The 50389-nt window shown below is 32.0% G+C and carries 49 protein-coding genes (1 of these 49 running past the window's edge); 24 read left to right on the forward strand and 25 right to left on the reverse strand.

Annotated elements, in window-relative coordinates; all coding sequences use genetic code 11:
- Together KA873_RS13025 and KA873_RS13030 are read left to right on the forward strand one after the other, a co-directional pair.
- Window positions 1-784: the 3' portion of a manganese-dependent inorganic pyrophosphatase gene (locus KA873_RS13025; protein WP_064264578.1), read on the forward strand. It extends 143 nt beyond the left edge of the window; the window shows 784 of its 927 coding nt (coding positions 144-927); its start codon lies beyond the left edge, outside the window; the stop codon is at window positions 782-784.
- Between the two features lie 151 nt (window positions 785-935).
- Window positions 936-2315 (forward strand): aldehyde dehydrogenase, encoded by a 1380-nt coding sequence (locus tag KA873_RS13030; protein ID WP_107385056.1) that lies wholly within the window; start codon window positions 936-938, stop codon window positions 2313-2315.
- Between the two features lie 166 nt (window positions 2316-2481).
- Here KA873_RS13030 and pglS read toward each other — a convergent pair whose 3' ends face one another.
- A complete protein-coding gene (gene pglS / locus KA873_RS13035) occupies window positions 2482-3519 on the reverse strand; it encodes a 6-phosphogluconolactonase (protein ID WP_107385055.1) in 1038 nt (345 codons plus the stop codon).
- Between the two features lie 314 nt (window positions 3520-3833).
- On the opposite strand from pglS, the gene KA873_RS13040 reads away from it, so the two are divergent.
- Window positions 3834-4259, forward strand: a complete 426-nt coding sequence (locus KA873_RS13040) for a YolD-like family protein (protein ID WP_064264581.1) — start codon at window positions 3834-3836, stop codon at window positions 4257-4259.
- A 123-nt stretch (window positions 4260-4382) separates the two neighbouring features.
- On the opposite strand, the gene KA873_RS13045 is transcribed toward KA873_RS13040, so the two are convergent.
- Window positions 4383-4553 carry a hypothetical protein gene (locus KA873_RS13045; RefSeq protein ID WP_019469577.1) on the reverse strand — a complete coding sequence of 57 codons (171 nt, stop codon included), beginning with the start codon at window positions 4551-4553 and terminating at the stop codon, window positions 4383-4385.
- Between the two features lie 430 nt (window positions 4554-4983).
- Here KA873_RS13045 and KA873_RS13050 point away from each other — a divergent pair, with 430 nt between their 5' ends.
- Window positions 4984-6024 (forward strand): C45 family autoproteolytic acyltransferase/hydrolase, encoded by a 1041-nt coding sequence (locus KA873_RS13050; protein WP_107385053.1) that lies wholly within the window; start codon window positions 4984-4986, stop codon window positions 6022-6024.
- 172 nt (window positions 6025-6196) lie between these two features.
- Here KA873_RS13050 and KA873_RS13055 read toward each other — a convergent pair whose 3' ends face one another.
- Window positions 6197-7048, reverse strand: a complete 852-nt coding sequence (locus KA873_RS13055; protein WP_210140564.1) for a DUF4097 family beta strand repeat-containing protein — start codon at window positions 7046-7048, stop codon at window positions 6197-6199.
- Window positions 7045-7605 carry an HAAS signaling domain-containing protein gene (locus tag KA873_RS13060; protein WP_064264605.1) on the reverse strand — a complete coding sequence of 187 codons (561 nt, stop codon included), beginning with the start codon at window positions 7603-7605 and terminating at the stop codon, window positions 7045-7047. Before KA873_RS13060 ends, KA873_RS13055 begins: the two co-directional genes overlap by 4 nt.
- A gap of 419 nt (window positions 7606-8024) precedes the next feature.
- Between KA873_RS13060 and KA873_RS13065 the strand changes: the two genes are divergently transcribed.
- Window positions 8025-8585, forward strand: coding sequence for a thioredoxin family protein (locus KA873_RS13065; protein ID WP_107386641.1), 561 nt, complete (start codon window positions 8025-8027; stop codon window positions 8583-8585).
- Window positions 8586-8657: 72 nt separating this feature from the next.
- Here KA873_RS13065 and pmtD read toward each other — a convergent pair whose 3' ends face one another.
- From pmtD to KA873_RS13660, 7 genes are all read right to left on the reverse strand, one after another.
- Complete coding sequence (gene pmtD / locus KA873_RS13070) at window positions 8658-9386, reverse strand: phenol-soluble modulin export ABC transporter permease subunit PmtD (RefSeq protein WP_107505371.1); 729 nt, start codon at window positions 9384-9386, stop codon at window positions 8658-8660.
- Window positions 9386-10258, reverse strand: coding sequence for a phenol-soluble modulin export ABC transporter ATP-binding protein PmtC (pmtC, locus tag KA873_RS13075; RefSeq protein ID WP_107386640.1), 873 nt, complete (start codon window positions 10256-10258; stop codon window positions 9386-9388). Before pmtC ends, pmtD begins: the two co-directional genes overlap by 1 nt.
- 18 nt (window positions 10259-10276) lie before the next feature.
- A complete protein-coding gene (gene pmtB, locus KA873_RS13080; RefSeq protein WP_064264602.1) occupies window positions 10277-10939 on the reverse strand; it encodes a phenol-soluble modulin export ABC transporter permease subunit PmtB in 663 nt (220 codons plus the stop codon).
- 18 nt (window positions 10940-10957) lie between these two features.
- The gene (gene pmtA, locus KA873_RS13085; protein ID WP_107385281.1) at window positions 10958-11842 is read right to left on the reverse strand and encodes a phenol-soluble modulin export ABC transporter ATP-binding protein PmtA; all 885 of its coding nucleotides are present in this window, start codon (window positions 11840-11842) and stop codon (window positions 10958-10960) included.
- The gene (gene pmtR, locus KA873_RS13090; RefSeq protein ID WP_107505369.1) at window positions 11839-12219 is read right to left on the reverse strand and encodes a PSM export ABC transporter transcriptional regulator PmtR; all 381 of its coding nucleotides are present in this window, start codon (window positions 12217-12219) and stop codon (window positions 11839-11841) included. The genes pmtA and pmtR overlap by 4 nt, the downstream gene beginning before the upstream one ends.
- Before the next feature lie 218 nt (window positions 12220-12437).
- Window positions 12438-12632 carry an SE1626 family protein gene (locus tag KA873_RS13095; protein ID WP_064264599.1) on the reverse strand — a complete coding sequence of 65 codons (195 nt, stop codon included), beginning with the start codon at window positions 12630-12632 and terminating at the stop codon, window positions 12438-12440.
- A 230-nt stretch (window positions 12633-12862) separates the two neighbouring features.
- Window positions 12863-12958 carry a Trp-rich small protein gene (locus tag KA873_RS13660; RefSeq protein WP_224396387.1) on the reverse strand — a complete coding sequence of 32 codons (96 nt, stop codon included), beginning with the start codon at window positions 12956-12958 and terminating at the stop codon, window positions 12863-12865.
- A 201-nt stretch (window positions 12959-13159) separates the two neighbouring features.
- Between KA873_RS13660 and KA873_RS13100 the strand changes: the two genes are divergently transcribed.
- Window positions 13160-14452, forward strand: a complete 1293-nt coding sequence (locus KA873_RS13100; RefSeq protein WP_107505409.1) for an aminotransferase class I/II-fold pyridoxal phosphate-dependent enzyme — start codon at window positions 13160-13162, stop codon at window positions 14450-14452.
- Window positions 14453-14497: 45 nt separating this feature from the next.
- Here KA873_RS13100 and KA873_RS13105 read toward each other — a convergent pair whose 3' ends face one another.
- The 3 genes from KA873_RS13105 to groES all read right to left on the reverse strand — a co-directional run bounded on the left by KA873_RS13105 (window position 14498) and on the right by groES (window position 17325).
- Window positions 14498-14965, reverse strand: a complete 468-nt coding sequence (locus KA873_RS13105) for a DinB family protein (protein ID WP_064264597.1) — start codon at window positions 14963-14965, stop codon at window positions 14498-14500.
- 404 nt (window positions 14966-15369) lie between these two features.
- Window positions 15370-16992 carry a chaperonin GroEL gene (groL, locus tag KA873_RS13110; RefSeq protein ID WP_210140566.1) on the reverse strand — a complete coding sequence of 541 codons (1623 nt, stop codon included), beginning with the start codon at window positions 16990-16992 and terminating at the stop codon, window positions 15370-15372.
- Between the two features lie 48 nt (window positions 16993-17040).
- Window positions 17041-17325 (reverse strand): co-chaperone GroES, encoded by a 285-nt coding sequence (gene groES, locus KA873_RS13115; RefSeq protein WP_019469562.1) that lies wholly within the window; start codon window positions 17323-17325, stop codon window positions 17041-17043.
- A gap of 176 nt (window positions 17326-17501) precedes the next feature.
- Here groES and mroQ point away from each other — a divergent pair, with 176 nt between their 5' ends.
- Window positions 17502-18245 (forward strand): intramembrane glutamic endopeptidase MroQ, encoded by a 744-nt coding sequence (gene mroQ, locus KA873_RS13120; RefSeq protein ID WP_064264595.1) that lies wholly within the window; start codon window positions 17502-17504, stop codon window positions 18243-18245.
- Window positions 18246-18325: 80 nt separating this feature from the next.
- Here mroQ and KA873_RS13125 read toward each other — a convergent pair whose 3' ends face one another.
- A complete protein-coding gene (locus tag KA873_RS13125) occupies window positions 18326-20296 on the reverse strand; it encodes an SdrH family protein (protein ID WP_107505337.1) in 1971 nt (656 codons plus the stop codon).
- A gap of 193 nt (window positions 20297-20489) precedes the next feature.
- Here KA873_RS13125 and KA873_RS13130 point away from each other — a divergent pair, with 193 nt between their 5' ends.
- The 6 genes from KA873_RS13130 (at window position 20490) to agrA (ending at window position 25632) form a co-directional block, all read left to right on the forward strand.
- Entirely contained in the window at window positions 20490-21119 is a 630-nt protein-coding gene (locus KA873_RS13130) for a nitroreductase family protein (RefSeq protein ID WP_107505336.1), read from the forward strand.
- Between the two features lie 228 nt (window positions 21120-21347).
- Window positions 21348-22133 (forward strand): carbon-nitrogen family hydrolase, encoded by a 786-nt coding sequence (locus KA873_RS13135; RefSeq protein WP_107505335.1) that lies wholly within the window; start codon window positions 21348-21350, stop codon window positions 22131-22133.
- 737 nt (window positions 22134-22870) lie between these two features.
- Window positions 22871-23440 (forward strand): accessory gene regulator AgrB, encoded by a 570-nt coding sequence (locus tag KA873_RS13140; protein WP_107505416.1) that lies wholly within the window; start codon window positions 22871-22873, stop codon window positions 23438-23440.
- Window positions 23441-23442: 2 nt separating this feature from the next.
- Window positions 23443-23580: a cyclic lactone autoinducer peptide AgrD gene (agrD, locus tag KA873_RS13145; RefSeq protein ID WP_107505417.1), complete on the forward strand. Its 138-nt coding sequence runs from the start codon at window positions 23443-23445 to the stop codon at window positions 23578-23580.
- Window positions 23581-23607: 27 nt separating this feature from the next.
- Window positions 23608-24903: a quorum-sensing sensor histidine kinase AgrC gene (gene agrC, locus KA873_RS13150; protein WP_107521353.1), complete on the forward strand. Its 1296-nt coding sequence runs from the start codon at window positions 23608-23610 to the stop codon at window positions 24901-24903.
- A 12-nt stretch (window positions 24904-24915) separates the two neighbouring features.
- Window positions 24916-25632, forward strand: a complete 717-nt coding sequence (agrA, locus tag KA873_RS13155; protein WP_019469554.1) for a quorum-sensing response regulator AgrA — start codon at window positions 24916-24918, stop codon at window positions 25630-25632.
- Window positions 25633-25822: 190 nt separating this feature from the next.
- Here agrA and KA873_RS13160 read toward each other — a convergent pair whose 3' ends face one another.
- The 5 genes from KA873_RS13160 to KA873_RS13180 all read right to left on the reverse strand — a co-directional run bounded on the left by KA873_RS13160 (window position 25823) and on the right by KA873_RS13180 (window position 31232).
- Complete coding sequence (locus tag KA873_RS13160) at window positions 25823-26788, reverse strand: carbohydrate kinase family protein (protein WP_107386132.1); 966 nt, start codon at window positions 26786-26788, stop codon at window positions 25823-25825.
- On the reverse strand, window positions 26789-28270 hold the full coding sequence (locus KA873_RS13165) for a sucrose-6-phosphate hydrolase (protein ID WP_107505162.1): 1482 nt from the start codon (window positions 28268-28270) through the stop codon (window positions 26789-26791).
- A 786-nt stretch (window positions 28271-29056) separates the two neighbouring features.
- A complete protein-coding gene (locus KA873_RS13170) occupies window positions 29057-29281 on the reverse strand; it encodes a sulfurtransferase TusA family protein (RefSeq protein ID WP_019469551.1) in 225 nt (74 codons plus the stop codon).
- A 25-nt stretch (window positions 29282-29306) separates the two neighbouring features.
- Window positions 29307-30392, reverse strand: a complete 1086-nt coding sequence (locus KA873_RS13175; RefSeq protein WP_107505161.1) for a YeeE/YedE family protein — start codon at window positions 30390-30392, stop codon at window positions 29307-29309.
- 198 nt (window positions 30393-30590) lie between these two features.
- Window positions 30591-31232, reverse strand: coding sequence for a redox-sensing transcriptional repressor Rex (locus KA873_RS13180; protein ID WP_107505160.1), 642 nt, complete (start codon window positions 31230-31232; stop codon window positions 30591-30593).
- 147 nt (window positions 31233-31379) lie between these two features.
- Between KA873_RS13180 and KA873_RS13185 the strand changes: the two genes are divergently transcribed.
- Window positions 31380-33308, forward strand: a complete 1929-nt coding sequence (locus tag KA873_RS13185; RefSeq protein ID WP_210140568.1) for an ABC-F family ATP-binding cassette domain-containing protein — start codon at window positions 31380-31382, stop codon at window positions 33306-33308.
- Between the two features lie 345 nt (window positions 33309-33653).
- On the forward strand, window positions 33654-35246 hold the full coding sequence (locus KA873_RS13190) for a MutS-related protein (RefSeq protein WP_107383583.1): 1593 nt from the start codon (window positions 33654-33656) through the stop codon (window positions 35244-35246).
- Between the two features lie 114 nt (window positions 35247-35360).
- Here KA873_RS13190 and KA873_RS13195 read toward each other — a convergent pair whose 3' ends face one another.
- From KA873_RS13195 to tsaE, 5 genes are all read right to left on the reverse strand, one after another.
- A complete protein-coding gene (locus KA873_RS13195; RefSeq protein WP_107505158.1) occupies window positions 35361-35783 on the reverse strand; it encodes a VOC family protein in 423 nt (140 codons plus the stop codon).
- A gap of 336 nt (window positions 35784-36119) precedes the next feature.
- Entirely contained in the window at window positions 36120-37148 is a 1029-nt protein-coding gene (gene tsaD, locus KA873_RS13200) for a tRNA (adenosine(37)-N6)-threonylcarbamoyltransferase complex transferase subunit TsaD (protein ID WP_107383581.1), read from the reverse strand.
- A complete protein-coding gene (rimI, locus tag KA873_RS13205) occupies window positions 37141-37566 on the reverse strand; it encodes a ribosomal protein S18-alanine N-acetyltransferase (RefSeq protein WP_394859185.1) in 426 nt (141 codons plus the stop codon). The genes tsaD and rimI overlap by 8 nt, the downstream gene beginning before the upstream one ends.
- An 11-nt stretch (window positions 37567-37577) precedes the next feature.
- Window positions 37578-38240 carry a tRNA (adenosine(37)-N6)-threonylcarbamoyltransferase complex dimerization subunit type 1 TsaB gene (gene tsaB, locus KA873_RS13210; protein WP_107386127.1) on the reverse strand — a complete coding sequence of 221 codons (663 nt, stop codon included), beginning with the start codon at window positions 38238-38240 and terminating at the stop codon, window positions 37578-37580.
- Window positions 38221-38682, reverse strand: coding sequence for a tRNA (adenosine(37)-N6)-threonylcarbamoyltransferase complex ATPase subunit type 1 TsaE (tsaE, locus tag KA873_RS13215; RefSeq protein WP_107505082.1), 462 nt, complete (start codon window positions 38680-38682; stop codon window positions 38221-38223). The genes tsaB and tsaE overlap by 20 nt, the downstream gene beginning before the upstream one ends.
- Window positions 38683-39269: 587 nt before the next feature.
- Between tsaE and ilvD the strand changes: the two genes are divergently transcribed.
- From ilvD to ilvA, 9 genes are all read left to right on the forward strand, one after another.
- A complete protein-coding gene (gene ilvD / locus KA873_RS13220) occupies window positions 39270-40958 on the forward strand; it encodes a dihydroxy-acid dehydratase (RefSeq protein ID WP_107383577.1) in 1689 nt (562 codons plus the stop codon).
- 12 nt (window positions 40959-40970) lie between these two features.
- On the forward strand, window positions 40971-42761 hold the full coding sequence (gene ilvB, locus KA873_RS13225; protein WP_107383576.1) for a biosynthetic-type acetolactate synthase large subunit: 1791 nt from the start codon (window positions 40971-40973) through the stop codon (window positions 42759-42761).
- Window positions 42758-43231: an acetolactate synthase small subunit gene (ilvN, locus tag KA873_RS13230; protein WP_107383575.1), complete on the forward strand. Its 474-nt coding sequence runs from the start codon at window positions 42758-42760 to the stop codon at window positions 43229-43231. Before ilvB ends, ilvN begins: the two co-directional genes overlap by 4 nt.
- Before the next feature lie 46 nt (window positions 43232-43277).
- Window positions 43278-44282: a ketol-acid reductoisomerase gene (gene ilvC / locus KA873_RS13235; RefSeq protein WP_019469538.1), complete on the forward strand. Its 1005-nt coding sequence runs from the start codon at window positions 43278-43280 to the stop codon at window positions 44280-44282.
- A gap of 121 nt (window positions 44283-44403) precedes the next feature.
- A complete protein-coding gene (locus tag KA873_RS13240; protein WP_107383574.1) occupies window positions 44404-45939 on the forward strand; it encodes a 2-isopropylmalate synthase in 1536 nt (511 codons plus the stop codon).
- Window positions 45936-46976, forward strand: a complete 1041-nt coding sequence (leuB, locus tag KA873_RS13245; RefSeq protein WP_107505081.1) for a 3-isopropylmalate dehydrogenase — start codon at window positions 45936-45938, stop codon at window positions 46974-46976. Before KA873_RS13240 ends, leuB begins: the two co-directional genes overlap by 4 nt.
- Window positions 46977-46993: 17 nt before the next feature.
- Window positions 46994-48364 carry a 3-isopropylmalate dehydratase large subunit gene (leuC, locus tag KA873_RS13250; protein WP_107383572.1) on the forward strand — a complete coding sequence of 457 codons (1371 nt, stop codon included), beginning with the start codon at window positions 46994-46996 and terminating at the stop codon, window positions 48362-48364.
- A 1-nt stretch (window position 48365) separates the two neighbouring features.
- Window positions 48366-48941: a 3-isopropylmalate dehydratase small subunit gene (gene leuD, locus KA873_RS13255; RefSeq protein ID WP_019469534.1), complete on the forward strand. Its 576-nt coding sequence runs from the start codon at window positions 48366-48368 to the stop codon at window positions 48939-48941.
- 27 nt (window positions 48942-48968) lie between these two features.
- Complete coding sequence (gene ilvA, locus KA873_RS13260; RefSeq protein ID WP_210140570.1) at window positions 48969-50237, forward strand: threonine ammonia-lyase IlvA; 1269 nt, start codon at window positions 48969-48971, stop codon at window positions 50235-50237.
- Window positions 50238-50389: the final 152 nt, after the last annotated feature.

Genomic DNA, 50389 nt, shown 5'->3' on the forward strand with positions numbered 1-50389 from the left:
ATATGCATTAGATCATTTTAATGTGGAAACACCAGAATTACTTAGCGATGATTTAAATAATCAAAATGTTATTTTAGTTGACCATAATGAATTCCAACAAAGTGCTGATACGATTGACAAGTCATCAATTCAACATGTCGTTGATCATCATAGAATTTCAAACTTTGAAACTGCAGCACCATTGTATTATCGTGCAGAGCCAGTAGGTTGTACTGCAACAATCTTATACAAAATGTACAAAGAACGCGGATTTGAAATCAAACCTGAAATTGCTGGTTTAATGATTTCTGCTATCATTTCAGATAGCCTACTATTTAAATCACCAACTTGTACACAACAAGATATTGACGCTGCTGAAGCTTTAAAATCAATTGCAGACATTGACTTAGAATCCTATGGTCTAGAAATGTTAAAAGCAGGTGCGTCTACAACTGATAAAACTGCATCTGAACTGTTAAATATGGATGCGAAATCATTTAATATGGGTGACTATATTACACGTATTGGCCAAGTTAATACTGTAGATATTGATGAAGTATTCCAACGTCAAGAAGAGTTAGAAAAAGAAATGTTAGAAGTAAGTACAAATGAAAAATATGATTTATTTGTATTGCTTGTAACTGATATCATCAACAGTGACTCTAAGATTTTAGTCGTTGGTGCCGAAAAAGATAAAGTAGGCAATGCATTCAATGTTCGACTAGACAACAACACTGCATTTTTACCAGGTGTTGTATCTCGTAAAAAACAAGTGGTACCACAAATTACAGAAGCTTTAAGTTAATTTCATACTTTATCAATATATAACGTTGTAATAGTAAAAACTTAAATAGTTTACTATATAGAAAAACTGGAACATAATAATAATTATGTTCCAGTTTTTTATCCATCATTTTAAACTATCTAAATCATCAATATACTAGGAGGAATAATATTTGAATTCAATAGAACAATCTTTCCACAATAGTAAACAATATTTTAATACTCATGAAACCAAATCACTTAAATTCAGAAAAAAGCAACTCAAGCAATTAAGTAAGAGTATTAAAAACTATGAAAGTGAATTACTTGAAGCTTTTCAAGAAGATTTAGGTAAAAATAAAGTAGAAGCCTATGCAACTGAGATTGGCTTTACATTAAAAAATATTAAATCAGCTCGTAAAGAACTTAAAAATTGGGCGAAAACCAAACAAGTAAACACACCATTATTTATGTTCCCTACTAAAAGCTACATTATGAAAGAACCTTATGGCACAGTACTCATTATTGGACCTTTTAACTATCCGTTCCAATTACTAATAGAACCATTGATTGGTGCAATTGCTGCGGGGAACACTGTGATACTAAAGCCTTCTGAGTTCACACCAAATGTATCTGGTGTCATACAACAAATTATTGCCGATGCATTTGATCCTGAATATATTAATATCATTCAAGGAAATGCTGATACAACTCAAACTTTACTTCAATTTCCTTTTGATTATATTTTCTTTACAGGTAGTGAACAGGTTGGACGCGTTGTTTATGGCGCAGCAAGTAAAAACTTAACACCAGTAACTTTAGAGCTTGGTGGAAAGTCACCTGCAATCATTGATGAGAGTGCAAATATTAAAGTTGCAAGTGAACGTATTTGTTTTGGTAAGTTTACAAATGCTGGGCAAACTTGTGTTGCACCGGATTACTTACTTGTAAACCGTAAAGTTAAAGATGAACTTATCAGTGCATTAAAAAAGACAATCACTGAATTTTATGGCACAAATATTCAAGATAGTCCAGACTATGGGCGAATTGTAAACCAAAAACATTATCATCGTTTAAACGAATTATTAAATATCCATTACCCTGAAATTACTTTCGGTGGTCAAACTGACATTAATGAAAATTTTATTGCACCTACGATTTTAGAAGGTACTACTTTCGATTCAAAAATTATGGAAAATGAAATTTTTGGCCCAATTTTACCTATTATAGCTTATGATGATTTTGACGAAGCAATTGATTTAATACGTACTAAACCTAAACCACTAAGTCTTTATTTATTTAGTGAAGATGAAAACAGTTCAGAGAGAATATTAAATGAATTATCATTTGGTGGCGGTGCAATCAATGATACCCTTATGCATTTAGCAAATCCTAACTTACCTTTTGGCGGTGTTGGTGCTTCCGGTATAGGAAAATATCATGGAAAATACTCATTTGATACTTTTAGCCATGATAAATCTTATATTTTCAAATCTACAAGGCTTGAATCAAGCCTATTGTTCCCTCCTTATAAAGGAAAATTTAAATATATTAAAGCATTTTTCAACAAATAGTATTTTGATATATTAAAGCATTTTTCAACAAATAGTATTTTGATATATTAAAGTATTTTTCAACAAATAGTATTTTGATATATTAAAGCATTTTTCAACAAATAGTATTTTGATATATTAAAGCCCGAAAACTTAATATAGTTTTCGGGCTTCTTATCGTTTGTTTTTATTTTAAGAACTGAACACAAACACCTTCTGGCGCATTTTGTGATTCATCTGATTTCTCTAATTTCCCAGTAACTTTATCTCGCTTAAATACAACTACTTCATAATTACCTTCTTGGTGAGCGCAAACTAAGAAATCATCTGATTCAGGAATATTAAAATCACGTGGAAATGCTCCGCCGCTCGCTACTATATCTACAAGTGAAATTGTTGATCCATTGTCTCCAACTTTAAATATAGCTATACTATCATGTCCTCTATTGCTGATATATAGGAATTTTTGATCATGAGATAATCTTACTGCAGCTAATTTTGTTGCACCTTCAAAATTTTCGGGTATTGTTGCATGGCGTTCAATTTCTGAGAACTCACCATTTTCATATGCCATAACACTTACAATATTTGATAATTCATGTACAACATAAGCAATTTTGCCATTTTCATGGAATGAAATATGTCGTGGCCCATCTCCGGGCTCAAAATCATATACAGCATATTCACTGTAGCCATTATCTCCAAATTCATATGTCACAATCTTGTCAGTCCCTAAATCCATGGCTACCACATATTTTTCATCTGGCGTTATACCAAGGTAATGGACATGAGGTTGCTCTTGTCTTTCTAATGGGCCTGTTGGATAGTCATGTGTTAACTCTTGGATTAAACGAATAACTTCACCAGTAGTCGGATTCGCTTCATAAATACGAGCCAGTCCTGCACCATAAACTGCCTCAAAGATATATTTTCCATCTGGTGAAACTGAAACATAACATCCGCTACCTTTTGTTGAAGCTAAACATTTATTAATAAGGCTAAGTTTGCTATCTTTTTCTATTTTAAAACTTGCGATACCGCAGTCTTCACCTTCACGTGTGACAGCATATAAAAATGAATGATGCTGATTCACGTATGTTGATGCTTCTAATTCATAACCCGTTTCTACCTCGACAACCGTTCCTGTTTGTTCATCTAATTCAAAACGGTAAATGCCCTTTCCCTCTTTTTTCGTATATGAACCGATATATCCTACTGTAGTCATGTAAACCCCTCCATATTATGATACTTTCATTTTAATAAATATTAATACTAAATGACAATATAATGGTTTTAGCGTTAATACGCCGTTTATAAATAATCCTATTGAAACTTGCATGACATAAATATATTTTACTTTTATTGAACTGACTTATCTTAATTAAACTTATCATTTTCTAACTTTCATTTTAATTATTATCTACTTTCTTTTATAAGATAACTGAGTTTTCAGACATTGGAATCAATGTTTTATTAAATATTGAAAAATAACTTGCAATAATACGAACAAGTGTTCTATTATTAAGTTGAGGTGATTGGATGCTTTCAAGTAAATATAATAATAAAGAAACAGATTACAGAAAAATACCTAGAGAAAAATTAAATCCTAATATTCCACAAGGGCGTGGTATGGTTAAATGGGCGCCTTTTGCAACGTTACCCGAACAATTTGAGGCAGTACAACAACATATCATTGATCAAAATAAAATTGACCGTCCTATTTTATCAGACGATCAATTAAATGAACTCAATATTCAACTACATCAAGCACTACATGCGAATACACCAGTGAATATCGAATACTATAAGAATGGTTGGTTAGAATATATCACATTGGAAATTAAGAATATTGATATGCTTCATATGTATTTGGAAGGATATCCACTTGCTACTTCAAACACAATAAAATTATCGCTTTTTGATATCACAAACATAAATCTAAAGCACCAACCAAAGTCGAATTAAAAGTCAATTATTGGATACACTTAATTCTCAGTCTTTCGACTGCATAAGCCTCCGTACCATCTTCATTCTGCAGATGTACGGAGGCTAAAAAAAATAGAACACTTAAAAGTGTTCTATCAGTAATTAATTATTAGATTCGATGTCTGAAACGATTTCTTTTGTTTTATTTTCGATATCTTCAAAGTCTTTTTTGAAAATATAAGCAAATACAACAGCACCTATTCCTGCTGCTAACGATACAGTAAGAATTGTACCGAATACAAATTTAAATAAACCTTTAATAAAATTCCACATTCTGTTTCACCTCAATAATTTATTAACATGTCTAACATTTATGATAGCATACTTAAAGACATCAATAAATATATACCCTTTTTCAAATAAATTATTCTTAGCATTCATAATATAAAATTACATTATAAATATACTAAATAACTATTATATACTAAATAGTTTGAAAAGAATTGGAATATTAATAACCATTTGAAGTAAACATGATACTACTATAAAATAATTATTAGATATTAATTACCCCACCAAGTTGACAGAGCATCTCTTAATTGTCCATAGTAATTTAACATAATCATCACCTCATTCAACTAAATTAAGCTTTAGTTTTAAAAGTTAATTTTATGATAACTTCCACAGCACGGTAATACAATTAACATGACGTTACAATGAGATAACATTATTGTAAGGTTACACTTAACATAGGAGTTTTTTTATGCAAAAAGTACAATCAGATATTTTAACGCATCGAGGATCACATTTTGATTTAGGCATCAAAACTGCTCAATGGATGCAGCAAACGCCAATGCTAAAAAACAGAGAAAAAGAATGGAAAAAGCGTATGCCTAGATTTGATATAAACATTAAAGAAACATATGATGTTTTCCAAATGTACGCACCACAAATTTGGGAAGAAATAAAAGGTATGCAAGAAGTTTTAAACCTTCCTACCAAACAAATGATACTAAACTTCGGACATTATCGTTTTACACCATTAAAAAATAGCGGCTGTACTGTATTTTTAGGTAATGATTACATGGTACGCAACTACGATTATCATCCTGCCACTTATGATGGTCGATATTTATTATTTCAACCAAATGATGGTGGTTTAGCACAGATTGGCCCAACTTCACGCGTAACTGGAAGAATGGACGGAATGAACGAAGCCGGCCTTTCTATGGGCTACAATTTCATGCATCGTAAACATCCTGGTGATGGTTTTGTATGTTACATGATTGGCAGAATTATTTTGCAGTACTGTAAAACTGTGCCAGAAGCAATTCAATTGTTAAAAGAAATCCCACATAGAAGTTCGTTTAGTTACATTGTTATGGATAAAAACCTAGAACATGCAATCATTGAAGTTACACCTCGTTCGATTAATGTGCGTTATGACCAAACTTGTACGAATCACTTTAAATTATTAACACATGAAAATAGAAATTATACAGCAGAATCAGAAGCGCGTTTAGAACGGCTTATTAAGCATAAACCAAAGCACTTAAATAAAGCAGAGGCCTTCAAGCTGTTTAATAATCCACAATATAAAATTTACAGTAAATTATTTAAAAGTTGGTCAGGCACGATACATACAAGCATGTATGAACCACAAAGTTTAACTGCACATATTGCAATCGGAGAAAATAATCATCCGACCAAAATAAACTTTGCAGATTGGATTAATGGACAAGCTTTATCCACAGATACACTTTTTGGTCATTTAGATACCGAATTAACTTTTGCAACATATTGAACTATATTAAAAAAGTGGGACGACGAAACCTAATTTTATTAAAAAGATTTCGTCGCCCCATACCAATAAAGATGACTAGGATTGAAAAAAGTATAAAATGATTACTTGAGCTGAAGCTCAGTCAACTATTAACAACAAGCACGAGTCAGGGGCGAATCAATGATGTCCCTAATTAATCAACCACTATATCCCCATCAGTAGTATATAGCTCTAAAATATTATCTCCATTTCCAACTTTTTCATTCATAAAATGCTTATTATTAACTTTTTTATCACCATGAAACGGATATAACTTAAGAAGTGTGTTTTTCGGAGCGTTTTTATAACTAATGTTAATATCTCCTTTTTTAGCAGATGCTTTAAAATTTGAATTGATGTCAGTATCAGATAATGTTATAGTTCCATTGTTTACTAATAACACTGAATCCTGAATAAGCGTATTTTCACCCGCTATTCTGGCATTTTCAGTTTTAATATTGGCATTATTTATTTCACTTTCTTTAAACGTTATAGCTGAATTTAATCCTTTATATTTTAACTTTCCAAACTTAGATTCATTTAAAATCACTTTGCCGCCATTTTTATGATTTTTTGATAAATTTGCATCATTTACATTTAATTGTTTAACAATTATAGTATTATATTTACTTGATGCATGTAGCTTATTTAATTTTTCTTCAGGCAAAGTGATAATTAAGTTATCCTCAAAATTTCTAAAAGGATTGTAATTTAAACCATAATGGTTTTCTAGTTTTTCAGTCTCTTTAACTTTCAACGTTTTATCATTATTGTTGATATCAAGATTTCTTTTACCTTTATATCTCACTGACGTTTTATCTCCAGGTTTAATTAAAACTTTACAATTTTCAGTTAAAACATCTAAATTATTAATATCTTTAGAATCTAATACTTTATTAACACTATTTAATTTTTCATTTTGTTTTTCAAAACCGAACCATGTAACACTTCCTAAAAGAAAGCATGTTATAAATAAAGTTAGCCCACCTAAAAATAACCGCTTCATAAATCTACACTTCCTTTAATTGTTCGGATATTCCATCTTAAGTATTTTAAAATTAAACGATAGACAAGTTGTGCTAATTTAGCAATAATTACAAATAAAACAATACCTAATCCTGTAAAAGAAAAAGCAAAAAAGTAATTACTTATCGCGAGGCTGATCATATGATTCAATAATCCATGAACAATTAACAATATTGGGCTAATAGTTAAGAAAAATGCAACGAGCAATAATGCACACATAAACACAGCTAGTATAACCATGGGTATCAAAATAATAATTAATGACAAAATCCCCATACCTAAAGAAGCCATAATTGCTCTGACAATATTTTTAGTATTTGGCCTATATTCGGCAGATACAATAGCATTTTTTGCCATTATCTGTTTACCAATCTGCTTTGGTGATTCTAAAGCTCCAATGATTTGGTATTCATTTTTTCCATTATTTTCTTGTTCAAAAAAATATTGTTCATATTCATACATCACTTTGTCTCGTTCATTTCGAGGTAGGTTTTCTAATTCTTGTTCTAGCGCATTTAAAAATGTGATTTTATCCAAGTTATCTACCGCCATTCAAATTGTAGGATTTAATCAATTTCTATTTCAATTCAAAAATGGCAAACCACTGCGGAGTGTCATTACCAAATTTAGTTACTATAAATTTCAATGCTCTATCTTTCACCATTTCTATGTACAAAAAATTTTAATATATTTTATTATCCAAATGTAACTTACAAAAGTTCAATGATTATATAATTAATTAATGTTTAAATATTATTAGTTAAAAAATAGATATCAAAAAGTTATGTAACTCAATGTTGTTTTACACTATTCATACTAAATCAATATAGCATAAACATTTAGTATTTTCATTTAAAACAAATATTAAAACTTATTACTTTTCTAAGTATTAAAAATTTTCTTTCATTTAAAATTGTTGATATAATAATAGCTAATAAATTAAAGGGGGAAAAATAATGACAAGTTTAGAAACTTATTTCAAAAACAGTCAACCACTTGATCAGTACATTGAGGATATGACTGAAAACCAAGAAAATTTACTAACAATTTATAAATCATTCTCACTTCCTCAAGATGATGAACGTCTTGAAAAAATCAAATCTTTACCTTACAGTAAAGTGCTTGTAATAACGGAAGATTGGTGTGGAGATGCTATGATGAACCTTCCTATTCTAAAGCATATAAGCGAAGAACTACACTTGGAAGTCAGAGTATTCCATCGCGATGAAAATACAGATTTAATAGATCAATACTTAACAAATGGCACAGCTAGATCCATTCCAATATTTGTTTTTCTAAATGATGACTTTGAACAACAAACTGTTTGGGGTCCTCGTGCTAGACAAGTCCAAAACTTTGTAGATGAAACGCGTTCAAAATTACCTGAAAAAGACGATCCTACATTTAAAGATAAATCTGCAGAAACACATACAATTATTGCAAATCGTTATAAAACAGACTCACAAATGTGGAAGCATGTTTACGATTCAATCTTAGATAAATTAATCACTAAATAATTAAACACGTATGAATTGGATTAGCTTTACTACAATTCATACGTGTTTTTTATTGAAGTTTAATTTCTACTATTAAATATCTTTTTTAGATGCATAGAATAGATTAATAATAAATAAAATAACAATTGAAGCTGAGGTAATAAACCATTGCCAATTACTAAATGTATAATCTCCAGAAGTCGTTTTCGATGTTAAATAACTAAATGGAATATATTTTAATGAGTCTTGTATATTATCTCCAATTTTTGGAATCATTGGTAAGAAAGGCTCTGCAAAAGGAACAATCAATACTAAGAAAATCCCTAATGTGAATATAAGCGCTGTTTTAGGCACTACTAATGCAAATAAATATAATAGTAATCCAAAGAATAAATGGAACATTAGGAAAAACCATAATAATTCAAAAATTTTATCAGTTTTAATATTTTCACCATCTACAATACCCTGAACAATTAAAACAAATGCAACAAGAATTGTTGTTATTAATATGGCAATTAATATAATAGAAACAACTTTTGCAACAACATAACCTACACGACTCGATGTTTTATTCATATATAATTGAATCGTACCTTGTGAAATATCACGTGTGATTGTTTTTATTACAAAAAGTAGTCCCATAATAGAAAAGAACCAACTACCTATTGAAAGTAATGTATTACCGTTCATTTCATCAGATTGTTGAACAAATAAAATTGTAAATCCAATCATTGGTAAAATAGTCAATAATAATGCTAAGTAAGTTAAAGGACTTTTAAAAATACTAATCAAGTCATATTTTACAAGTTGAATACTGTTCATTATTGGCCACCTTTCTGATTGATATTGAAGTACGTATCACGTAAAGAACTTTTGCGTGTTTCAATAAACTCAGGGAAAATTTCTTTACTTGCTAGTCCTTTTAATATGTCTTTATAGTTTTTTTGAGCCTTTAATATAACTTCTCCTGTCTCTCTTTGAGACTGTATAACATCAAAGTGTTCATTTAAATAAGCTAATCCTGCTTCAAAGTCACCCGCTTCAAGGTTCAATACTGTAGAATCAGTTGGGGCGCCTTCTTTCATATCAACATCTTGCACAAATGTACCATCTCTTAAAAAGACTGCTCTATCACAAATTAATTCTATATCCTCAAGTTTATGACTTGAAATCAAAATTTTCATATCTAGTTCCTGAACAAGCGATTGTATCGTTTTTAAAACGTCAATTGAGCCATCAGGATCCATTCCATTTGTTGGTTCATCTAATATTAAATATTTAGGCTTATTCATTAAAGAAACTGCAATGGCTAACTTTTGTTTCATACCCATTGAATATTTTTTAATTTTCTTTTTAATATAACTACGCATTCCAAATGCATCAATAATTTGATCAGCATACTTTTTATCAAATCCTTTTCCTAACACATTTGCAAAAAGTTTCAAGTTATATAAGCCAGATTTATTATCATATAGTTTAGGGTGTTCTATTAAATAACCTACGTTTTCTTTATTACTTAATTGAACTTCACCTTTATAATTTACAATGTTGCCATTCATCACTTTCATTAAAGTGGTTTTACCCACCCCATTTTTACCTATTAAACCAACAATTTGACTATGGCCAAAATCAAAATCAATATGGTCTAATACATTATTATTACCATATGTTTTAGTAATTTGTTTTAACTGCATAATGCGCCTCCTTTAAAGTTAATTTAGCTTTTTATATTGAATGATATAATTTACTCCTAAAAATATAACACTTAACAATAAGAAGCCATAGTTAAAGAAATCTTTAAAATATCTTAAATGTTCAAAGTCATAATCAAATAGTACAGAACAACCAATAATGATAATTGCAATGACAAAAGGTAAGAAAATTAACATTCCTAACACATAAGGAATAAATGAAATATATTCTGCCTTTTGTTCTATAAACCGCTTAAAACCTAATGGTATCGCGAAAAGATTAATGGCAATATAAGAAAATGGCAATGTGAAGTTAATATTAATTGTATTACTTGAATAGTTATCATTGGATATGCCATATAAAGATAAGATACCTGCACCAACCAAAGTAAATACCAAAACAGTTATATAGTTCGCATTTAGTAAAGATAATTTAGAAACCGGTAAACTGGCAAAAAAATCATATGCCTGTTTATGTCCTAACTTTTTATTAAATCTAAAAACATGTCCTGAATCTAACACTGAAATAACTACTAGTACCATAACAAGTGCAGAATAAAGCACTTTATTTATCAATGTGTCATGATTCAAAATTAATTGTAGAGGTGAAACAATCAGTAAAACTGCATATAAAACAATCGTCCATTTGCGTAACTTAAGGTTTCGAATAAGTAAATTTTTCATCTTATACCTCCCACATTGTTAATTATTAGAAAGTCCCAAATTATGCTTTGGGGTTCCTTTTTCGAGGTAAACCATTAAGTCTTCAATTGTTGGACTCGTGATTGCAACAGCATTACCAAATATTTCATAGAACACATTAGCCTGTGTTGTTAACGCAGTATAACCCGTTTTATTAATTTCAAAATATTGAGTTAAATGCATTAACTCTTCATCAATTTGGTTGGAATCACCTTTGACAATTTTAAATTGAGTTAAAAGATGATCTAAAAAGTCATTTAAAACAACTTCGCCATCCTTAATATAAACTAAATAATCAGCAATTTTCTCCAAATCAGAAATAATGTGTGTCGATAAAAAAACAGTCTTTCTTTCATCAATAAGTTCTTTTTGAATGATATCTAAAACTTCATTTCTAATTATAGGATCTAAACCTGAAGTAGGTTCATCTAAAATAAATAGTTCAGCTTGATGACTAAATGCGATTGCAATAGATAACTTCATCTTCATTCCCGTTGAGAATGTTTTAATCTTTTTATTAAAAGGCAAATCAAATAATCCAACATAATGTTCAAAAACATCATGGTTCCAATAACTATAAAATGGCGCAATATAATTTTCGATTTTTTTAATTGTCCATTTGTCATTAAGATATAATTCCGAATAAATAAAACCAATTTTATCTTTTATTGCTACAGCGTTATTTTTCATTTTTTGATTAAAAATTAATATTTCACCATCATTGGGCTCAATTAAGTCCATGATTAACCTGATAATTGTAGTTTTACCAACACCATTTGCACCGATGAAACCAGTTACAAAACCTTGAGGAACTTCAAATGAAATATCATTTAATTGAAATTCTTTAAATTGATAGTTAATATTTTTCAATTCTATAGCATTCATTCGTCGCCCTCCTCATAAATCAACGATAAAATTTCTTGTAACTCAGATAAAGTCATCCCAATGGTCTTGGCTTCTTTACTCATTGATTTGGCTAAGGACTCAATAACTATAAATTGTTTTTCTTTTAAAATTGAACTATCCTGTTCCTTCACAAATGTACCTTTTCCTCTTATGGTAAAAACAAAACCATCTTTTTCTAAATCTTCGTAAGCACGTTTCGTAGTGATCACACTAACACTTAAATCCTGCGCCAGTTCTCTCATTGATGGCAAATGTTCTCCAGGAGTAACGTGTCCTTTTAAAATGTTCTCTTTTACTTGTTGTTTGATTTGTTCATAAATCGGTCTTTCACTACTGTTTTTTAAAAGTATTTTCATTAACGTCCTCCCCTATAACTGTATATACACAATATATACAATATATACACGCTTGTAAAGCCAAATTTTCATTTTTACTAAAAACTTTAAAGTGATTAAAAATTTTGAGCTAAAATAAGTGCAAATAACTATACCATTTAAAATAAAAAAAAGACTAACCCACATAAAATGGTCAGCCTTATCCAATATGAAAGAGAGAGATGTCTCACTCTTATTACTTATTTCTTTTTATTATTTTGATTATTTTTTTTGCGTCTATCATTACTTCTATTTATAAATGCACAAATCATAAACATAATTGCTGCAATTAATAATTTTATGCCTGAATTTTCATGTCCAGTAGCCTGTAAATAGTAACCAACGACAAATAATACAATAGCAATAATCACAAATATTTTTGTTAAATGCTTCACTATACTCACCTCAAATAATTACATTGTATCAAAATTTACTCACAATTTCTAAAACTCATTCATACTATTCTAATTTTAAAATTATCTTATTATTAATTTGCATTACATGCAATAGAATATATTGTTTGCAGTTTATACTTGGCGGTGCTAAAATATAATTGTATCCACGAATTATACTACACAACCCCAAGTCTGATAGCGCAGACTTGGGGTTTTTTGTGTAAGGCCACCTATTTGTCTTTCCACTTATTTTCTAACCAAACACGGAATACAACAAGTAAGCCACCTGTTATTAAAGTTACTAAAATTTCTTGCCACCACGTAATCATACTACACCCCCCACAAAAAAAGTACCATGTAGGATTTTGATGGCCTATCTATATTCTAACATAAAACAGAACACCTGTTCGCATAAAATGACCTTAAATTTATATTTTTCTTATAAAATGTTTGCAACGCTTTAATTTTGACTGATTTCAAGATAATATAGTTATATCATTTAAAAAGTAAAGAGAGGTTAACAAACTATGAATCCTTTAGCTTTAGATTTAAACGAGCAATTATCTAAATCCAATCCAGAAATTGCAGATATGCTTTCTGATTTAGGCAAATTAATGTATTATCCAAAAGGCATTTTATCACAATCCGCAGAAGCGAAAGCTACTAAATATAATGCCACAATCGGTATGGCAACATATAAAGATAGTAAAATGTATGCTGAAACGTTAAATGATATGTTCAATCATTTAGAACCAAATGACATCTTTCCGTACGCACCTCCTCAAGGTTTAGAAGCACTTCGTGATTTATGGCAACAAAAAATGTTGAAAGACAATCCTGATTTAACTGCGAACCACATGACAAGACCTATTGTTACAAATGCATTGACACACGGTCTATCTATTGTAGGAGATATGTTCGTTGATAGCGGTGACACAATTTTACTACCATCACATAATTGGGGTAACTATAAACTAGTATATAGTACAAGACATAGTGCTGAAATTGAAACATATGATATCTTCGATGAGCACGGACATTTTACCACTGAACAGCTTGTTCATACTTTAGAACAATATGACAAAGATAAAGTTATTTTAATCCTAAATTATCCTAATAACCCAACTGGCTACACGCCTACTAAAGATGAAGTAGCCGTTATTGTCGATGCCATCAAATCACTTGCAGAGCGTGGTACTAATGTTATTGCATTAATAGATGACGCTTACTATGGTTTATTCTATGAAGATGTTTACACGCAATCTCTATTTACTGCATTAACAAATTTACATTTACCTAATTTATTACCTATCCGTTTAGATGGAGCTACTAAAGAATTCTTTGCATGGGGATTACGCGTAGGCTTTATCAGTTTTGGTGTTAACGCTCCTATTACAAAGCAAGTCTTAGAAGCCAAAGTAAAAGGATTAATTAGAAGTAATATTTCTAGTGGACCTATGCCCTCTCAAAGTGCAGTTAAATATGTACTTGAAAACCATGATCAATTTGATAAAGAAATTCAAAAGAATATTGATACATTAAATGCGAGATACCAAACTACAAAATCTGTTGTTTATGACGAAAAATATTCAACATATTGGCAACCCTATGATTTTAACTCTGGATACTTTATGGCGCTTAAAGTTAAAAATGTTAATCCAGAACAATTGCGTAAGCATTTAATCGAAAATTATTCTATTGGTATAATTGCATTAAATGATTCTGACATTAGAATTGCTTTTAGTTGTGTAGAAAAAGATGATATCCCTCATGTCTTTGATTCAATAGCTAAAGCCATTTCTGATTTACAAAATGTATAAAAAAAAGATGAAATTGCTATGAATAGCAATTTCATCTTTTTTAATTTATTGTTGTTGTTTTAAAACACGTGACATTTCTTCAATTTTACCAGCATGTAAAGGAATATGAATGGCATTTAATACCAACAATTCATCCAATGTATTACAACCTGCGATTGTTTCAGTTAATTCTGTTTGTAGTTCTTCATCTGAAAGTTTTTGAGCGCGCTCTGGTAATGTCTGTAAATCGTTCAATATTTCATCAATTTTTGGTATTGTTTCATCTCCCCAATTTTCTGGTGATGAACCATAACCAAATAAGCGTGTGTATTGTTCTATATCAACTGTATTTTTATCATATAGAGATAAAGCAGATTCAAATATAGTTAAAACATGACCATATTGCCAATGTATTGTATTTGGAAATAAATCAATTTTATCGTCCAATACTTGGTCATTATTCCAATTATCATAACCTGAAATTAAATAATTAACACCCATATCAATAACATCATATACTGATTTCTTAGTCATAATTTAATTCCCTCCACTCTTCAAATATCGTGCAGCTAAAATATGTTGCAACTATTAAAACTTACACCCACTCTCTACCCTTTTATTTAATACTTATTCACATTACTAAAATTATTAACAATGAATATTATGATTATTAAGCCCTTCACATTAATTCAAAATTCTGATATAAACTATAAGTAAAAAGCTTGTACTAACATTTTATTATCATTAATTTTCAAGATTTATAACATTTTTATTTTTGCTTTAATCTAAACTGTGATATAAAATAAGACGCTTCTCAAAAAGGTTTATGCTTAATGAGAAACGTCAATGATTAACTTCAATGAAGTTTGATTTTAAATTTCTATATTATTTTGTCATGTCAACCAACTAACATTGATGTAATAACCTCAATAGCTATATTACATCATTCCTGGCATACCGCCCATACCTGGTTGTGGGTCATTGTTATTTTCTTCAGGAATATTGGCTACGACTGCTTCAGTTGTTAAGAACATTGCTGCAACACTTGCTGCGTGTTGAAGCGAAGAGCGTGTTACTTTAGTTGGGTCTACGATACCAGCTTCAAGCATATTTACCCATTCATTAGTAGCCGCATTAAAGCCAACGCCAACTTCTGAATTTTTAAGTCTTTCAACTATAATTGAGCCTTCTAAACCAGCATTCTCTGCTATTTGACGTACAGGAGCTTCTAAAGCTTTTAAGACAATATTAACCCCAGTAGCTACATCGTCTTCAGCTTCAATTTTCGATACTTTATCAAAAATGTTAATAAATGCTGTGCCACCGCCTGCTACGATGCCTTCTTCAACAGCAGCTCTTGTAGAATTTAAAGCATCTTCAATACGTAATTTACGTTCTTTTAATTCTGTTTCACTTGCAGCACCAACTTTAATTACTGCAACACCGCCTGCTAATTTTGCTAAACGTTCTTGTAATTTTTCTCTATCAAAATCAGAATCAGTTTCTTCAATTTGTGATTTAATTTGACTTACTCTTGCATCGATATTGTTTTGATCACCATCACCATCGACAACTGTAGTATTGTCTTTAGTAATTTCAGCTTTGTTAGCAGTACCAAGCATATCAATTGATGCATCTTTAAGTTCTAGGCCTAAATCGTCAGTAATCACTTGTGCACCTGTTAAAATTGCTAAATCTTCTAACATAGCTTTACGACGATCACCAAATCCAGGCGCTTTTACTGCTACTGCTGTGAATGTACCACGCATACGGTTTAAGACTATATTTGTTAATGCGTCGCCTTCAACGTCATCAGCTACAATTAAAATTGGACGATTAGCTTGAACCACTTGTTCTAATAACGGTAAAATATCTTGGAAAGATGAAATCTTTTTATCTGTAATTAAAATATACGGTCTTTCTAACTCTGCAACCATCTTATCTGAATCTGTGACCATATATGGAGATTGATAACCTCTGTCGAATTGCATACCCTCTACAACTTCTAATTCAGTATTAAAGCCACTTGACTCTTCAATTGTAATAACACCGTCATTTCCAACTTTTTCCATTGCTTCAGAAATATATTTACCAATTTCTTCATCAGCTGCTGAAATAGAACCAACTTGAGCGATTTCATTTTTATTATCTACATTTTGTGAAATTTCATGTAAAGCTTCAATCGCTACTTCTACAGCTTTGTCGATACCTTGACGTAATCCAACTGGATTAGCACCACTTGTAACATTTTTTAAACCTTCTTGAATCATTGCTTGTGCTAATACAGTAGCTGTTGTTGTACCATCACCAGCGATTTCATTTGTTTTATTTGCTACTTCTTGTACTAATTTAGCACCCATATTTTCATAAGGATCTTCTAATTCAATTTCTTTTGCAATCGTTACACCATCATTAGTAATTAATGGTGAAGTGTACTCTTTATCTAATACAACATTACGCCCTTTAGGACCAATTGTAACTTTAACAGCATTTGCTAATTTATCTACACCTCTTAGCATAGATTGACGTGCATCTTCAGAGAATTTTAAATCTTTAGCCATATTTCTTAACCTCCATGTTGTTAGTATGATTTATCGTTTTATAATTTATTATTCAATAATTGCTAAAATATCATCTTCGTTAAGGATTAAATATGTTTCGTCTCCACGTTTAACTTCTGTGCCAGCATATTGTTGAAAAACAACGTTATCGCCTTCGTTCACTTCAGGAGCAACTCGAGAACCATCTTTTAAAATACGTCCTGCACCTACTGCAATTATCGTACCTTCATTTGACTTCTCTTTAGCGCTATCTGTTAATACAATACCACTTTTTGTTGTTTGCTCTTGTTCTATTTTTTGAATAATTACTCGGTTACCTAATGGTTTTAACATTGATTGTTCCTCCTTAGAATTGGAAATCTTTAGCACTTCATTACCTTGAGTGCTAATCTAATTTCTATAATAATCAAAGTTGGTCAACATTTCAAGTTAAAACCATCGTTGTATATTTTGTGTGTGACGATAATTTACGCTAAAATAAGATATAAACTATTTTTTGGAGGTTCATTATGTCTCGTTTGTGGGTATCCATATTGACATTAATTATTTATGGTCTAGCGCAATATGGTGTTATATTTTTACATATGGCAGGTTTTTTCAACAATTTAAGTGGTAAATCGTTAATGTTTACCAATATTTATACACAAGTTATTTTATTTATAATCGCATCAATCATTATCATTATAATCAATAATTTCATTGCTAATCCAACACAATTAGAACAACGAACAAAAGAAAAGAAACGCTACGCAATATTATGGGCGCTCGTTGGATATGTTTGTGTTATGGTCTATCAAATTATTGCTAATTTAATTAATATGTTCGTATTAGGTGGTCCACAATCAAGTCCAAATACTGAAAGGTTAATGAAAGTAGCTCAGGATATTCCCGTCTTCATTATTTTAATTTCAGTCGTAGGTCCAATCCTCGAGGAATATGTATTTAGAAAAGTTATTTTTGGTGAGTTATATCAACTTATGAAAGGTAATAAAACCCTAAAATTCATAGTAGCTTCAGTAGTAAGTTCTATTATATTTAGTGCTGCACATGGTGATCCAGCCTTCTTCATCATTTACTTTGGTATGGGAATGATTTTTTCAGGGTTATACGCTTTTACAAAACGCATATGGGTACCTATTGCTGTACATATGATGCAAAATGGTTTTGTGGTAATAATTCAAGTTTTAATTGGCCCAGAAAAAATAAAAGAATTACAAGAAACTACTTCTTTTATTTTCAGTCTTATTATTTAACAAATTTGGAAATAACTTCTATGCTCAAAATAAAGGACTAATCCATACTATTGAATGGATTAGTCCTTTTTATATTTCAATTATTCATTATTTTTATTTTTACGATGAACAAAGTAACCAACTACGACACCAATAAATATCATAAAAATAGCTGTTATTAAAGCGAATAAAGTACGTTCAAATTTTATATCGATAGTATTTTTTGAATTTTTGTCTGCAGTTTCAGTCATTTCTTCATCGCTGCTAGAGTGATACTCATATTTACCTGAAGCACTTTCCGTTTTTGGATTTTTTAAATCTGGCATTGATCCAATTTCACCAGTAATCAAAGCTAATACTTGATTATCCAAATTTTGATAATAATCTTGTGATTTCAAAGGATTAAAATACTGAAATTTAAAATAATTCGTTCCTTTCTGTAACTCATTTAAAAAAGCATTATCATCAAATCGTTGTGGTCTAAGAATGGATAAAATATCTCTGTTAGAGATTTTTTGTTCACCATTATTTAATTGTTTTACTTGGTTTACGACAAAAGGATTATATTTAAACGAACCGGTAGACATTTGATTAAATCTATTTAAAATTTGACGATCACTATTTGTACTGCTCGACGTTTGACTTGTATCTTGTTTAACTGACAAGTCTCCATAATTTATTTCATTTTGATTTTTGTTTGGTTGCGTATTTTCACTTGGTCTTTTTAAGTTTGGTCGTGTAGGGTTTGAAGGTTTGACTGGTTGTGTTGGCTGATACGCATCGCCATTACCACTTCTATGGTTTCCATTACTTGGTTTATTTGGGTAATGTGTTTGTGGAGGTGTCAAATTCGGTCGGTCTGGATTTGTCGGTACGCCTGTTCCTCCATTGGAACCAGATGTACTTCCTTCACTTGGATTATCTGGTTTTGATGACGTGCCTCCCCCATCATTAGGTCGATCAGGAGTCGTCGGTACACCTGTTCCTCCATTTGAACCAGACGTATCTCCATTACTTGGTTTGTCTGGTTTTGGCGACGTGCCTCCACCTCCATTTGGTCGGCCTGGGTTCGTTGGTTCGTCTGTCCCTTCATTTGTACCAGAGTTATCTCCATCGTTTGAATCAGACGTGCCTTCATCACTTGATCCATCTGGTTCTGATGGTGTACTCTCATCATCTTCGTTTGGTTTGTCTGGTTTTGATGGCTCTCCTGTATTATCGTCTTCACTTGAATCAGACGTGTCTCCATCGCTTGGTTCGTCTGTCCCTTCATTTGTACCAGTGTTATCTCCATCATTTGAATCAGACGTATCTTCATCACTTGGTTCATCTGGTTCTGATGGTGTACTCTCATCTTCATTTGGTTGATCTGGTGTTGATGGCTCCTCTGTATTATCGTCTTCACTTGAACCTGATGTGTCTCCATCACTTGGATTGTCTGGTTCTGATGGCGTACTTTCATCTTCGTTTGGTTGATCTGGTGTTGATGGCTCTCCTGTATTATCGTCTTCACTTGAATCAGACGTGTCACCATCGCTCGGTTCATCTGTCCCTTCATTTGTACCAGAATTATCTCCATCACTTGAATCAGACGTGTCTTCATCACTTGGATTGTCTGGTTCTGATGGTGTGCTTTCATCTTCGTTTGGTTCATCTGGTGTTGTTGGCTCTCCTGTATTATCGTCTTCACTTAAATCAGACGTGTCTCCATCGTTTGGTTCATCTGGTTGAACTGGTGTATCAGTACCTTCATTATTAAATACGTCATCGTCTACTGATTTTTCTTTTTCACCTGAATTTAATTTATCAGCTGACAACTCATTTTTTATTGTATTATTGTTTTCAACGTTAGTGTCAAAATTTTCTTTACCATCTGTGCTATAAAGGTCGGAAATTGAAGGTACAAAATTTGAACGTCCCATGTCATCATTTCCAGCTAAAACATCTTTTGTATCAGTTGATATATTATTATTTTGATCTTCAGCTGCCTGAATCGGTTTTGATAATAAAGAAGCACTTATAGCAAAAGCGAAGCTAGAAACTAATATTTTATTCATTTTATACCCTTTCATTTTCTCACCTCCATAGTAATAAACCTTATATTCATTATAATTATATTAGAAAGCTCACTTTTTTTCATTAAATAGATGGTTATTGAAAGGAAAAAGTAATAAATCTGAAATTTTTTGTAAAAAGCCTATTTACAAAATCTGATATAATTATTATACTAGATATATATTTTGAATTAATAAAGGAGCTACTATAATGGGATTATTCACTAAAAAATCAAAAGATTTAGATGCATTTCAAAAAGCAATAGAAACGAGACGTACAATTTATAGTTTAAATAAAGAAATTTCAATTTCTGATAAAGAAGTTGAAAATATAATTGAACATGCAATTAAACATGTACCCTCTTCATTTAACTCACAATCTACACGTATTGTTTTATTATTAAATGATAATCATGATAAATTCTGGGAAATCACAAAAGAAGAACTAAAAAATACAATGGGACCTGATCGCGATTTCCAACCTACCGCTGATAAAATTGATAATTTTAAACATTCATACGGTACAGTTTTATACTTTGAAGATGAAGAAGTCATCGAAAGTTTACAAAATCAAATGCCTAACTATGCAGAAAACTTTGCAATCTGGTCAAGCCAAACAAACGCTATGCATCAATTCGCTATTTGGACAGCACTAAGTACTGAAGGTATCGGTGCTTCATTACAACATTATAACCCACTTGTAGACGTAGCAGTATCTGAAGCTTTTGATATTCCTAAAACTTGGAAACTTATGGCACAAATGCCTTTCGGTAATATTCGTGAAGAAGCTAGCGAAAAAGAATTTAATGATATAGATAAACGCTTCCTTATAAAAAAGTAAAAAATTAAATATCTACAGAATGACAAGATATTTTACATCCACCATCAAAAAACATAGACAAAAATAAATTTATTTATATACGTTTATATAACTATCATTATATGAGGCAAAGACTTTCATGTCTTCGCCTCTTTTTTATACTTGCTTTATAATACTATTAACCAAATTTTGAATTTTCTAAATATATTTAGTATATTTAGTCTAACACTAATACAAGGGGTGAAATTGATGAATATAGAAATCTTTCAACTTAAAATTGAACCAGCAAATGTTTCATTTAATGAAACAACCATTAAAAATTGGTTCTCTAATTATGTAACAACTGAAACAGATGTTGTTGTATTGCCAGAAATGTGGAATAACGGATATGCCTTACCCCAATTAAACAAACTAGCTGATCAACAGTTATCACGAAGTTTTGAATTTATTTCAAAATTAGCTATACAATATCAAGTAGATATTGTAGCAGGTTCTGTGTCTAATATTATGAAAGAAAATGTATATAACACTGCCTTTGCAGTATCGAAACAAGGCTATTTAATCAATAGTTACGATAAGGTACACCTCGTCCCGATGCTAGATGAGCCACTCTTTATGAGTCCAGGTAACGCTGTGCCTGAGCCTTTTTCACTTTCTAACGGAGTGAAAATTGCACAAAATATTTGTTATGACTTACGTTTTCCTGAAATATTACGTTATCCAGCACGTAAAGGTGCAGAAATCGCATTTTATGTAGCGCAGTGGCCAAGTGTTAGATTAGACCATTGGATTGCTTTACTAAAAGCACGTGCGATAGAAAATGATATGTTTGTCGTCGGTTGTAACACCTGTGGTGATGATGGTAAAACTGAGTATGCTGGTAACTCAATGATTATTAATCCAAATGGTGAAATTATAGATCAACTCAATGACAAAGAAGGAAGATTAAGTTGTTCACTAAATTTAGATGAGGTTGTCAAACAACGTGAAGCAATACCAGTCTTTAAAAATTTGAGACCACACCTTTATAAATAAACATAAAAAAACCGTGAGCTTGGGAGGGACTCACGGTTTTTTGTAACTTATTATTAAGGGAATGTTTTATACAGTTATTTCTCTATCTATTTTTTGGGGATGTTATTAATTATGAAAAAAATTAGTGAATTTACCGATTAAAATGATAAATTGAATGATGTTTACGATAGCTTACATGTTTAAATTTTAAATTGTCTCTGTTATAGACAAAGTTAAAATAGATTTGATTTGAGACTGGGAAAGGTCTACAAATACAAATTTAAGGGATTTGCTTAACGTATTAAGCGAGTTGTGTACTAATCTAGTACTATTTTACGAAACCACTAGCTATTACTGAAAAGGTTCTTGTCACAACATCAGCCTCCTCTTGTCCGTATTCAAAGAAATGAAACCGACAACTAAACTTGTAACTCCAATAACTATACGAAGATACAGTTACAATTTAGTAAAGTCAATTAGACTCCTGCTCAAAAGCCTAATTAACATCTTCATTTAAACGGTTAAGTCTAAATAATTTTATCACTTCTTTGTGATACAAGTATATTAAACCATGGATTTCTAGAATTGCGTTTAATAATTCCTAACTCGTTATATTTCATACTTATTTGTTAAGAATTATATGTTAAAATTAAAAAGATAAGAAATTCAAACAGTTAGGAATACAAAACTTACAGTTAAGCAATGAGACGCCTAAAATATAATTAAAATTGTATAATACGGGTGAGGAGAGAATAGCCATGTCAAGGGGAATTGATAACAAAATTGAAAACTTAGCACGATATCTTCAACAAAGAAATAATCTTGATCATCTTGAGTTCCTAAAACTCCGTTTAGGCATGCAAGTTTTTGTTAGCAATCTTGCGAAAACTATTGTAGTTTATGGCATTTCAATCCTTTGCCATATATTTTTATACACTCTAACTGTACACTTATCTTATTATTTGATTAGACAGTATGCACACGGTGCACATGCGAAGTCATCGCTTTCGTGTCATATTCAAAACATTGTTTTATTTGTTTTACTGCCATGGTTTATTGGGTATATAAAAGTGGATATTATACTAATGTATATACTTGCTTTATTAGGTTTTATTATTTTAGTTATTTATGCACCTTCAGCAACTAAAAAACAACCGATTCCAATAAAACTTAGAAAAGGTAAAAAAATTAAAACAATCGTTGTAACTTTATTATTATTGTGTGTTTCATTAATCTTTAAGGAGCCGTATTCACAATTTGTGCTTTTAGGCATTACACTTATTGCGTTTGCACAACTCCCGATATTTTTTCCTAAGGAGGATGTTTAGATATGCATATTTTTGAATCTATTGTAAACTTATTCGTTAAATTTTTTAGTGTTTTAGGAGCAGTTTCAGGTGGAAAAGTTTGTAGTGCTTTTTTTGATGAACCAGAAGTTCCGAAAGAAATAACAGATTTATACAAATAATCTATTCATTAGAAAGAGTGTATAAGTATGGTAGTTTTTAATTCCGTAGTATTAGCATCGATTCAAGCAGTACTATTATTTTTTAATATTAAGACTTTAACAAATATAAAATATGTTTTTAGGGATTATATCGCAATGATTTGCATTATAATCCCTTCAACTGTTCTTTATTACTTTTTCAATGAAAAAGCAACCATTTTTTTATTGATAGCTATCGTTATATTTATGTATAGAAGAAAGCAAACCATAGGTGTCGTTGCAGCATTGATCAGTTTTTTCATCTTATATATGGCTAACTTCATTTCTATTTGGCTAGCTACTCAATTAATAGAAGTTATCACATTAAATTATATTTTTAGTTCATTCTATGCAGTAAGTTTTATCTTAATTGCAATAAGTTTAGGATACATAATAAAGTATTTTTTTATAAAAATGTCAACTTCATTTTTATCTTTAAATAAAATATATCTTTCAATTGTATGCTTGTTTTTACTCACAGTTTTACTGTTAATTTATTTTTATTTACCAAATTCCATTTTATCATTTTCAGATATTAAATTTGTTGTAATCATGTATGCAGTGGTCATTATTACTACTGCTATTTTAATCATTACTATTTCCTTCAGCATTATACGACAAATTCAATATAAACGTAATATCAAAGAAATAGAAAATTATTATAAATATACGTTGCAAATTGAAAAAATTAATAATGAGATGCGTAAATTTCGACATGACTATGTTAATATACTTTCAACATTATCTGATTATATCCGAGAAGACGATATGGAAGGTTTACGTAAGTATTTTAATGAAGAAATCATACCAATGCAAGATAATATGCAAATGAAAACACTTAAAATTAATGGCATTGAAAATTTAAAAGTTCGTGAAATTAAAGGTTTATTAACAACTAAAATATTACAAGCTCAAGAAAAAAATATAAGATTGAGCATTGAAGTTCCAGAACCAATTGAAAAAATTGATATGCCTATTATCAATTTAAGTAGAGTTATTGGTATTTTATTAGACAATGCCATAGAAGCATCAGAAAAAATTGAAGATGACCCTTTAATTCGCATTGCTTTTATCAAAAATGAAGATGATTCAGTGATGTTTATCATCATGAATAAATGTAAACCTGATATGCCTAGAGTGCATACTTTATTCCAAGAAAACTACTCAACAAAAGGAAAAAATCGTGGTTTAGGATTATCTAACTTAAAGGAAATAACCGATGCAACTTCCAATGTTTTATTAGATACAACTATTGATAATAATTACTTTATCCAAAAAGTAGAAATATTAAATTCTAATTCATAAGGATGTGTAAATATGAAAATATTCATTTGTGAAGATGATGTAAGACAACGTGAAAATATAGTTTCAATTATCAATAATTACATCATGATAGAAGAAAAGCCAATGGAAATTGAAGTAGCTACGTCAGATCCTTATGAGGTATTAGAACGTGCAAAAGAACTTAAGGATATTGGTTGTTATTTTCTTGATATACAATTAGAAGCTGATATTAATGGCATTAAATTAGCAAGTGAGATTAGAAAATACGATCCAGTGAGCAATATTATATTTGTCACAAGTCACAGTGAGCTCACTTATTTAACTTTTGTATATAAAGTTGCTGCTATGGATTTTATTTTCAAAGATGATCCTGATGAATTAAAATCAAGAGTAATTGATTGTCTCGAAACATCAGAAACTCGATTGAAGCTACTTTCAAAAGAAAACACAGTTGAAACAATCGAGCTCAAACGTGGCAGTAATTCTATTTATGTACAATATGATGATGTAATGTTTTTTGAATCTTCTTCGAATTCACATCGTTTGATTGCTCATCTAGACAATAGGCAAATTGAATTTTATGGTAATTTAAAAGAAATCGATAATTTAGATGAACGATTTTTTAGATGTCATAATAGTTTTGTTGTTAATAGACACAATATAGAATCCATTGATTCTAAGTCTCGTATTGTTTACTTCAAAAATAATGAACACTGCTACGCGTCCGTACGTAATGTCAAAAAAATTTAATACATAAATTAATAGGCAGAGACAATTCATTGTCTCTGCCTATTATCATTAAAGCACACTTCTCAATTTATTGAGTTAGTGGGACTTATACATGCGCTAATGCTCAAATAATCCTTAATCCCTATTATCCCCACACTCATCTTAACGAAATTGGATTCATTGAATAAGATTGCTTTCCACGTTCACTCTTTTAATATTCAAGTACCTCATTAACTTCATCTAAACTAGGTATACTCTCAATCGCGCCATATTTAGTAGTAACTTTTGCAGCAACTATGTTACTAAATTGAAGTATATCTTCACCTTGGAGTTTTAATGCTTCTATTGGATTCACAATATCAGATACTGCCAATCTATTAATTAATGCTCCTATAAAAGCATCGCCAGCGCCAGTAGTATCTATCACTTTCACTTTATAACCAGGGTGATCAATCACTGTGCCATCTTTAAAATGAATTTCTGCACCTTCTTTGCCTTTAGTATAAATAACTGCCTCCACGCTACCTTGGAATAGCCACGCGATGGCCTCTTTTTCAACTTTTTTTCCAGTCACAAATGTCAGCTCTTCGTCTGAAATTTTAAGCACATGCGCTAATGGTAAAAATTCACGAATTGCATTTTTACATTCCGCTTCACTAGTCCATAACGGTAAGCGTACGTTAGGATCAAAGATAATCGTACCATTTGCCGATTTCACCTTATTTATTAACGCTTTATGCGCCTGTTTCATTGGACTATCTACTAAATCAACAGAACAAAAATGTAACATATCATTTTCTGTTACAGTAATTGCATCTATATTGCTAGGCTGGTATAACATATCTGCTGATGGTTTACGATAGAATGAAAAATCACGTTCCCCTTCTTTGGTTAAACTTACAAATGCTAAAGCAGTATTCGCTTCATCTGTACGTCGAATATAGTTTGTATGCACACCAATATTACTTATGGTTTCAACAATCAAATCACCAAATGCATCATTACCTAACTGGGTAATCATTTCTGCTTGCCCACCTAATTTTGTCGTAGTACAGGCAACGTTACAAGGCGCACCACCGACTTGTCTTGTGAACCCTTCAACGTCTTTTAATTTTGAATCTTTTTGATTAGGGATAAAATCGATAAGTGCTTCCCCTATTGCAAGTAAACGTTTCATTTATTGATCATCCTTTATGTCATATTTTGTAAAATTAAGAAAGACTTGGCCAGATTCGGTAGAAGCTTTAATTCCTATGGCATCATCATCTGTGAAAATTCTTGAAGTCATCACACGTTCACCATCATTACAAAATAGTTCAATACTCGATGTATCTACGAACATTTGTAGTTGAGATAATGGCGTATCTAAATACGTGCTACGTGTATTACCATCGACTGGTTCTGGTAATAAGCCACTTTCACTACGATCCAATGTAATTTTTCTTGTTTTTGTATTATAAGCAATAAGTAAAGACTGTGATTTTGAAGCTCTGATTTCAAAATAAATTTCAGTAGCGTCATTTTCCAAAATATCAATAATCAATTCAAATTGTTTACCTTCATATGGATTTAAAAATCGCGTAAACTTATTAGCATAACCTAATGCTGTTTCTTTATTCGTTCTTAATTGTTGAAGTGCTTTAATAGGACGCTGTTTTAAATTACCTTGTTCAATTGTCAAAATACGAGGAATTGTTAAACAGTGCGCCCAACCATCTGAATCTGTAGGATAGTTCACTTCTGGTAAACCCATCCAACCAATGAGTATTCTTTTGCCATATTCATCTGTAAAAGTTTGAGGCGCATAAAAATCAAAACCATGATCTAATTCATGAAAATCACCATGATCCATAACGAGGTGATCTATGTCGTATTGCCCCATAATATAACCAGATTGATAAATATTCCTAAATTTTTCACCTTCTGGTTCAATACCTTGAGGACAAAATAGCAGTAAATCGAAACCATCTAAATTAAAATAATCTGGGCATTCCCACATAAAACCAAACGCCTCAAGTTTTGTTTTTATTTCACCTTGAAATGTCCAATTCACAATGTCTGTTGATTGATATTGAAGTATTCTTCCATATCCTTCTTCATTTTGTGCAGCAATTACTGCATAGTAAATTTCATCTTTCACAAATACTTTAGGATCTCTAAAATGTTGCGTATAGCCTGACGGTGGTGCTGCTATTACTGCTTTAGGAAATTTTTGAACCTCACCATTGTCATGTACCTTAGCTATATGTTGTGTAGACTTTCTATTCCAATTTTCATCTCTATGATTTCCTGTATACATATAATACAAGTTGTTGTTATATGTAAATGCGCTGCCACTATATACACCATGACTGTCATCTTTCGTATCTGGTTTTAGTGAAATTCCTTGATCATCAAAATTTATTAAATCTTTACTTTTATATGTATACCAATATTTCAAACCATGGACGGCTCCTAAAGGAAACCATTGATGTGAGATATAGTAATATCCTTTATAATAAATTAGACCATTAGGATCATTTAACAATCCTGTTTTCGGCTGGATATGAAACAATTGTCTATATTTAGATTGATTCACACGCTCAGTTAATTCGTCCATTGTTTCTTGATTAATATCTTCATAATGTTGATAACGTTCATCTCTTGTCCATTCACTCACTTTATTTCCTCCTATTACAAACTACTACTTTCTGATATTTGTTCTGTCGCAATTCAGTGCATCATAATATCTATGTATTTCATTATCATTATATTAGATTTATCCGATTCATTGATACAAAGCTATGGCTTCCACTACTACAAAACAATTGCACACGCGGTATGATGTATTAATCGAAATGTGATTCCTGTAACAAGGGCGCCATCAACCAATGATACTTAAAATGGCATCGACTTTATTCATATAAAAAGTTCCTCACACATCAATTTTAAATTACTATTTAAATTTGTATAGATTTGTTAACGTCCATAATTTAACTTATCGCATATTATTTTGACGCCATAATTGCACATATTGCCAGTAACTGAATTTATCATCAATTATCTAAAAAATATTATACTTTGATATGCCAATCATATTTTATTTTCACTCTCATTACTTGGCATTGTAAACATCATCTATTTTATCATATTGTATTCCCTTTAAATACTGTTAAAAGTCAAACTCAAACTACTTTGTAAACACAAAAATAATACTGACTTCAAGAAGCAACTATACACATTATTAGTATAAAAAAATATATATCATTCAAAAACGACTAATCTCATTTACAATTACAACATGTGTCACTCAATATAAGACATTTTTATAAATCAAAATAAAGCCCGAAACATCATAGAATATGTCTCGGACTTTCTCTCAGTGAGCAGCATATAACAAAATAATATTTTTTAATATAATATTAACTTTCATCTTACCCCGTTATTTAAATTTAATTTTATATCATTAAGCTTTCTGAACAGTGATTGTCCATGAAGCATCATCAAGTTGTTCATAATTAGTAACTGGATAACCTTCTTCAGCTGCCCAATTTGGAATTGCTTCAGTTGCTTGAGTACAATCGAAATCAATTTTTAATTCGTCACCATTCTCTAAAGTAGTCATTTTCTTTTGTGCTTCAATTAAAGGAAAAGGACAAACCATACCTACTGTACCTAATTCATATACCATAATGAAATCCTCCTAAAAATAAAATTTATGTCGTTTGTGTTTGTGGGGAAACTGTTTGAGTTGTAGATTTTTGTGCTTTTTTCATTGGCTTAATAAATATGAAATAACTCATAAACCAAGCACCTAGTATCATTGATGCAAGCGCAATCCAGCCTTTCCAAGACATTGTAGCTGTTTCAACTAAACCATTTCCGATAGAACAACCACCTGCTACTGATGCACCAAATCCCATGCATACGCCACCAATAACACTATTGCGGATTGTCTTTTTATCAGGTAGTCTCCACTTAAATTCTCTAGCTCCTTTTGCTGCAATATAAGAACCAGCAAAGATACCTAAAACAAGGAATACACCCCAATCTAATAGTTGAAGATCACCAGTTACAAAAAATTGAACGATATTTGCAGAAGGCGTTGTAATTCCTAAACCGTACATTCTGCCAGTAGATTCACTCACTGGCCAAGCCAATAATGCAATTAGCCCAACTGCAATAGCTGCAACAAAAGGATGGTATTTTTTTTCAAATAAATAATAACGAATCCCTGTAAACTTTTGTTTTAATTTGGGTACCGCAAATTTGGGCTTTGGTTTACGTAGTGTTTTAACAGCAAATATAACCGTTATAATTGTTAATAATGCGACCCATACCCATGTTGGAATACCAGTTGTTTGAGCCATACTTGTATTTACATTAGTAGGTTTATTGATACCGTTCATTAAAGGTAATAATAAACCAAATTTAGTAGCAGCTGATGTAAATGCATATGCAATAAGTGCTATCCAGCTACCTATCAATCCTTCTCCAGCTCTATACCATGTACCAGTTGCACAACCACCAGCTAATATAATTCCAATACCAAAAATAAATGAGCCAATAACCGTACCTATGATTGGATATGTTGACTCTGGTATTTCTACTAACCCTGTCGAAGTTAGAATTAGCAGTCCAATACTTTGCACTGATATTGCTATTAACAAGGCATAAAACATTTTATTACTTTTTTGAATATACATATCCCGAAATCCACCAGCAAGACAAAATCGTGTACGTTGCATGACAAATCCCAAAAGTCCACCTACGATTAAGCCACTGATTATTAACCACGTCATAACATTACCTCTTTCCGATAAAATCAATAAGAATTATCATATTAGATTTGTACTGAAATTTCAACCTTTATGTTTTCAGGGTTATTCATAGGTATATGTATAAGATGAAGCGGAGCTAGCGAGCAATAAAAAAACTTTGTAAAGACAACTAAACATCAATAATGTTTGTGTCTCTGCAAAGTTAATATTTAAAAATCATTATTTATTACTATAATTTTTCATAAAGAAAAGTAAAGACTGTAATTCAATCCCTAAATCAATGTGATGAACTTGTACATCTGACGGTGTATAAACACGGGTTGGTGTGAAATTTAGAATCCCTTTAATTCCTGCTTCAACTAATGTATCTGCAACTTGTTGTGCTGCGTTTTCAGGCGTTGTTAATATCACGACATCAATTTGCTCTTGCTTTAATACATCAGTGATTTTTAAAAACGGGCTTACAACCACATTGCCTATTTGTGTTCCTATTACATCATCACGTATATCGAACGCTTCTGTGATGGTCATTTCATCATGAATAGAAAAATTATATGTTAGTAATGCTTTACCTAGGTTCCCTACACCTACGATGGCTATTTTAATTTCATCATTTTCACTTATCTCATTTTTAAAAAAATGTAACAAGCTATCAATATTATAGCCATACCCTTTTTTGCCTAATTCACCAAAATAAGAAAAATCACGACGAATTGTTGCAGAATCAATGTTCAAACCTTCACTAATTGTTTTAGAATTAACTCTGTCTATCCCTTTAGATTTCAAAGTATTGACGAATCTATAATATAACGGTAACCGTTTTAACGTGGCACGAGGAATCTTTTCGCTTTGGTTAGCCAAGATCTTGTCCTCCTATACTATAATCTCTTATTAATCTTATAATTACTTCAACATTATACATTAATACATTATAAAAATAAACACTGGTAGTTTTAACAACACGCAGAATACGGTAGAATGATAATGAATAGAGAGGTGCAAAATCGGATGATATTATTACAATTAAACGACATTACAAAATCATTCGACGGAGAAGATATTTTTAACAATGTAAATTTTGAAGTTAAAACTGGCGAACGTATCGGTATCGTTGGACGTAACGGAGCTGGTAAATCTACATTAATGAAAATTATCGCTGGCGTCGAAGGTTATGATAGTGGTCATATTTCAAAAAGTAAAAATTTAAAACTTGGTTATTTAACACAACAAATGACTCTCAACACAAACCAAACTGTGATTGAAGAAATGTCCAAACCTTTTGAAAATATGAAAAAACTTGAATCTGAAATGAAAAAAGAAACAGATTGGTTAGCACAGCATGCAAATGAATATGATACAGATGAATATAAAAATCATATTGATCGTTATGAATACTTATCCAATGAATTCGAACAACAAGATGGATATCAATATGAAAGTAAGATAAAAACCGTACTCCACGGTCTAAATTTCACTGAATCAGATTTCAGTCGCCCTATTAATGACTTTAGTGGCGGTCAAAAAACAAGGCTTTCATTAGCCCAAATGTTACTAAGTGAACCTGATTTATTATTGCTAGATGAACCAACTAACCATTTGGATATGGAAACAACGCAATGGTTAGAAAGTTATTTAAACTATTTTAAAGGGGCTATTGTTATCATTAGCCACGACAGATATTTTTTAGATAAAATAGTAAATCAAATCTATGATGTAGCACTTGGAGATGTACAACATTATATAGGTAATTATAAACAATTTATTGAAAAAAGAGATAAGTATTATGAAAAACGCATGCAAGAATATGAACGTCAACAAGATGAAATTAAACGCTTAGAAACATTTGTTGATAAAAATATAGCGCGGGCTTCAACTACTGGCATGGCTAAAAGCCGTAGGAAAATGCTTGAAAAAATGGAAAGAATCAATAAACCAATGGTTGATGCCAAAAGTGCTAATATCCAATTTGATTTTGATCGAAATACAGGTAATGATGTTTTTCATATCAAAGATTTAGATATTGGTTATGAACAGGCAGTTACCAAAGGTATCAACATTGAAGTAACTAAAGGAGACCATATCGCTATTATCGGGCCTAACGGTATCGGTAAATCTACTTTAATCAAGACAGTTGCAGGTATTCAACCAAAATTAAACGGCGAAATTACTACTGGTGCGAATTTAAAAATCGGTTACTATGATCAAAAACAAGCTGAATTTAAATCTAGTAAAACAATACTAGACTACCTTTGGGACCAATACCCATCAATGAATGAAAAAGATATACGTGCAGTATTAGGTAGATTTTTATTTGTACAAGAAGATGTTAAAAAAATCATTAATGACCTTTCTGGTGGCGAAAAAGCTAGATTACAATTAGCTTTGTTAATGCTTGAACGTAACAATGTACTTATTTTAGATGAACCTACAAATCATCTTGATATAGATTCAAAAGAAATGTTAGAACAAGCATTGGATAACTTCGAAGGAACGATTTTATTTGTTTCTCACGACCGTTATTTTATTAATCAACTTGCAAACAAAGTTTATGATCTAGACACTCATGGTGGCACAATGTATTTAGGTAATTATCAATATTTTATAGAGAAGAAAGAAGAAAACGAAGCGATTCAATCTAAAAAAGAATATGAAGCTTCACATCAGACAAAACCGATAGTGACCCAAAACGATAATTATATTGATCAAAAACTTCAAAAACGCGAACAACGTCAAATTGAACGCCAAATTGATGAATGTGAAACCGAGATAGATAACTTTGAAACTAAAATTAGTGAAATCAATGAATTGCTTACTTTACCAGATATATATAGTGATCCAGAGGAAGCAAATCGTTTAGCCAAAGAGAAAGAAAATAGCGAACAAGCATTAGAACAAGTCATGTCAAAATGGGCAGAATTACAAGAAAAGTTAATTTAAAACTAATTTTAACTATAAGTACGAAAAATGATTTTTTCATTTTTCGTACTTTTTATTATTATTTTACACATTAACTATTCACAGCTTTAACCCTATCATCAAAGCTATCCACAGAGTTATCCTATTTATCCACAAGTAAAATGTAACTTTTCAACCGTTGAATATTCAGAAAACAATGCATATCCACACATTTGCCCACGACTTATCAACAAGTTATACACTAATTGTTGATAAGTACGCACGTTCTCTATTGACATATATCACCACTTAACATATCCAGCTATTTGTGAATCCATTTATTTCATGACATAATAAAACATATTAATTTAGTATGAGGTGAAACTTATGTATCCTATTTTTTGGTTCCTAATCGCATTAATAATTGGAACAACACTGTTATTTATTATCACGACAATCATTGCCAATAAAAAATTAAAACATGATATCAAACCTTTATGGTCACTAAGAAAACCTTTAGAATCTTTTGTTCGACCTAATCATAGGTATAGTTATCAATTTGATACATATAAACACCAATTTGATGAAACAAATCTTATAGATGATAAAACTTACGCTGATTTGAATTTAAATGCCCTTTTCGACAACATGAATTTTAATTTTTCTGCAATTGGCGAAATGCGCTTGTATGCAACCTTAAGAAAGATGTTTACGATTCATAATCAAGCTTTAATTCAAAAATTTAAAAATGATGATATTTTTCGTCTTAAAATATCAACCCACCTTGCTAAAATAGGTAAAGCGATTTATCCAACGTTCCCTGATCAATTGACTACAGTGAAACGTAATCATTTTTTTATGTTGACTACGTATTTTCCGTTAGCCTTTTTGCTATTTACATTTTTAAAACCTGAAATCGGTATACTTTTAACTATACTTGCTGCTATATTCAATATGATTTTGAGTGGCATACTTAGAAAAACGTTTGATCAAGATTTGAACTCTTTATTTTATACGTCAAATGTTATTAAAAAAGCTTATGCAATTCATAAAATAGATGGTGCGCCTACCATAGATGTTGACTTTAATCATTTTAAGGCTGCTCGTAGGCTAAGCGGTCTTCTAGGAAGAGTAAATACAGCAGAAGATTCTATGATATTTGCATTTTTATTTAAAGCAATATTTATGTTGGACTATCATATCTTCCATTTAATACAACATAGCTTTAAAAAATATGAATCTGAAGTTATGGCTTGTTATGAATATATAGGTAGCATAGACAATCATTATGCAATAGCATTGTGGAGAGAAACGCTATCACAATATGCATTGCCTCAAGCAAGTAATGATGATTCAGTAGAATTTGAAGCACTTACGCATCCATTACTTGTCAATGCTATTTCTAATGATTTAGAAATCAATAGCCATATATTATTAACTGGGTCAAACGCGTCAGGCAAATCAACTTTTATGAAAGCAATCGCCTTAAATCTTTTATTAGCTCAAACGATAAATACAGTTACTGCAAATTACTTCAAGTATAAACCTGGTTTAATTTTCACTTCTATGGTGAACCAAGATGATATCTTGTCTGGTGATAGTTATTTTATGACAGAAATCAAATCTATTAAGCGATTATTTGATTTAAAAACAGAGGATAAAATTTATTGCTTTATAGACGAAATATTTAAAGGAACCAATACAACTGAACGTATCGCTGCTTCTGAATCCGTGTTAAATTATTTAGGTAATAGCCAAAATTACGAAATCATAGCTGCGACTCATGATATAGAATTAGCCACGTTATTAGAAGATAATTTCAAAAACTTTCATTTTAATGAGATTATTTATGAAAATGAGATCGCTTTTGATTATAAAATTAAAGCTGGAAAAGCAGATACAAGAAATGCTATTGAATTATTAAGAATCTTAAAATTCCCTAATCAAGTTTATACGCGAGCTAAAGCATCTTCCACTTAAGTCTTTGAAATCTTAAACCTAATAACATAATCATAAATGCGTTTATGAATGCAAAAAAAAAAGAACAATGAAGTTTGCATTTACTTCATTGTTCCTTTATTTAGTTTAAATATTTTATTCAGCATTAATCATCCAAGTAACACCAAAAGTATCATTAAACATACCATATAATTCTGACCACTCCGTTTTACCTAACGGCATTGCCTCTTCACATCCAGCTGCTATAGCATTATTAAAAAAATCAATAGCTTGTTGTTTATCCGCTTCATTACTATGATCGAATGTAAATGTTACAATCGCACCACTATTATCGATTTTTTTATTTTTCCATGTGTCACTGCAATAAAATGTTTCACCTAAGACTTTAAATGAAGCATTCATTGTAAAGTTTTTATCTACTTGGAATTCTTCTGGCATATCTGTAAACATTTCATGGTCACCACCAATACGTTGAATATCTGTGGCACCTAAATTTTTTTCATAAAAGTCTAATGCTGCTAAACTATTTTCAAAATTAAAATACTGAACTGATTTCATTTATAAGACGCCTCCTAATAATGTAATGCTTATTTACATTATTCTATATAGTATGACTATATATTAAAATATATACCCATTTTTTAATATTTAAACATTTGAGCTTGATTAAATTGATAAAATCAATCCTTTATCTTTTTCTGAAAGTCATAGTAGTAAATTTCAAAAAAAGTAGAAACATAAATCAAATCACTGTTTGATTTAAAATTCCTACTCCAACATTTCCAGTATTAGTAATTAACATACTTTGTGCGCATTTAATAAGTACATTGTGATACTCAGTTAAAACTACACTATGATTTGTTATTACATATTTAAATATTTACAATACCAATTTTAATTATTTAATGAAAATTGTTCAATATCCATATCGTTAAATCCATTTAATGACATATCTCCAACTAACCCTGCTTGATATAAATAATGTGCTGCAGCACCAATCATTGCAGCATTATCTGTACAAAGGTTTGGGCTTGGTATACGCAAATTGATATCATAATCCTTACATGCTTTATTAAGCGCTGCCCTTAAACCTTTATTACTCGCGACACCACCAGCTACAATTAACTGTTTCACATCATAAGCCTCACAAGCTGACACTGCTTTTCCAACTAATACTTCTACAACACTATTTTGAAAACTCGTTGCAACATCTTCAGGTTTTATTTCAGACCCTTTTTGTCGTAAATTATGCAATTTATTTATCACTGCACTTTTCAACCCGCTAAAACTAAAGTCGTAACTATTTGCCTCTAACCAAACTCTTGGAAAGTTATAACAATCTTGACCATTTGCTGCTAATTGATCAACTTGCGGACCACCTGGATAACCTAAGCCAATCGTTCTTGCAACTTTATCATAGGCTTCACCAACAGCATCATCTCTAGTTTCTCCTATAACTTCAAAATTCAAATGATCTTTCATGTATACAAGTTCTGTATGGCCTCCTGAAACGATTAAAGCTATTAAAGGAAATTGTAATGGTTGTTCTAAATGATTCGCATAAATATGCCCTGCAATATGGTGTACAGGTATCAATGGTTTATCATAAGCAAAAGCTAACGCTTTAGCTGCATTGATTCCTACTAGTAATGCACCTATGAGCCCAGGGCCTTGTGTTACAGCAACTGCATCTATATCTTCCATTGTTACTTTTGCTTCATTTAATGCTTGGTCAATTGTCGTTGTAATGCCTTCCACGTGGTGCCTGCTAGCGACCTCAGGTACCACACCTCCAAAGCGTTTATGACTTTCAATCTGACTTAATACAATATTACTTAAAACCTCTGTGCCCTGTTTAATAATACTAACACTCGTTTCATCACAGCTTGATTCAACTGCTAAAATCAATGTTTGCTCACTCATTTAAATTCACCCACATCACTATCGCATCCTCACCTTCACCATAATAATTTTTACGTTTACCACCAAATTGAAAGCCTAAATTTGTATACACATGTTGTGCAACCTCATTGTCTACACGAACTTCTAAGCTCATTATTTCACATTTGGTTTGTACATAATTCATCGCATATTTTAATAATAACTGTCCTAAACCATAACCTCTATATGTTTCATCTATGGCAACTGTTGTAACCTGAGCTTGATCTATCACTATCCAAATACCAATATACCCAATAATCATACGATTATATTCAATAATAAAATAATGTGCAAACTCATTTTGTTCTATTTCATGATAAAAAGCATCAATCGTCCAACTACTGTCGTTAAAACTATTTCTTTCAATATCAAATACTTGAGGTACATCGCTCAAAGTCATCAAACGTATATTTAACTCTTTTTCTGTTGGTTTAACCAATTTCGTTCAGCCTCTGATAATTTAATATAGTTTGGTTTAAATTGATGTATATCGTCAGTAGTTTCAATTAAATGTTTCATATATTTTGCTTTTGGTAAGTTGGGTATGCAATCACTATCTAATAAATCTTTTACTTTTTCAGTATCTATGCCCACAAATACATAGGGTTTCCCCAATCTATGTAATAAGTTGAGAAGTTCTTGTATTGGTAAATATTGATCTTCTTCTATTTGAACCAATTGATTTTCATTATATTGATAAACGCCAGTGTAAACCGCTTCTCTACGTGCATCAAATATTGGAACCAATAGTCGTTCGTCATCTTGAACAGTTGCAGCAAGTGCTTTTAATGAAGATACACCGTATAGTTCAGCATTCAATGCATAAGCTAAAGTTTTAGCAACGGTTACGCCAATTCTAAGACCAGTATATGAACCAGGTCCTTGTGCAACAATAATAGCATTTATTTCTTCTTTTGCTATTTCACTCTCATTTATCAACTGTTGAATGGCTGGCATTAACTGAGTAGAATGATTTTGCTTCACGTTAGTATTGATTTCACCTAATACTACATTATTTTGCATTACTGCAACAGACAACGGTTGATTCGATGTATCAATCAACAGATATATCATGTTCAACAACCTCCTTTAACTTTTGGTAATGTTCACCGACTGCTTTTATCTCTATTTGTCTTTTCGTTTCATTTATAGTTTTAATATTTATAGTTAGGTGATTATTTGGTAAAAATGATTCAATAAATTCACTCCACTCAATCAATGTAACAGCTTCATCTTCAAAATATTCATCAAATCCCAAGTCTTCTTCACTATCTTCTAATCTATAGCAATCCATATGATGTAATTTAAATGCATTACCTTGATAAGATTTAATGATATTAAACGTCGGTGAATTTATATTTCGTTTTACACCTATAGCTTTACCAATAAATTGCGTTAATGTAGTTTTACCAGCGCCTAAATCACCATTTAATAAAATAATGTCCCCTGTAGATAAATGTTTCGCTAACACTTCTGCAAAATGTGCCATACTTTCTAAATCATTTATTTTAATCATATGCCTCTCCTTTTTTAGCAACAGTTCCAAATTAATTTAGTTAGGATCGCTTATACTTGAGCTTCGCACAAGTATTTCTATTTACTTTCAAAATATTGTTGATGGATAAAAATGACTAATATATTTAATAATTACATCAGCGCTTAATGATTATCTGCTTCTTTAAAAACTTTATTATCATTAAATTAACTATTATAGTTTAACAAATTTTTTCTTATTTTACTTCAAACTAAAACAAGTTCCAACATTTTGGAATTATTTGAATTGATAGAAAATTTAAAAAAATCATTGACAGTAGAAGTTCAGTATAGTAAATTTAATTTATCGAATTTTTAGACAATTCAATTTAACACATTAAAAGATAAACCATTCTAACGGAAAGGAGCATAATGAGATGACCAAATATACAATGCAATACCAACCAACAACTTCAAATATTTTAGTCATTTTATTATGCTATTAGGACTGGAACTTTAGTAAAGAATCTACTAAATGTTTAAGTCCTATTTCTAGTTGAATGGGACTTGAAAGCGTCCCAATTATTTATTGGGACGCTTTTTTATTTTCAAATTTATGGGGGAATTAATATGAGAAGCGATATGATCAAAAAAGGAGATCATCAAGCTCCAGCAAGAAGCCTTTTGCATGCAACAGGTGCTTTAGAAAAACCAACAGATATGAATAAGCCTTTCGTAGCTATATGTAATTCATATATCGACATTGTTCCAGGGCACGTTCACCTAAGAGAATTAGCTGATATTGCTAAAGAAGCAATTCGCGAAGCAGGTGCCATCCCCTTTGAATTTGACACAATCGGTGTAGATGATGGTATTGCAATGGGACATATTGGAATGAGATATTCACTGCCATCTAGAGAGGTTATCGCTGATGCAGCAGAAACAGTCATCAATGCACACTGGTTTGATGGTGTGTTTTACATACCAAACTGTGACAAGATTACACCTGGCATGTTATTAGCTGCTGTAAGAACCAATGTTCCTGCTATTTTTTGTTCAGGTGGACCTATGAAAGCAGGTTTATCATCACAAGGCAAAGCTTTAACACTTTCTTCAATGTTTGAAGCTGTCGGAGCATTTAAAGATGGTTCAATTTCAAAAGATGAATTTTTGGATATGGAACAAAATGCTTGCCCTACTTGTGGCTCATGTTCTGGTATGTTTACAGCAAATTCAATGAATTGTTTAATGGAGGTTTTAGGGTTAGCTCTCCCATATAATGGTACAGCTCTTGCAGTAAGTGAACAACGTAGAGAAATGATTAGAGAAGCAGCATTTAAACTAGTCGATAATATCAAAAATGACATTAAACCAAGAGACATTGTAACTAAAGAAGCAATTGATGACGCATTTGCTTTAGATATGGCTATGGGGGGTTCTACCAATACAGTATTACACACATTAGCAATTGCAAATGAAGCAGGTATTGATTATGACTTATCAAGGATTAACGAAATTGCGAAAAAAACGCCCTATTTGTCAAAAATAGCACCTAGTTCTTCCTACTCTATGCATGATGTACATGAAGCTGGTGGCGTTCCAGCAATCATTAATGAATTATTTAAAAAAGAAGGTACACTTCATCCAGACAGAATCACAGCTACAGGTAAAACACTTCGTGAAAATAACGAACAAAAAGAGATATTAAATAGTGATGTTATCAGACACCTTGATAATCCTTACGATAAACAAGGTGGCCTTTCAATCCTATATGGTAACTTAGCTCCTAAAGGTGCAGTCATAAAAGTCGGCGGTGTAGATCCTTCAATTAAAGTCTTTAAAGGAAAAGCGATTTGTTTTAATTCACATGATGAAGCCGTTGAAGCAATTGATAATCACGTAGTACGTGAAGGTCATGTAGTTGTGATTAGGTATGAAGGCCCTAAAGGTGGTCCTGGAATGCCAGAAATGTTGGCCCCTACATCATCTATTGTAGGAAGAGGATTAGGTAAAGACGTTGCATTAATCACTGATGGTAGATTTTCCGGGGCAACACGAGGTATTGCTGTTGGACATATTTCACCAGAAGCTGCAGCAGGTGGCCCTATCGCTTTAATTGAAAACAACGACGATATTACAATTGATTTAACAAACAGAACATTAAATGTAGAAGTTACAGAAGAAGTGTTAGAATCTAGAAAGCAAAACTTGAAACCATTTAAAGCAAAAGTGAAAACAGGTTATCTTGCACGCTATACAGCGTTAGTAACGAGTGCTAACACTGGTGGTATTATGCAAGTACCTGAAGATCTCATTTAAGGAGTGAGTATGATGTCTAAACAAACTGAAATACTTGAATATGAAAAATCAGAAAATTTAGATTATTTTGAAACAGCAGAGACAATTGAACCCGAAGTTGAATTAGAAAAAGAAACAATTGATGAAATGAAATCTGGTTCAGAATTATTAGTAGATTCACTTGTAAATGAGGATGTAGATTTTATATTTGGTTACCCGGGTGGCGCTGTACTTCCACTATATGACACATTTTATGACGGGAAAATTAAACATATTCTAGCAAGACATGAACAAGGCGCTTCACATGCTGCTGAAGGTTATGCCCGTGTTTCTGGAAAAACTGGTGTTGTTGTAGTTACAAGTGGACCAGGAGCAACAAATGCAATCACTGGTATTGCAGATGCTTATAGTGATTCATTACCGCTTGTCGTTATCACAGGTCAAGTTGCTACAGCTGGTATAGGTAAAGATGCTTTCCAAGAAGCAGACTTGCTTTCAATGACCACGCCGATAACTAAACATAACTATCAGATTAAAAATGTAAATGAAATTCCAAAAATAATCCACGAGGCATTTCACGTGGCTAACACAGGAAGAAAAGGACCAGTAGTTATTGATTTTCCTAAAGATATGGGAATCTTATCTACTAACGCAGAAATTTCAAACGAATTAAATCTACCTGGCTATTCAGTACCTAATCAACCAGACAAAACAGAAATTCAAAAATTACGTGATTATTTAAAAACTTCTAAGAAACCTGTTGTTTTATCAGGAGCTGGTATAAATCACGCTAAAGCAAATGAAGTTTTCACTGAATTTGTTACACGACATCAATTGCCTGTAGTTAGCACTTTATTAGGTTTAGGTGCCATACCATATGAAAATCCCCTATTTTTAGGCATGGGAGGTATGCACGGATCATATGCCAGCAATATGGCATTAACTGAGTGCGATTTACTCATAAACTTTGGTAGTCGTTTTGATGACAGACTTGCTAGCAAACCGGATGAATTTGCACCTAATGCAAAAATTGTTCATATCGATATTGATCCATCAGAAATTAATAAAATAATCAAGGTTGATCTAGGCATCATTGCGGATTGTAAGGCAACATTAGAAGCTTTACTAGAATTCGATAGCTATTCAATCAACCATGATGACTGGTTAGAAAAATGCTTTAACAATAAAGCAGAACAACCTTTTGCATACAGTGAAGACCCTGATGGTACGTTTTCAAAACCACAACGCACAATTGAGTATATAGGAGAAATTACACAAGGTGATGCAGTAGTTACTACTGATGTTGGTCAACATCAAATGTGGGTTGCCCAGTACTATCCATTTAAAAATCATGGCCAATTAGTTACGAGTGGTGGCTTAGGAACAATGGGATTTGGCATACCTGCAGCAATCGGTGCAAAGTTAGCTCAACCTGATAAAACAGTTGTGGCCTTTGTCGGCGATGGCGGTTTCCAAATGACCAATCAAGAATTAGCAATACTAGAAGAATACGGTTTAGATATAAAAGTTGTAATTATCAATAATGGTACGTTAGGTATGGTTAAGCAATGGCAAGATAAATTCTTTAACAAACGTTTCTCTCATTCTGTCTTTAATGGACAACCCGATTTCTTAAAATTGGGTGAAGCATACAATGTTAAAGGTTTCCTTATCGATGATCCAACACATTTAGAAGAACAACTAGATGCTGCTTTCAAACATGATGGTCCTGCATTAATTGATGTTCGTATCTCACCTATCGAACCAGTTAACCCAATGGTTCCTAGCGGTAAAGCTAATTATGAGATGGAGGGATTATTATGAGACGCACATTTAGAACAAGAGTTTTAGATAAAGCTGGTACTTTAAATAGATTAACGAGCATCTTTGTTCGCAGACAATTTAACATTGTCACGTTATCAGTTACACCTACTAGAGAAGATGGCGTTTCCAACATAACATTCGTAGCAGAAATTCCAGATTCAGATGTTCTAAGAAACCTAATTAGTCAATTAGAAAAACAAATAAATATCATTGATGTAGAAGATATCACTGATACTAACACTTACAACAGAGAATTGGTGCTTGTGAAATTAGAAACACCAAGCAACCATCAAGATTTACAAAAAGTAATTAAACCTTATGATGCGCTAGTCTCTATTTTAAAAAATGAAGATCCTTATACCTATCTACAAGCATCAGGTCCACAATATACAATGGATAATTTATTAGACGATCTATCATCATATAACATTGAACAAGTTTCAAGAACTGGTTCAGCCGGTTTAGTTTAAAACACAAGTCACCAAACTATAATTTAAAAACATGGAGGATTTTATTATGACAACAGTTTATTATGACCAATCAGTAACGAAAGATGCATTACAAGGTAAAAAAGTAGCTATCATTGGCTATGGTTCACAAGGACATGCCCATGCTCAAAACTTAAAAGATAACGGCTATGACGTGATTATTGGCATCAGACCAGGGCGTTCATTTGATAAAGCAAAAGATGATGGTTTCGAAGTATATCCTGTAAATGAAGCAGCAAAACAAGCTGATGTCATCATGGTATTATTACCAGATGAAATTCAAGGACAAGTATATAAAGAAGAAATTGAACCTAATTTAGAACCAAATAATGCACTTGTTTTCGCACATGGATTTAATATTCACTTTAATGTTATTCAACCACCTGAAACAGTAGATGTATTCTTAGTAGCACCAAAAGGACCTGGACATTTAGTTAGACGTACCTTTACCGAAGGAAGCGCTGTACCTGCCCTATTTGCAGTTGAACAAGATGCTAGTGGAGAAGCTACTGATTTAGCATTAAGTTATGCAAAAGGCATTGGCGCAACACGTGCTGGCGTTTTAGAAACATCATTTAAAGAAGAAACTGAAACTGACTTATTTGGTGAACAAGCTGTACTTTGTGGTGGTACAACAAAACTAATTCAAACTGGTTTTGAAACTTTAGTTGAAGCTGGTTATCAACCAGAAATTGCTTACTTCGAAGTATTACATGAAATGAAATTAATTGTTGATTTAATGTATGAAGGTGGCATGGAAAACATGCGTTATTCCATCTCAAACACAGCTGAATTTGGTGACTATGTATCAGGACCACGCGTAATCACTCCAGATGTTAAAGATAATATGAAAGCAGTACTTAACGATATCCAACAAGGAAACTTCAGTGATCGTTTCATCAAAGATAATGAAAATAATTTCGAAGAATTCCATAAACTACGTGAAGAACAACACGGACATCAAATTGAAGCGGTAGGTAGAGACTTACGGGAAATGATGCCGTTCATTAAATCCAAGAGTATTGAAAAATAACTAGTTATATGATGATGTCTGAAGAATCAAGCGAAGTCCCCCTTTTATTTTAAGGACAAGTTAAGATTCTTCAGCCGACACATCATATTCAACTAAATCTATTTATTAGGAGATGTTTAAAATGACTAGCCATATTCAAATTTTTGATACAACACTAAGAGACGGAGAACAAACGCCCAGCGTAAACTTTTCATTCGATGAACGCTTGAAAATTGCGAAGCAACTTGAAAAATGGGGCGTTGATATCATCGAAGCTGGTTTTCCTGCTTCAAGTTCAGGTAGCTTTAAATCTGTGGAAGCTATTTCTAAAGCATTAACAACCACTGCTGTTTGTGGCTTAGCACGCTGTGTAAAAAAAGATATTGACGCAGTGTACCAATCAACTAAAGAGGCTGTAAAACCTAGAATACATGTATTCTTAGCAACTAGCCCTATACATCGTGACTCAAAACTCATGATGTCTAAAGAAGAAGTGTTAACATCAATCAAAGAGCATGTTGCTTATGCTACAAAGTATTTTGACGTAGTTCAATTTTCACCAGAAGATGCTACAAGAACGGAACTGCCCTTCTTAATCGAATGTGTGCAAACTGCAGTTGATGCGGGAGCAAGTGTAATCAATATACCTGATACTGTTGGATTTAGTTATCCTACAGAATATGGCAAAATTTTTAAAACACTCCAAGAAAACGTTAATACGAATCACGAAGTTATTTATAGTGCACACTGTCACGATGACTTAGGCTTGGCAGTTGCAAATAGTATGGCCGCAATTGAAAATGGCGCCAAACGCATTGAAGGCACCTTAAATGGTATTGGCGAACGTGCAGGTAACACAGCCCTAGAGGAAGTTGCACTTGGCCTATACGTTCGACAAGATCATTATGGTAATCAATCACAAATAAATCTTGAAGAAACTAAAAATACATCTGATTTAATAGCACGATATGCAGGTATTCGAGTCCCAAGAAACAAAGCTATTGTCGGACAAAATGCTTTTAGTCACGAATCAGGTATTCATCAAGATGGTGTTCTTAAAAACCCTGAAACTTATGAGATTATGACACCACAATTAGTAGGCGTCAAAACAACTGAACTACCACTTGGTAAATTATCAGGTAAACATGCCTTTTCAGAAAAGTTAGTCGCATTGGGATATGATGTAGATTCAGAAGAACAAAAAGAACTATTTAAGCAATTTAAAACAATCGCTGATAAGAAAAAAGCAGTTACTGACAGAGATATACATGCGCTCATTCAAGGTACTGAACACGAACAAAATGCAATCTATAAAGTAGAAGCACTACAACTACAATTCGTCTCAAATGGACTACAAAGTGCTGTCGTAGTTATTCAAGATAGAGATGGAAATACGTATCAAGACTCAAGTATTGGTACTGGCTCAATTGTTTCTGTATACAATGCGGTAGATCGAATTTTTGATCGCAAAACTGAACTTATAGATTATCGCATTGACTCTGTAACTGAAGGTACTGATGCACAAGCAGAAGTTCACGTGCAAATTAAAATAGGAGATCAAATTGTTACAGGTGTAGGTATTGACCATGACATCTTATTAGCGTCATGTAAATCTTATGTTGAAGCACATGCTAAATACGTTTCTAATTCAGAAGTGAAAGAAGGTATTCACTCATGAGTTATAAGATTGTAGCACTTCCCGGGGATGGGATTGGGCCAGAAATTTTAAATGGTTCACTAGAAATTCTTTCACAACTAAGTGATATCTATAATTTTAACTATGAAATAGAAACACATGATTTTGGCGGTATCGCTATTGATAATCATGGTACACCACTACCAGATACGACGCTAAATGCTTGTAAACAAGCCGATGCAATTCTATTAGGTGCTGTTGGTGGCCCAAAATGGACAGACCCTAACAATAGACCTGAACAAGGTCTATTAGGTATTCGAAAAGCATTAGGTCTATTTGCTAATATTCGCCCCACTATTGTAACAAGCGGTACCAGCCATTTATCACCTATTAAAAAAGAACGTGTAGCTGGTACAGATTTTATTTTAGTGAGAGAGTTAACAGGTGGTATTTACTTTGGCGAACCAAAACATTGGGATGAAGATAAAGCTTTAGATTCCTTAACTTATACACGCACAGAAATAGAACGAATTGCAAGGGTTGCTTTTGATTTAGCCCAAAATCGTCATAAAAAATTAACTTCAGTAGATAAGGAAAATGTACTATCTTCTAGTAAATTATGGAGAAAAGTTATAAATGATGTATCTAAAGAATATCCAGAGGTTGAGGTTAATCATTTACTTGTAGATGCTTGCGCAATGCACATCATTACAAATCCTTCTCAATTTGACGTCATTGTAACTGAAAATTTATTTGGAGATATTTTAAGTGATGAGGCATCTGTAATTCCTGGTTCACTCGGTCTTTCGCCATCAGCGAGTTTTAGTGAAAAAGGACCAAGACTCTATGAACCAATTCATGGTTCTGCACCGGATATTGCAAATAAAGATATTGCAAATCCATTCGGCATGCTTTTATCAGTGGTTATGTGTTTAAGAGAAAGTCTTAATGCACCTGAAGCAGCTCAAAAATTAGAATCAGTCATATACCAACTTATCGAAGATGAAAAAACGACTCAAGATCTCAATGGTAAATATAAAACAACAGATATTTTTAAATTTATTAAACAAAATCTTTAAAAAGGAGGAGATGTCATATGGGTAAAACACTATTTGACAAAGTTTGGAATAAGCATGTCTTAACTGGTAAAGAAGGTGACCCACAATTATTATATATAGACCTACATCTTATACACGAAGTCACATCTCCTCAAGCTTTTGAAGGGCTCAGACTACAAAATAGAAAGTTGCGCAGACCAGATTTAACATATGCAACACTAGATCATAACGTCCCTACGATTGATATTTTTAATATCAAAGATGAAATTGCTAATAAACAAATAACAACACTTCAAAAAAATGCAAAAGAATTTGATGTGCATATATTTGATATGGGTTCTGATGAACAAGGCATCGTGCATATGGTTGGTCCTGAAACCGGACTTACACAACCTGGAAAAACAATCGTATGTGGAGACTCACATACTGCCACACACGGTGCTTTTGGTGCAATTGCATTTGGTATTGGAACTAGTGAAGTAGAACATGTTTTTGCAACACAAACATTATGGCAAACAAAGCCTAAAAATTTAAAAATTGATGTAACTGGTAAATTACCTACAGGTGTATATGCAAAAGATATTATCTTACATCTTATTAACCAACATGGTGTTGACTTTGGTACTGGATATGCACTTGAGTTTTCAGGTGAAACTATAAGTAGTCTATCAATGGAAGCTAGAATGACTATTTGTAATATGGCAATCGAAGCAGGTGCAAAATATGGCATGATGGCTCCTGATGAAACTACATTTGAATATGTTAAAGGAAGACCCTATGCAACAAACTATGCGTACTCTGTGGATGAATGGCGTGAATTATACACAGATGAAGATGCAAATTTTGATAAAATCATACAACTAGATGTATCTGATTTAGAACCACAAGTGACTTGGGGTACTAGCCCTGAAATGGGTGTTAGCTTTAATACACCATTCCCCGAAATCAATGACGTTAATGATGAACGTGCCTACAACTATATGGGGTTAAAACCAGGACAAAAAGCAGAAGACATTGATTTAGGTTATGTATTTTTAGGTTCTTGTACGAACGCCCGACTATCTGACCTAATAGAAGCGAGCCATATTGTAAAAGGAAATCAAGTGCATCCTAATATTACAGCAATCGTTGTTCCAGGGTCTAGAACTGTAAAGATAGAAGCAGAAAAGCTAGGGCTTGATAAAGTATTTAAAAATGCTGGATTTGAATGGAGAGAACCTGGTTGTTCGATGTGTCTTGGTATGAACCCAGATCAAGTACCTGCTGGTGTGCATTGTGCATCAACAAGTAATCGTAACTTTGAAGGACGTCAAGGCAAAGGTGCACGAACACATCTAGTCTCCCCTGCTATGGCAGCTGCTGCAGCCATTAACGGTAAGTTTGTAGACGTAAGAAAGGTGGTTGTATAATATGGAAATTCAACCAATCACAACCTATACTGGTAAAGTTGTGCCACTGTTCCATGATAATATAGATACTGACCAAATCATTCCAAAAGTGCACCTAAAACGAATTTCTAAATCCGGTTTTGGACCTTTTGCCTTTGATGAATGGCGCTACTTAGAGGATGGATCCGACAATCCAGATTTCAATCCAAATAAACCAGAATACCAAGATGCCACTATTTTAGTAACGGGTGATAATTTTGGTTGTGGCTCGAGCCGTGAACATGCAGCTTGGGCAATTAAAGATTATGGGTTTGATATTATAATTGCTGGTAGTTATAGCGATATATTTTATATGAATTGTACTAAAAATGCGATGTTACCTATCGTATTAAATGCAGATGAACGTCAATATATTGCCAATGCAGGCAAAGTCACTGTTGACTTACCTAATCAAACTGTAACTGCAAATAATAAATCATTTCACTTTGACATTGATGGAACGTGGAAAAATAAACTTGTTAATGGACTTGATGATGTTGCGGTAACACTACAATACGAAGATGAAATTCAAGCTTATGAAACGTCAAAAACTTTTTAACGAAACTTAAATAAAGGTGTGAAATTTATGGCTGTTAAAACAACTGTTTCTTCAAAAGATATAGATGAAGCTTTCTTACAATTGAAAGATGTTGTTAAAGAAACTCCTTTGCAAAAGGATCATTACTTATCGCATAAATATGATTGTGATGTCTATTTAAAAAGAGAGGACTTACAATGGGTTAGATCATTTAAATTAAGAGGTGCTTATAACGCAATTATAGCGTTAAATGAAAGTGATAGACAAAACGGTATTACATGTGCAAGCGCAGGTAACCATGCACAAGGTGTTGCATACACGGCTAACAAACTTAATTTAAATGCTGTTATATTTATGCCTGTGACTACGCCTCTTCAAAAGATAAATCAAGTGAAATTTTTTGGTGGAAGTAACACTGAAGTCGTACTCACCGGTGATACATTTGATGATTGTCTAAAAAAGGCGCTCACGTATACACAAGATCATAAAATGAATTTCATCGATCCATTTAATAATATTTATACAATCGCTGGCCAAGGTACACTAGCTAAAGAAATTTTAGAACAATCTAAAGAGGATAACGTACAATTTGATTATTTATTTGCAGCTATAGGTGGTGGTGGATTAATTTCAGGGGTAGGTATTTACTTTAAAGAACATTCACCACAAACTTCAATCATTGGCGTAGAGCCTGCTGGTGCTAGTAGCATGTATGCTTCGGTTGTGCTAGAAAATCAAATTGTGACTTTACCTGAAATTGATAAATTTGTGGATGGTGCATCTGTAGCAAAAGTCGGTGAAATCACATATGATATCGCCAAAAATGTAGTTGATGACTATGTACAAGTCCATGAAGGTGCTGTATGTTCAACAATCTTAGACATGTATTCTAAACAAGCAATTATAGCTGAACCTGCTGGTGCTTTGAGTGTTTCAGCATTAGAACAATATCGTTCAGAAATTAAAGGTAAGACAGTTGTTTGTGTTGTAAGTGGTGGTAACAATGATATTAACCGCATGAAAGAAATCGAAGAACGTTCTTTATTATTTGAGGAAATGAAACATTATTTCATTCTCAACTTCCCACAAAGACCTGGAGCTTTAAGAGAATTTGTAAATGATGTGCTTGGACCAAAAGATGACATTACTAAATTTGAGTATCTTAAGAAAAGTTCTCAAAATACAGGGACTGTTATCATCGGTATCCAATTAAATAATCATCAAGATTTAGATAACTTAAAGTTAAATGTAGATGAATTTGACCCTTCAAATATCTACATTAATGAGAATAAAATGCTTTATTCACTATTAATTTAAAAAAGTCTAGCTTATGCTAGACTTTTTATTTTATGTTCAATACGAATTTAACATTTTCAATTTATTGTTCTAATGGTACTTATGCATGAGCTTTTGCTCATGCCATGTATTTCCGTTTCCTTTCTCTTACAGAACGTAAGTCGGCTACCTTC

Origin of the sequence: Staphylococcus sp. GDY8P45P, from assembly GCF_017892745.1 — a bacterium.
Taxonomy (GTDB): Bacteria; Bacillota; Bacilli; order Staphylococcales; family Staphylococcaceae; genus Staphylococcus; species Staphylococcus cohnii.

What these genes read in the sequence shown, in the direction of transcription:
- pglS (WP_107385055.1), bottom strand. Translation starts at nt 3,519, where the DNA reads ATGACTACAGTAGGATATATCGGTTCATATACGAAAAAAGAGGGAAAG.
- KA873_RS13040 (WP_064264581.1), top strand. Translation starts at nt 3,834, where the DNA reads ATGCTTTCAAGTAAATATAATAATAAAGAAACAGATTACAGAAAAATA.
- KA873_RS13045 (WP_019469577.1), bottom strand. Translation starts at nt 4,553, where the DNA reads ATGTGGAATTTTATTAAAGGTTTATTTAAATTTGTATTCGGTACAATT.
- KA873_RS13050 (WP_107385053.1), top strand. Translation starts at nt 4,984, where the DNA reads ATGCAAAAAGTACAATCAGATATTTTAACGCATCGAGGATCACATTTT.
- KA873_RS13055 (WP_210140564.1), bottom strand. Translation starts at nt 7,048, where the DNA reads ATGAAGCGGTTATTTTTAGGTGGGCTAACTTTATTTATAACATGCTTT.
- KA873_RS13065 (WP_107386641.1), top strand. Translation starts at nt 8,025, where the DNA reads ATGACAAGTTTAGAAACTTATTTCAAAAACAGTCAACCACTTGATCAG.
- pmtD (WP_107505371.1), bottom strand. Translation starts at nt 9,386, where the DNA reads ATGAACAGTATTCAACTTGTAAAATATGACTTGATTAGTATTTTTAAA.
- pmtC (WP_107386640.1), bottom strand. Translation starts at nt 10,258, where the DNA reads ATGCAGTTAAAACAAATTACTAAAACATATGGTAATAATAATGTATTA.
- pmtB (WP_064264602.1), bottom strand. Translation starts at nt 10,939, where the DNA reads ATGAAAAATTTACTTATTCGAAACCTTAAGTTACGCAAATGGACGATT.
- pmtA (WP_107385281.1), bottom strand. Translation starts at nt 11,842, where the DNA reads ATGAATGCTATAGAATTGAAAAATATTAACTATCAATTTAAAGAATTT.
- pmtR (WP_107505369.1), bottom strand. Translation starts at nt 12,219, where the DNA reads ATGAAAATACTTTTAAAAAACAGTAGTGAAAGACCGATTTATGAACAA.
- KA873_RS13100 (WP_107505409.1), top strand. Translation starts at nt 13,160, where the DNA reads ATGAATCCTTTAGCTTTAGATTTAAACGAGCAATTATCTAAATCCAAT.
- KA873_RS13105 (WP_064264597.1), bottom strand. Translation starts at nt 14,965, where the DNA reads ATGACTAAGAAATCAGTATATGATGTTATTGATATGGGTGTTAATTAT.
- groL (WP_210140566.1), bottom strand. Translation starts at nt 16,992, where the DNA reads ATGGCTAAAGATTTAAAATTCTCTGAAGATGCACGTCAATCTATGCTA.
- groES (WP_019469562.1), bottom strand. Translation starts at nt 17,325, where the DNA reads ATGTTAAAACCATTAGGTAACCGAGTAATTATTCAAAAAATAGAACAA.
- mroQ (WP_064264595.1), top strand. Translation starts at nt 17,502, where the DNA reads ATGTCTCGTTTGTGGGTATCCATATTGACATTAATTATTTATGGTCTA.
- KA873_RS13125 (WP_107505337.1), bottom strand. Translation starts at nt 20,296, where the DNA reads ATGAAAGGGTATAAAATGAATAAAATATTAGTTTCTAGCTTCGCTTTT.
- KA873_RS13130 (WP_107505336.1), top strand. Translation starts at nt 20,490, where the DNA reads ATGGGATTATTCACTAAAAAATCAAAAGATTTAGATGCATTTCAAAAA.
- KA873_RS13135 (WP_107505335.1), top strand. Translation starts at nt 21,348, where the DNA reads ATGAATATAGAAATCTTTCAACTTAAAATTGAACCAGCAAATGTTTCA.
- KA873_RS13140 (WP_107505416.1), top strand. Translation starts at nt 22,871, where the DNA reads ATGTCAAGGGGAATTGATAACAAAATTGAAAACTTAGCACGATATCTT.
- agrD (WP_107505417.1), top strand. Translation starts at nt 23,443, where the DNA reads ATGCATATTTTTGAATCTATTGTAAACTTATTCGTTAAATTTTTTAGT.
- agrC (WP_107521353.1), top strand. Translation starts at nt 23,608, where the DNA reads ATGGTAGTTTTTAATTCCGTAGTATTAGCATCGATTCAAGCAGTACTA.
- agrA (WP_019469554.1), top strand. Translation starts at nt 24,916, where the DNA reads ATGAAAATATTCATTTGTGAAGATGATGTAAGACAACGTGAAAATATA.
- KA873_RS13160 (WP_107386132.1), bottom strand. Translation starts at nt 26,788, where the DNA reads ATGAAACGTTTACTTGCAATAGGGGAAGCACTTATCGATTTTATCCCT.
- KA873_RS13170 (WP_019469551.1), bottom strand. Translation starts at nt 29,281, where the DNA reads ATGGTATATGAATTAGGTACAGTAGGTATGGTTTGTCCTTTTCCTTTA.
- KA873_RS13175 (WP_107505161.1), bottom strand. Translation starts at nt 30,392, where the DNA reads ATGACGTGGTTAATAATCAGTGGCTTAATCGTAGGTGGACTTTTGGGA.
- KA873_RS13185 (WP_210140568.1), top strand. Translation starts at nt 31,380, where the DNA reads ATGATATTATTACAATTAAACGACATTACAAAATCATTCGACGGAGAA.
- KA873_RS13190 (WP_107383583.1), top strand. Translation starts at nt 33,654, where the DNA reads ATGTATCCTATTTTTTGGTTCCTAATCGCATTAATAATTGGAACAACA.
- KA873_RS13195 (WP_107505158.1), bottom strand. Translation starts at nt 35,783, where the DNA reads ATGAAATCAGTTCAGTATTTTAATTTTGAAAATAGTTTAGCAGCATTA.
- tsaD (WP_107383581.1), bottom strand. Translation starts at nt 37,148, where the DNA reads ATGAGTGAGCAAACATTGATTTTAGCAGTTGAATCAAGCTGTGATGAA.
- rimI (WP_394859185.1), bottom strand. Translation starts at nt 37,566, where the DNA reads ATGACTTTGAGCGATGTACCTCAAGTATTTGATATTGAAAGAAATAGT.
- tsaB (WP_107386127.1), bottom strand. Translation starts at nt 38,240, where the DNA reads ATGATATATCTGTTGATTGATACATCGAATCAACCGTTGTCTGTTGCA.
- tsaE (WP_107505082.1), bottom strand. Translation starts at nt 38,682, where the DNA reads ATGATTAAAATAAATGATTTAGAAAGTATGGCACATTTTGCAGAAGTG.
- ilvD (WP_107383577.1), top strand. Translation starts at nt 39,270, where the DNA reads ATGAGAAGCGATATGATCAAAAAAGGAGATCATCAAGCTCCAGCAAGA.
- ilvB (WP_107383576.1), top strand. Translation starts at nt 40,971, where the DNA reads ATGTCTAAACAAACTGAAATACTTGAATATGAAAAATCAGAAAATTTA.
- ilvN (WP_107383575.1), top strand. Translation starts at nt 42,758, where the DNA reads ATGAGACGCACATTTAGAACAAGAGTTTTAGATAAAGCTGGTACTTTA.
- ilvC (WP_019469538.1), top strand. Translation starts at nt 43,278, where the DNA reads ATGACAACAGTTTATTATGACCAATCAGTAACGAAAGATGCATTACAA.
- KA873_RS13240 (WP_107383574.1), top strand. Translation starts at nt 44,404, where the DNA reads ATGACTAGCCATATTCAAATTTTTGATACAACACTAAGAGACGGAGAA.
- leuB (WP_107505081.1), top strand. Translation starts at nt 45,936, where the DNA reads ATGAGTTATAAGATTGTAGCACTTCCCGGGGATGGGATTGGGCCAGAA.
- leuC (WP_107383572.1), top strand. Translation starts at nt 46,994, where the DNA reads ATGGGTAAAACACTATTTGACAAAGTTTGGAATAAGCATGTCTTAACT.
- leuD (WP_019469534.1), top strand. Translation starts at nt 48,366, where the DNA reads ATGGAAATTCAACCAATCACAACCTATACTGGTAAAGTTGTGCCACTG.
- ilvA (WP_210140570.1), top strand. Translation starts at nt 48,969, where the DNA reads ATGGCTGTTAAAACAACTGTTTCTTCAAAAGATATAGATGAAGCTTTC.